The sequence below is a fragment of the Shewanella submarina genome, assembly GCF_042646185.1.
GTDB classification, from domain to species: Bacteria; Pseudomonadota; Gammaproteobacteria; order Enterobacterales; family Shewanellaceae; genus Shewanella; species Shewanella corallii.
Genome location: NZ_JBHRTD010000017.1, coordinates 633,123 through 689,205, shown reverse-complemented (window position 1 = coordinate 689,205; position 56,083 = coordinate 633,123). Strand labels below are relative to the sequence as shown.

At 46.8% G+C, this 56,083-nt stretch carries 59 protein-coding genes and 5 tRNA genes (2 of these 64 only partly in view); 38 read left to right on the top strand and 26 right to left on the bottom strand.

Going from position 1 to position 56,083, the window contains the following annotated elements:
• A protein-coding gene (locus ACFOE0_RS17020) for a TetR/AcrR family transcriptional regulator (protein ID WP_248936353.1) crosses the window boundary here: on the top strand, positions 1-476 show its 3' portion. It extends 166 nt beyond the left edge of the window; 476 of the gene's 642 nt are visible here — the last part of the coding sequence; its start codon lies off the left edge, out of view; the stop codon is at positions 474-476.
• Positions 477-487: 11 nt separating this feature from the next.
• Entirely contained in the window at positions 488-2,764 is a 2,277-nt protein-coding gene (locus ACFOE0_RS17015) for an acyl-CoA dehydrogenase (RefSeq protein ID WP_248936352.1), read from the top strand.
• 61 nt (positions 2,765-2,825) lie between these two features.
• Here ACFOE0_RS17015 and pyk read toward each other — a convergent pair whose 3' ends face one another.
• A complete protein-coding gene (pyk, locus tag ACFOE0_RS17010; protein ID WP_248936351.1) occupies positions 2,826-4,265 on the bottom strand; it encodes a pyruvate kinase in 1,440 nt (479 codons plus the stop codon).
• 272 nt (positions 4,266-4,537) lie between these two features.
• Positions 4,538-5,395: a MurR/RpiR family transcriptional regulator gene (locus ACFOE0_RS17005; RefSeq protein ID WP_115138490.1), complete on the bottom strand. Its 858-nt coding sequence runs from the start codon at positions 5,393-5,395 to the stop codon at positions 4,538-4,540.
• Between the two features lie 313 nt (positions 5,396-5,708).
• Between ACFOE0_RS17005 and zwf the strand changes: the two genes are divergently transcribed.
• From zwf to ACFOE0_RS16975, 6 genes are all read left to right on the top strand, one after another.
• Positions 5,709-7,178 (top strand): glucose-6-phosphate dehydrogenase, encoded by a 1,470-nt coding sequence (gene zwf / locus ACFOE0_RS17000; RefSeq protein ID WP_115138491.1) that lies wholly within the window; start codon positions 5,709-5,711, stop codon positions 7,176-7,178.
• An 11-nt stretch (positions 7,179-7,189) separates the two neighbouring features.
• Positions 7,190-7,894 (top strand): 6-phosphogluconolactonase, encoded by a 705-nt coding sequence (gene pgl, locus ACFOE0_RS16995; RefSeq protein ID WP_248936350.1) that lies wholly within the window; start codon positions 7,190-7,192, stop codon positions 7,892-7,894.
• Between the two features lie 9 nt (positions 7,895-7,903).
• The gene (edd, locus tag ACFOE0_RS16990; RefSeq protein WP_248936349.1) at positions 7,904-9,730 is read left to right on the top strand and encodes a phosphogluconate dehydratase; all 1,827 of its coding nucleotides are present in this window, start codon (positions 7,904-7,906) and stop codon (positions 9,728-9,730) included.
• Positions 9,731-9,750: 20 nt separating this feature from the next.
• Positions 9,751-10,395 (top strand): bifunctional 4-hydroxy-2-oxoglutarate aldolase/2-dehydro-3-deoxy-phosphogluconate aldolase, encoded by a 645-nt coding sequence (locus ACFOE0_RS16985; protein ID WP_248936348.1) that lies wholly within the window; start codon positions 9,751-9,753, stop codon positions 10,393-10,395.
• A gap of 288 nt (positions 10,396-10,683) precedes the next feature.
• Entirely contained in the window at positions 10,684-12,639 is a 1,956-nt protein-coding gene (locus tag ACFOE0_RS16980) for a HAMP domain-containing methyl-accepting chemotaxis protein (protein WP_248936347.1), read from the top strand.
• 487 nt (positions 12,640-13,126) lie between these two features.
• Positions 13,127-13,606, top strand: a complete 480-nt coding sequence (locus ACFOE0_RS16975) for a cupin domain-containing protein (protein ID WP_248936346.1) — start codon at positions 13,127-13,129, stop codon at positions 13,604-13,606.
• A 183-nt stretch (positions 13,607-13,789) separates the two neighbouring features.
• On the opposite strand, the gene gap is transcribed toward ACFOE0_RS16975, so the two are convergent.
• Both gap and ACFOE0_RS16965 read right to left on the bottom strand, forming a co-directional pair.
• Entirely contained in the window at positions 13,790-14,803 is a 1,014-nt protein-coding gene (gene gap, locus ACFOE0_RS16970; protein WP_115136962.1) for a type I glyceraldehyde-3-phosphate dehydrogenase, read from the bottom strand.
• 209 nt (positions 14,804-15,012) lie between these two features.
• Positions 15,013-15,855 (bottom strand): DUF2989 domain-containing protein, encoded by an 843-nt coding sequence (locus tag ACFOE0_RS16965; RefSeq protein ID WP_248936345.1) that lies wholly within the window; start codon positions 15,853-15,855, stop codon positions 15,013-15,015.
• A gap of 199 nt (positions 15,856-16,054) precedes the next feature.
• Between ACFOE0_RS16965 and ACFOE0_RS16960 the strand changes: the two genes are divergently transcribed.
• The 4 genes from ACFOE0_RS16960 to ACFOE0_RS16945 all read left to right on the top strand — a co-directional run bounded on the left by ACFOE0_RS16960 (position 16,055) and on the right by ACFOE0_RS16945 (position 18,139).
• Positions 16,055-17,488: a glyceraldehyde-3-phosphate dehydrogenase gene (locus ACFOE0_RS16960; protein WP_248936344.1), complete on the top strand. Its 1,434-nt coding sequence runs from the start codon at positions 16,055-16,057 to the stop codon at positions 17,486-17,488.
• 371 nt (positions 17,489-17,859) lie between these two features.
• Positions 17,860-17,935: transfer RNA gene (locus tag ACFOE0_RS16955), tRNA-Gly, on the top strand.
• A 1-nt stretch (position 17,936) separates the two neighbouring features.
• Positions 17,937-18,010: transfer RNA gene (locus tag ACFOE0_RS16950), tRNA-Cys, on the top strand.
• A gap of 42 nt (positions 18,011-18,052) precedes the next feature.
• Positions 18,053-18,139: transfer RNA gene (locus tag ACFOE0_RS16945), tRNA-Leu, on the top strand.
• A gap of 109 nt (positions 18,140-18,248) precedes the next feature.
• Here ACFOE0_RS16945 and ACFOE0_RS16940 read toward each other — a convergent pair.
• From ACFOE0_RS16940 to ACFOE0_RS16925, 4 genes are all read right to left on the bottom strand, one after another.
• Complete coding sequence (locus tag ACFOE0_RS16940) at positions 18,249-18,758, bottom strand: tyrosine-type recombinase/integrase (RefSeq protein ID WP_346347861.1); 510 nt, start codon at positions 18,756-18,758, stop codon at positions 18,249-18,251.
• Between the two features lie 117 nt (positions 18,759-18,875).
• Positions 18,876-19,262: a hypothetical protein gene (locus ACFOE0_RS16935; RefSeq protein WP_248936342.1), complete on the bottom strand. Its 387-nt coding sequence runs from the start codon at positions 19,260-19,262 to the stop codon at positions 18,876-18,878.
• Positions 19,263-19,346: 84 nt separating this feature from the next.
• Entirely contained in the window at positions 19,347-19,523 is a 177-nt protein-coding gene (locus ACFOE0_RS16930; RefSeq protein WP_248936341.1) for a DUF4224 domain-containing protein, read from the bottom strand.
• 185 nt (positions 19,524-19,708) lie between these two features.
• On the bottom strand, positions 19,709-19,843 hold the full coding sequence (locus ACFOE0_RS16925) for a hypothetical protein (RefSeq protein ID WP_283106457.1): 135 nt from the start codon (positions 19,841-19,843) through the stop codon (positions 19,709-19,711).
• Positions 19,844-20,180: 337 nt separating this feature from the next.
• Here ACFOE0_RS16925 and ACFOE0_RS16920 point away from each other — a divergent pair, with 337 nt between their 5' ends.
• Positions 20,181-21,590: a hypothetical protein gene (locus ACFOE0_RS16920; protein WP_248936340.1), complete on the top strand. Its 1,410-nt coding sequence runs from the start codon at positions 20,181-20,183 to the stop codon at positions 21,588-21,590.
• 299 nt (positions 21,591-21,889) lie between these two features.
• Here the strand turns inward: ACFOE0_RS16920 and ACFOE0_RS16915 are convergent, their stop codons facing one another.
• Complete coding sequence (locus ACFOE0_RS16915) at positions 21,890-22,405, bottom strand: hypothetical protein (RefSeq protein WP_248936339.1); 516 nt, start codon at positions 22,403-22,405, stop codon at positions 21,890-21,892.
• Between the two features lie 272 nt (positions 22,406-22,677).
• Positions 22,678-22,977 carry a hypothetical protein gene (locus ACFOE0_RS16910; RefSeq protein ID WP_248936338.1) on the bottom strand — a complete coding sequence of 100 codons (300 nt, stop codon included), beginning with the start codon at positions 22,975-22,977 and terminating at the stop codon, positions 22,678-22,680.
• A 371-nt stretch (positions 22,978-23,348) separates the two neighbouring features.
• On the opposite strand from ACFOE0_RS16910, the gene ACFOE0_RS16905 reads away from it, so the two are divergent.
• On the top strand, positions 23,349-24,629 hold the full coding sequence (locus tag ACFOE0_RS16905; RefSeq protein WP_248936337.1) for an endonuclease: 1,281 nt from the start codon (positions 23,349-23,351) through the stop codon (positions 24,627-24,629).
• A gap of 629 nt (positions 24,630-25,258) precedes the next feature.
• On the opposite strand, the gene ACFOE0_RS16900 is transcribed toward ACFOE0_RS16905, so the two are convergent.
• The 10 genes from ACFOE0_RS16900 to ACFOE0_RS16855 all read right to left on the bottom strand — a co-directional run bounded on the left by ACFOE0_RS16900 (position 25,259) and on the right by ACFOE0_RS16855 (position 32,021).
• Positions 25,259-25,492 carry a hypothetical protein gene (locus ACFOE0_RS16900; RefSeq protein ID WP_248936336.1) on the bottom strand — a complete coding sequence of 78 codons (234 nt, stop codon included), beginning with the start codon at positions 25,490-25,492 and terminating at the stop codon, positions 25,259-25,261.
• 124 nt (positions 25,493-25,616) lie between these two features.
• Entirely contained in the window at positions 25,617-25,985 is a 369-nt protein-coding gene (locus tag ACFOE0_RS16895) for a hypothetical protein (protein WP_248936335.1), read from the bottom strand.
• Between the two features lie 121 nt (positions 25,986-26,106).
• Positions 26,107-26,382: a YceK/YidQ family lipoprotein gene (locus tag ACFOE0_RS16890; RefSeq protein ID WP_248936334.1), complete on the bottom strand. Its 276-nt coding sequence runs from the start codon at positions 26,380-26,382 to the stop codon at positions 26,107-26,109.
• Positions 26,383-26,546: 164 nt separating this feature from the next.
• A complete protein-coding gene (locus ACFOE0_RS16885; protein ID WP_248936333.1) occupies positions 26,547-27,053 on the bottom strand; it encodes a hypothetical protein in 507 nt (168 codons plus the stop codon).
• A gap of 133 nt (positions 27,054-27,186) precedes the next feature.
• On the bottom strand, positions 27,187-27,804 hold the full coding sequence (locus ACFOE0_RS16880; RefSeq protein WP_248936332.1) for a hypothetical protein: 618 nt from the start codon (positions 27,802-27,804) through the stop codon (positions 27,187-27,189).
• Positions 27,805-28,183: 379 nt separating this feature from the next.
• Positions 28,184-28,501 carry a hypothetical protein gene (locus tag ACFOE0_RS16875; RefSeq protein ID WP_248936331.1) on the bottom strand — a complete coding sequence of 106 codons (318 nt, stop codon included), beginning with the start codon at positions 28,499-28,501 and terminating at the stop codon, positions 28,184-28,186.
• Between the two features lie 304 nt (positions 28,502-28,805).
• The gene (locus ACFOE0_RS16870; protein ID WP_248936330.1) at positions 28,806-29,411 is read right to left on the bottom strand and encodes a hypothetical protein; all 606 of its coding nucleotides are present in this window, start codon (positions 29,409-29,411) and stop codon (positions 28,806-28,808) included.
• Between the two features lie 134 nt (positions 29,412-29,545).
• Positions 29,546-30,136, bottom strand: a complete 591-nt coding sequence (locus ACFOE0_RS16865) for a TrmH family RNA methyltransferase (protein ID WP_248936329.1) — start codon at positions 30,134-30,136, stop codon at positions 29,546-29,548.
• Between the two features lie 197 nt (positions 30,137-30,333).
• The gene (locus ACFOE0_RS16860; protein ID WP_248936328.1) at positions 30,334-30,735 is read right to left on the bottom strand and encodes a hypothetical protein; all 402 of its coding nucleotides are present in this window, start codon (positions 30,733-30,735) and stop codon (positions 30,334-30,336) included.
• 677 nt (positions 30,736-31,412) lie between these two features.
• Positions 31,413-32,021 carry a hypothetical protein gene (locus ACFOE0_RS16855; RefSeq protein ID WP_248936327.1) on the bottom strand — a complete coding sequence of 203 codons (609 nt, stop codon included), beginning with the start codon at positions 32,019-32,021 and terminating at the stop codon, positions 31,413-31,415.
• A gap of 563 nt (positions 32,022-32,584) precedes the next feature.
• Here ACFOE0_RS16855 and ACFOE0_RS16850 point away from each other — a divergent pair.
• Positions 32,585-33,430: a delta-class carbonic anhydrase gene (locus ACFOE0_RS16850; protein WP_248936380.1), complete on the top strand. Its 846-nt coding sequence runs from the start codon at positions 32,585-32,587 to the stop codon at positions 33,428-33,430.
• A 119-nt stretch (positions 33,431-33,549) separates the two neighbouring features.
• On the opposite strand, the gene ACFOE0_RS16845 is transcribed toward ACFOE0_RS16850, so the two are convergent.
• From ACFOE0_RS16845 to ACFOE0_RS16835, 3 genes are all read right to left on the bottom strand, one after another.
• Entirely contained in the window at positions 33,550-34,440 is an 891-nt protein-coding gene (locus tag ACFOE0_RS16845; protein WP_248936326.1) for a hypothetical protein, read from the bottom strand.
• A gap of 445 nt (positions 34,441-34,885) precedes the next feature.
• Positions 34,886-35,332: a GNAT family N-acetyltransferase gene (locus ACFOE0_RS16840; protein WP_248936325.1), complete on the bottom strand. Its 447-nt coding sequence runs from the start codon at positions 35,330-35,332 to the stop codon at positions 34,886-34,888.
• Positions 35,329-36,012: an NAD(P)H-binding protein gene (locus ACFOE0_RS16835; protein WP_248936324.1), complete on the bottom strand. Its 684-nt coding sequence runs from the start codon at positions 36,010-36,012 to the stop codon at positions 35,329-35,331. Before ACFOE0_RS16835 ends, ACFOE0_RS16840 begins: the two co-directional genes overlap by 4 nt.
• A gap of 257 nt (positions 36,013-36,269) precedes the next feature.
• On the opposite strand from ACFOE0_RS16835, the gene ACFOE0_RS16830 reads away from it, so the two are divergent.
• From ACFOE0_RS16830 to ACFOE0_RS16815, 4 genes are all read left to right on the top strand, one after another.
• Positions 36,270-36,488 carry a hypothetical protein gene (locus ACFOE0_RS16830; protein WP_162807171.1) on the top strand — a complete coding sequence of 73 codons (219 nt, stop codon included), beginning with the start codon at positions 36,270-36,272 and terminating at the stop codon, positions 36,486-36,488.
• Between the two features lie 87 nt (positions 36,489-36,575).
• Positions 36,576-36,953, top strand: coding sequence for a hypothetical protein (locus tag ACFOE0_RS16825; protein WP_248936323.1), 378 nt, complete (start codon positions 36,576-36,578; stop codon positions 36,951-36,953).
• A 161-nt stretch (positions 36,954-37,114) separates the two neighbouring features.
• A complete protein-coding gene (locus ACFOE0_RS16820; protein ID WP_248936322.1) occupies positions 37,115-37,453 on the top strand; it encodes a hypothetical protein in 339 nt (112 codons plus the stop codon).
• Between the two features lie 13 nt (positions 37,454-37,466).
• Positions 37,467-38,003: an SLATT domain-containing protein gene (locus ACFOE0_RS16815; RefSeq protein ID WP_248936321.1), complete on the top strand. Its 537-nt coding sequence runs from the start codon at positions 37,467-37,469 to the stop codon at positions 38,001-38,003.
• Positions 38,004-38,041: 38 nt separating this feature from the next.
• On the opposite strand, the gene ACFOE0_RS16810 is transcribed toward ACFOE0_RS16815, so the two are convergent.
• Positions 38,042-38,203 (bottom strand): hypothetical protein, encoded by a 162-nt coding sequence (locus ACFOE0_RS16810; RefSeq protein WP_248936320.1) that lies wholly within the window; start codon positions 38,201-38,203, stop codon positions 38,042-38,044.
• Between the two features lie 280 nt (positions 38,204-38,483).
• Between ACFOE0_RS16810 and ACFOE0_RS16805 the strand changes: the two genes are divergently transcribed.
• Complete coding sequence (locus ACFOE0_RS16805) at positions 38,484-39,038, top strand: prepilin-type N-terminal cleavage/methylation domain-containing protein (protein ID WP_283106455.1); 555 nt, start codon at positions 38,484-38,486, stop codon at positions 39,036-39,038.
• 78 nt (positions 39,039-39,116) lie between these two features.
• On the opposite strand, the gene ACFOE0_RS16800 is transcribed toward ACFOE0_RS16805, so the two are convergent.
• Positions 39,117-39,542, bottom strand: coding sequence for a hypothetical protein (locus tag ACFOE0_RS16800; RefSeq protein WP_248936319.1), 426 nt, complete (start codon positions 39,540-39,542; stop codon positions 39,117-39,119).
• Between the two features lie 264 nt (positions 39,543-39,806).
• Here ACFOE0_RS16800 and ACFOE0_RS16795 point away from each other — a divergent pair, with 264 nt between their 5' ends.
• The gene (locus ACFOE0_RS16795; protein ID WP_248936318.1) at positions 39,807-40,976 is read left to right on the top strand and encodes a low temperature requirement protein A; all 1,170 of its coding nucleotides are present in this window, start codon (positions 39,807-39,809) and stop codon (positions 40,974-40,976) included.
• A 1-nt stretch (position 40,977) separates the two neighbouring features.
• Here ACFOE0_RS16795 and rnhA read toward each other — a convergent pair whose 3' ends face one another.
• Positions 40,978-41,448, bottom strand: coding sequence for a ribonuclease HI (rnhA, locus tag ACFOE0_RS16790; RefSeq protein ID WP_248936317.1), 471 nt, complete (start codon positions 41,446-41,448; stop codon positions 40,978-40,980).
• 111 nt (positions 41,449-41,559) lie between these two features.
• On the opposite strand from rnhA, the gene dnaQ reads away from it, so the two are divergent.
• From dnaQ to ACFOE0_RS16705, 17 genes are all read left to right on the top strand, one after another.
• Positions 41,560-42,294, top strand: coding sequence for a DNA polymerase III subunit epsilon (dnaQ, locus tag ACFOE0_RS16785; protein ID WP_115136941.1), 735 nt, complete (start codon positions 41,560-41,562; stop codon positions 42,292-42,294).
• A 9-nt stretch (positions 42,295-42,303) separates the two neighbouring features.
• The gene (locus ACFOE0_RS16780; protein WP_248936316.1) at positions 42,304-43,662 is read left to right on the top strand and encodes a TIGR03503 family protein; all 1,359 of its coding nucleotides are present in this window, start codon (positions 42,304-42,306) and stop codon (positions 43,660-43,662) included.
• Positions 43,663-43,800: 138 nt separating this feature from the next.
• A tRNA-Asp gene (locus tag ACFOE0_RS16775) sits at positions 43,801-43,877 on the top strand.
• Between the two features lie 762 nt (positions 43,878-44,639).
• Positions 44,640-44,716, top strand: a tRNA-Asp gene (locus ACFOE0_RS16770).
• 945 nt (positions 44,717-45,661) lie between these two features.
• Positions 45,662-46,201 carry a hypothetical protein gene (locus tag ACFOE0_RS16765; RefSeq protein ID WP_248936315.1) on the top strand — a complete coding sequence of 180 codons (540 nt, stop codon included), beginning with the start codon at positions 45,662-45,664 and terminating at the stop codon, positions 46,199-46,201.
• Positions 46,202-46,318: 117 nt separating this feature from the next.
• Entirely contained in the window at positions 46,319-47,386 is a 1,068-nt protein-coding gene (locus ACFOE0_RS16760) for a GTP pyrophosphokinase (protein WP_248936314.1), read from the top strand.
• A gap of 231 nt (positions 47,387-47,617) precedes the next feature.
• Positions 47,618-48,823: a hypothetical protein gene (locus ACFOE0_RS16755; RefSeq protein ID WP_248936313.1), complete on the top strand. Its 1,206-nt coding sequence runs from the start codon at positions 47,618-47,620 to the stop codon at positions 48,821-48,823.
• Positions 48,824-49,130: 307 nt separating this feature from the next.
• Positions 49,131-49,790, top strand: a complete 660-nt coding sequence (gene bluB / locus ACFOE0_RS16750; RefSeq protein ID WP_248936312.1) for a 5,6-dimethylbenzimidazole synthase — start codon at positions 49,131-49,133, stop codon at positions 49,788-49,790.
• A 305-nt stretch (positions 49,791-50,095) separates the two neighbouring features.
• Positions 50,096-50,587, top strand: coding sequence for a GNAT family N-acetyltransferase (locus tag ACFOE0_RS16745; protein ID WP_248936311.1), 492 nt, complete (start codon positions 50,096-50,098; stop codon positions 50,585-50,587).
• 69 nt (positions 50,588-50,656) lie between these two features.
• A complete protein-coding gene (locus ACFOE0_RS16740) occupies positions 50,657-51,013 on the top strand; it encodes a nuclear transport factor 2 family protein (RefSeq protein ID WP_248936310.1) in 357 nt (118 codons plus the stop codon).
• A 68-nt stretch (positions 51,014-51,081) separates the two neighbouring features.
• The gene (locus ACFOE0_RS16735; protein ID WP_248936309.1) at positions 51,082-51,435 is read left to right on the top strand and encodes a tRNA-binding protein; all 354 of its coding nucleotides are present in this window, start codon (positions 51,082-51,084) and stop codon (positions 51,433-51,435) included.
• Positions 51,436-51,470: 35 nt separating this feature from the next.
• Positions 51,471-51,854 (top strand): hypothetical protein, encoded by a 384-nt coding sequence (locus tag ACFOE0_RS16730; RefSeq protein WP_248936308.1) that lies wholly within the window; start codon positions 51,471-51,473, stop codon positions 51,852-51,854.
• Between the two features lie 1,783 nt (positions 51,855-53,637).
• Positions 53,638-54,090 (top strand): DUF3592 domain-containing protein, encoded by a 453-nt coding sequence (locus tag ACFOE0_RS16725; protein ID WP_248936307.1) that lies wholly within the window; start codon positions 53,638-53,640, stop codon positions 54,088-54,090.
• An 18-nt stretch (positions 54,091-54,108) separates the two neighbouring features.
• On the top strand, positions 54,109-54,792 hold the full coding sequence (locus tag ACFOE0_RS16720) for an MOSC domain-containing protein (protein ID WP_248936306.1): 684 nt from the start codon (positions 54,109-54,111) through the stop codon (positions 54,790-54,792).
• Between the two features lie 91 nt (positions 54,793-54,883).
• The gene (locus ACFOE0_RS16715; protein WP_248936305.1) at positions 54,884-55,537 is read left to right on the top strand and encodes a DUF4386 family protein; all 654 of its coding nucleotides are present in this window, start codon (positions 54,884-54,886) and stop codon (positions 55,535-55,537) included.
• The gene (locus tag ACFOE0_RS16710; RefSeq protein ID WP_248936304.1) at positions 55,537-55,833 is read left to right on the top strand and encodes a hypothetical protein; all 297 of its coding nucleotides are present in this window, start codon (positions 55,537-55,539) and stop codon (positions 55,831-55,833) included. Before ACFOE0_RS16715 ends, ACFOE0_RS16710 begins: the two co-directional genes overlap by 1 nt.
• Before the next feature lie 85 nt (positions 55,834-55,918).
• Positions 55,919-56,083, top strand: the 5' portion of a protein-coding gene (locus ACFOE0_RS16705) for a cupin domain-containing protein (RefSeq protein ID WP_248936303.1). The gene runs 156 nt beyond the window's last position; the window shows 165 of its 321 coding nt (coding positions 1-165); it begins with the start codon at positions 55,919-55,921; its stop codon lies beyond the right edge, outside the window.

The following is a 56,083-nucleotide window of genomic DNA, read 5'->3' as shown; positions in this document are numbered from 1 at the left end:
CTGTTCTCGCCAGGTATCTCGATGTCTTTATGCCGCTGGCAACCGATGAGCTGAAACAGCTCAGAGAGGAAAAACAGCAAATCCCACTTGAGCAGGTGTTCTCAGTTCTGGTCAATCCTTTGCTCGAACTCAATAAATTGCGCCCTGACGGTACGACTTTGTTTCTGCAACTGCTCGGCAGAGGGTATATTGAGAGTCAGGGTCATCTGAGGTGGTTTATTACCACCCACTATGGTGAGCACCTGAGCTTCTTTGTTGATGCGGTATCTGAAAGTGTTCCGGAGATCCCCAAAGCGGATATGTTCTGGCGATTGCACTTCACCCTGGGCACGATTGTTTTCACCATGGCATCGGCTGATGCTCTGATGGAAATTGCTGCCGCAGACTTCAATGAGCAAAATGATATTGAAGCAGTGATCCGCAAAGTTATTCCTTATATGGCTGCCGGGGTCAATGCGCCGCAACTGACTGCATAAAGGCTGATGTGATGATAAGTTTCCTTTTATTGCTGACAGCACTGATTGTCGTGCTGTTTGGTGTAACCAGTGTCCGCAGGCAGGTCATTTCACGACCTGCCTTTGCTTTTTTTAAGCGCGTCTTACCCCCTTTATCTGATACCGAAAGACAGGCGATGGAAGCCGGTGATATTTGGTGGGAAGGTGAGCTGTTTGGGGGCAAGCCAGACTGGAATCGTTTACACGGTTTTGGCAAGAGTGAGCTGACTCCACAGGAGCAGGAGTTCATCAAGGTTCAGGTCAGTCATGCCCTGAGTCTTATCGATGATTACGACATAGTCCACAACCGCAGGGATCTGCCGCCTGAACTGTGGGAATACTTCCGCAAAGAGGGGTTCTTCTCACTGATTATCCCCAAACAGTACGGTGGTCATGAGTTTTCCGCCTACGCCAACTCAACGATTGTGTCCATGTTGGCCAGTCGCAGTATCAGTGCCGCGGTAACTGTGATGGTGCCCAACTCTCTGGGACCGGGCGAATTGCTCAGTCACTATGGTACCCGTGAGCAAAAAGAGCAGTGGCTGCCGGCACTCGCCAAAGGGGATGAAATTCCCTGTTTCGCACTGACAGGCCCTGAAGCTGGCTCAGATGCGGGCGCTATACCTGACACAGGTGTAGTTTGCCTGGGTGAGTTTGCGGGTGAAGAAGTCACAGGCATTCGACTCAACTGGGACAAGCGATATATCACGCTTGCACCCGTAGCCACAGTGCTGGGTCTGGCGTTCAAACTAAAAGACCCCGATGGCCTGCTCGGTGACAAACAGGATATTGGCATTACCTGCGCGCTGATCCCTGTCTCTCACCCGGGTGTTGAAACAGGTATTCGTCATGATCCACTTGGTCTGGCATTTATGAACGGTACTACCAGAGGTAAGGATGTCTTTATTCCTCTGGACTGGATTATCGGCGGTGTTCAATATGCCGGACACGGCTGGAGAATGCTGGTGGAGTGTCTGTCAGCCGGCCGGGGGATTTCGCTGCCCGCGCTGGCCACGGCCAGCGGTCATATGGCGACCAAAACCACCACTGCCTACAGTGCAGTGCGCCATCAGTTTGGTATGCCAATTGGTGCGTTTGAAGGGGTACAGGAAGCACTGGCACGTATTATCGGCAACACCTATCAGCTGGAGGCTGCGCGCCGACTCACCACGACAGGTTTGGACCTTAAAGTTAAACCTTCTGTGGTTACCGCAATTGCCAAATACCATATGACTGAAATGGGGCGTTCGGTAATGAACGACGCCATGGATATTCAGGCAGGCAAGGGGATTCAACTGGGTCCCAAGAACTACCTGGGTCACCATTATATGGCGAACCCGCTTTCCATCACTGTTGAAGGCGCCAACATACTGACCCGCAGCCTGATGATATTTGGTCAGGGTGCCACCCGTTGTCATCCGTTTGTCCTTAAAGAGATGGCTGCGGCGTCAATGGATGATGAAGAGGAAGGGCTGGATCAATTTGATGAGTTGCTTATCTCACACATTATTTATGCCTGTAAGAATGGTTTCCGTGCCTTCTGTCATGCACTGACAGGAAGTCGCTTAGCCACGACCCCGGTCAGTGGTGAAACCCGGGCATATTATCAACATATGGAGCGGATCTCTTCAGGCCTGGCTATAGCCACGGATTTCGCCATGCTGGTGATGGGCGGTGAATTGAAGCGCCGGGAGATGATGTCTGCCAGATTGGGCGATGTGCTCAGCCAGCTGTATCTGGCGTCAGCCACCCTCAAGTTATTCGAGGACAACGGTCGTCAGTATGAAGATCTGCCTGTGGTGCATTATGTTATGCAAACCCGCTTGCAGCAGGCTGCTGCGGCGCTGAAGGATGTGGTGAGAAACTTCCCGAATCCCGTGCTGAGGTTGAAGCTGGGACTGATTCTGTTTCCACTGGGCAATCATTTCAATGGCCCATCGGATGAGACAGTTCGGCTGGCGGTTGAGGGTATGTTAAAGCCGGGGCCGGGTCGGTCTCGTCTTACCTTCCTGTGTCCGGATCTTGAGGGGGACACCAGTGGTATTGCCGAAGTGGAAACTGCCTTTATGGCGATGCACTGTACCCAGTCCCTGAGAGCCAGAGTGGATAAAGCCATCCGCAAGGGGAAAGTTCAGCTAAAGTCCGGTGACAACCGTTTCGATGCTGCCCATGAGGCAGGTATCATCACAGCGGAAGAGTCAGACAGGCTTAAGCAGGCAGATGAGGCCAGAAAGGCAGCCATTGCAGTTGATGAGTTTGATAAGCTCTGACGACAAACTGTTAAAACAAAAAAGGAACGCCGCGGCGTTCCTTTTTTTATGACGTTGGCAATTAAGCCACAATCAAAACCTTACAGGTGTTGGTGCCGCCAATGGTCTCCATGGCATCACCTTTGGTCATCAATACCATGTCACCGGATTGAAGGTAGTTTGACTCTTTCAGCATAACCAGTGCGTTGGCCGCAACTTCATCTGCTGTGTAAGCCGTGGTGTCAAAGTAGATAGGCTGAACGCCACGGTACAGTGCCATTTTCGCCAGTGTCGTCTCGTGACGGGACAGACCCAGAATAGGCAATGCCGAGGTGATACGTGACATCAGGCGAGGAGTCGAACCAGACTCAGTCAGGGCAATAATCGCCTTGACGCCTGGCAGGTGGTTGGCAGCGTACATGGTAGACATGGCGATGGTTTCTTCCACTGTGGTGAAAGACTCATCCAGTCTGTGCTTGGATACACGTACGCTTGGGTGTGACTCTGCGCCCAGACACACGTTGGCCATGGCTTTAACGGTTTCTTCAGGGAAATCACCGGCTGCAGTCTCGGCGGACAGCATCACTGCATCGGTACCGTCCAGCACTGCGTTGGCAACATCCATAACTTCAGCGCGGGTTGGCATTGGGCTGGAGATCATCGACTCCATCATCTGAGTCGCAGTGATTACCGCTTTGTTCAACTGGCGTGAGCGGGCGATCAGTTTCTTCTGAACAGCCACCAGTGCAGCGTCACCAATTTCAACACCCAGATCACCACGGGCAACCATCACTGCGTCTGAAGCATTGATAACATCATCCATAGCTTCATCGGTGGCAACCGCTTCTGCACGCTCTACCTTGGCCACAATCAGTGCATTGCTGCCAGCTTCACGGGCTAATTTACGGGCGTATTCCAGATCAGCACCGCTGCGTGGGAAAGACACTGCCAGGTAGTCCACCTGAATTTGAGCTGCAGTGTGAATATCAGCTTTGTCCTTGTCGGTCAGAGCTGCCGCAGACAAACCACCACCTTGCTTGTTGATTCCCTTATTGTTGGACAGGGGACCTGCCACCACAACACTGGTAATAACCTTACGGCCTTCAACCTTTTCCACTTTCAGTTGCACACGGCCATCATCCAGCATCAGGATATCGCCAACAACCACGTCGTCAGGCAGCGCCTTGTAATCAATACCTACCGCGTTTTGATCACCTTCACCTTTACCCAGCTCAGCGTCCAGCACGAAAGTATCGCCCAGGTTCAGCTGAATTTTCTGGTTATCTTTAAAGGTAGAAACGCGGATTTTAGGGCCCTGAAGATCACCCAGGATAGCGACATGGGTGCCGAGCTCTTTGGCGATTTGACGGACTGCGTTGGCGCGTTCGAGGTGATCCTCTGGTGAGCCATGGGAGAAGTTCATGCGGACAACATTGGCACCGGCGGCGATGATGCGGCGAAGATTATCATCACGATCAGTGGCTGGGCCGAGTGTGGTCACGATTTTGGTTCTGCGGAACATATGACACTCCGTTAATTTCATATTGTCTGCCCGTTATATTATCAGCTTCCATCTGAAATTGTAGGAAAATTACAATCAAAAACCGTAAAATGCCTGATCGAAATTTGTGAAGTCTCACCGGGTTTTTGTGCCGGAATTTGCCTGTATTCCAGTTGTGGCCAGTATCTGGGGCATAGATGACAACTTGATTACACCGTTTGCAAAGATCAGTTTGCCGTAATACAGACAATAAAAAAGCACCCGCAGGTGCTTTTTTGTCTAAGTCACACTAACTACACGTGGCTGTGGTCAACTGTGATTCGGGACTCTTTCAGAACTTCTTTGACGCGCTTCAGGCTGTCACGGAATCGTGGACCGCGGCGCAGGGTAAAGCCAGTAGCCAGTACGTCGATAATGACCAGCTGTGCCAGGCGCGACGCCATTGGCAGGTACATGTCTGTGTCTTCCGGTACTTCAATAGTGACCGGCAGAGTACACTCGGCAGACAGTGGCGAATTACGGGCGGTAATACCGATAACTGCGGCACCATTTTCGCGGGCCAGACGGGCAATGTCGATCAGTGATTTTGTACGACCTGTGTGAGAGATAAGCACTACAACATCACCCTCTGTGCTGTTGATACAGCTCATGCGCTGCATCAGCACATCATCAAAACAGATGACCGGTACATTAAATCGGAAAAATTTATTCTGAGCGTCGTGGGCCACAGCTGACGATGCGCCCAGACCAAAGAAAGATATTTTCTTCGCCTGAGTCAGCACATCCACGGCTTTATTAATGGCGCTGGTATCCAGGCTCTGTCGGGCCGTATCCAGCGATGCCATTGAAGATTCGAAGATTTTAGTGGTGTAAGAATCCGGGGAGTCATCTTCTTCTACGTGGCGGCTCACATAGGGGGTGCCATTCGCGAGACTTTGGGCCAGATGCAGTTTAAAATCAGGGAAGCCCTTGGTATCCAATCTGCGGCAAAAACGGTTAACGGTTGGCTCGCTGACGTCCGCCATCTTGGCCAGCGTGGCAATACTGGAGTGAATGGCCGTCTGGGGTGAAGCCAGGATGACTTCAGCCACTTTTCTTTCAGATTTACTGAAATGAGCGAGGCTTTTCTGAACCTTTTCTAGGGTATTCATACGCGTACGTCCGCTAAATTTCGATAGTGTAGTTTTATTTATAGACAACGGTGATAGATGTACAGAATAACAACATTTCTATCAAGCACCGTAAGGGACATCCGTGGATGTCCAGTCTTGAAAGAATCGACTGGCAACGCTCTTTCAGCCTGAAAAAGCATAACAGAATCATGATGACAGTGACTATAGCACCCGGTCACGACATTTTTAAATTTCTGGGTGCAATTACAATATTCTGTTGTTATATTACGACAAAACAGTGGGTTTCTTAGCAATCACAAACCCGGTGACCCTAAAAGGAGAGCTTGAAGCAATGGGTATTTCTTCAACAGCCGCCAAAGCATGTGACTTTGTCCTGTTTGGCACCAAAGGAGACCTGGCCCGCAGGAAGTTGTTGCCTTCTTTATATCAGTTGGACAAGGCACAACTGCTGCAGGACAAGACCCGCATTGTCGGGGTGGCAAAGGACGACTTCAGTCGCGAGGCATTTCAGGAGCTGGTGAAGACCGCGCTGGATACCTTTGTCAAAGAGCCCCTGTGTGATGAGACTGTGTCTCGCTTCCTTGAGCGGTGTCACTATGTGGGAACCAATTTCACCGATGCGGACGGATATGCCGCTTTCCACGAACTGCTCGAACCCTCCCATGTTATGGTGAACTACTTCGCCACTCCCCCAGCCATTTTCGGCGATATCTGTCGCAGTCTTCACGAACAGAATCTGATCAAGCCTGATACCCGCGTGGTACTCGAAAAGCCAATCGGCTCTGATTTGGCCTCTTCCAAAGTGATTAACGATCAGGTGTCTGCCTACTTCGATGAAAGTCAGGTTTACCGTATTGACCACTATCTGGGTAAAGAAACGGTACAAAACCTGATTGCACTGCGTTTTGCCAACTCACTGTTCGCGTCCAAGTGGGACAACCGAACCATCGACCATGTACAGATTACTGTGGCCGAAGAAGTGGGTATTGAAGGGCGCTGGGGCTACTTTGATAAAGCCGGTCAGATGCGTGACATGATCCAGAACCACCTGCTGCAGGTGTTGACTCTGGTTGCCATGGACCCACCGGTGAACCTGGATGCCGACAGCATTCGCGATGAAAAAGTGAAAGTGCTCAAGTCGCTGCGTCCAATCAACATGGACAACGTATTTGAAAACACGGTTCGTGGTCAATACACCGCTGGCTTCCTGCGTGGCAGCCCGGTTCCTGGGTATCTGGAAGAGGAGGGTGCCAATACCGACTCTACCACCGAGAGCTTTGTGGCACTGCGGGTCGATATCGATAACTGGCGTTGGGCCGGTGTGCCTTTCTATCTGCGCAGCGGTAAGCGCATGCCATTCAAGAGCTCAGAGATTGTCGTGTACTTCAAAAATCCACCGCACAACCTGTATCGCTCCAGCTACCGTAATCTGCCGCCTAACAAGCTGACTATTCGTCTGCAGCCCCATGAAGGTGTTGAAATTCAGATGATGAACAAGGTACCGGGTCTGGAGCAGAGCACTCGTCTGCAAACCACCAAACTTGACCTCAGCTTCTCCGATACCTTCAAGAACGAGCGCATTGCCGATGCCTACGAGCGTTTGCTGCTGGAAGCCATGCTGGGTAATCAGGCGCTGTTTGTGCGTCGCGATGAAGTTGAGCAGGCATGGACCTGGGTGGATGGCATCATCAACGCCTGGGAAATGTCCAACGAGAGACCCAAGCCATATCCGGCAGGTACCTGGGGCCCTGTGGCGTCAGTCGCACTGATCACCAAAGATGGCCGTTCCTGGGACGAGTAAGGAGAAGCACTGTGATTAAAGAAGCCGTGTTTAAATCTTTCGACAGCACAGATGCACTGGAAGCACAGCTGGCTGATCGTATTGCCCGCCAATTGCAGCAGGCAGTCGATTCCCGCGGAAAGGCTTCGCTGCTGGTGTCCGGTGGTTCAACACCGCTGAGACTGTTCCAGGCGCTCAGCGAAAAGGCAATTGACTGGAGTGATGTTTATATCAGTCTGGCCGACGAGCGCTGGGTAGAGAGCTATGACAAAGACTCCAATGAGTCGCTGGTCAGAGCTAATCTGCTGCGTGGATTGGCCGCCAACGCCAAATTCCGTGGTCTGAAGAACATGTTTGCCACTCCGGAAGCCGGTCTGGCCATGACCACTGAGTCGCTGGCCAACTTCCCGCGCCCGTTCGATGTTGTGGTGTTGGGTATGGGCAATGATGGCCATACCTGTTCCTGGTTCCCCTGCGCCCCGGCGGCTGAGCTGGATAACGCACTGGATACCGATGCTTTGCTGGCAGCGGTTAACCCGGGCTCGGCACCACATGCCCGTATTACCTTTACCCGTCAGGCGATTCTGGCCAGCCGCCAAATCTACCTGCACCTGGTAGGGGAGCAGAAATTAGCAGTCTATCGTCAGGCTCTTGAGAGCGACGATATCAAGGCCATGCCCATCAGAGCGGTATTGGCCCAACACAAGACTCCGGTAGACGTTTACTGGAGTGCTTAAGGAGGCAAGATGCACTCAGTTGTTCAAGCTGTCACTGACAGGATCATCGCCCGCAGTAAGGCGAGCCGCGAAAAGTATCTTGCGGCACTCAATGAAGCCCGCGGTAATGGCGTTCATCGTTCCAGCCTGAGCTGTGGCAACCTGGCCCACGGATATGCTGCCTGCAATGCTGCTGATAAAGGCACACTGCGACAACTGACCAAGGCCAACATAGGTATTATTACTGCCTATAACGATATGTTGTCTGCGCACCAACCCTATGGTGACTATCCGGCAATGCTGAAAGCGGCCTGCAACGAAATTGGCAGTGTGGCTCAGGTAGCCGGTGGCGTTCCTGCCATGTGTGACGGTGTAACCCAGGGCCAACCCGGCATGGAGCTGAGTCTGCTCAGCCGCGAAGTGATTGCCATGGGTACCGCAGTCGGCCTGTCTCACAATATGTTTGATGGCGCACTGCTGCTGGGGATTTGCGACAAGATCGTTCCAGGTCTGCTTATCGGTGCATTGAGCTTCGGTCACCTGCCAATGTTGTTCGTCCCTGCAGGTCCAATGAAGTCAGGCATTCCCAATAAAGAGAAAGCCCGTATCCGTCAGCAATTTGCCCAGGGCAAGGTGGACCGCGAAGCGCTGTTGGAAGCCGAATCAAAGAGTTACCACAGTGCCGGTACCTGTACCTTCTATGGCACCGCCAACTCCAACCAGCTGATGCTGGAAGTGATGGGTCTGCAGTTGCCGGGTTCATCATTCGTTAATCCGGATGATCCATTGCGTGAAGCCCTGAACAAGATGGCTGCCAAGCAGGTTTGCCGTTTAACCGAAACCAGCGGCCAGTACTCGCCAATCGGTGAAATCGTCAATGAGAAGTCAGTGGTCAACGGCATTGTTGCCCTGCTGGCAACCGGTGGTTCAACCAACCTGACCATGCATATTGTTGCCGCAGCACGAGCAGCAGGGATTATCGTCAACTGGGATGATTTCTCCGAACTGTCTGATGCTGTGCCTCTGCTGGCCCGGGTTTACCCTAATGGCCACGCTGACATTAACCACTTCCACGCGGCCGGTGGTATGGCGTTCCTTATCCGTGAACTGCTGAACAACGGCTTGCTGCACGAAGATGTGAACACAGTCGCCGGTTTCGGCCTGATGCGTTACACCAAAGAGCCAAAACTGATGGACGGTGAGTTGACCTGGGTCGAGGGTCCGTCCGAAAGCCTGGACAAAGAGGTGCTGACCAATGTGTCTGAGGCATTCCAGGCTAATGGTGGTCTCAAGCTGCTGAAAGGTAACCTTGGCCGCGCGGTAATTAAAGTGTCAGCCGTGGCAGAGCAACACAGAGTAGTTGAAGCGCCAGCGATTGTTATCGACGACCAGAACAAGATGGATGCACTGTTTAAATCCGGTGCGCTGGATAAAGACTGTGTTGTTGTGGTTAAAGGTCAGGGCCCGAAAGCCAACGGTATGCCGGAGCTGCACAAGCTGACCCCTATGCTGGGTACCCAGCAGGATAAGGGCTTCAAAGTTGCATTGCTTACTGATGGCCGTATGTCTGGCGCATCGGGCAAGGTTCCAGCCGCTATTCACCTGACGCCGGAAGCGCTGGATGGTGGATTGATTGGCAAGATCCGTAACGGCGACATGGTGCGTGTTAATGCCCTGAGTGGCGAAATCAGTCTGCTGGTGGATGAAGCAGAACTTATGAATCGTGAGGCGGAAGCTATCGATCTGCGTCCGGTTCGCTATGGTATGGGCCGTGAGATGTTCGGTGCATTGCGCGCCAATCTCTCCAGTCCTGAAACCGGTGCACGCAGTACCGGTGCGATTGACGAATACTATTGATCATTAAGGAAAGAAACGAGATGCAAAATAATAACTGGTCTTTACAGCCTCAAGAGGTGTTCAGTTGCAGTCCTATCGTTCCTGTGATGGTCATCAAGGAGATTGAGCACGCGGTGCCTCTGGCGAAAGCCCTGGTAGCCGGCGGTATCAAGGTACTGGAAGTGACACTCAGAACCTCTTGCGCGCTTGAAGCTATTACACGTATCGCTCAGGAAGTGCCGGAAGCGATTGTGGGTGCCGGAACGATTCTTAACGTGGAACAACTGCAGCAGGCTGCTGAAGCGGGCGCACAGTTCGCTATTACGCCTGGTGCTACCCCTGCGCTGTTGAGCGCGGCGAAAGAGGGTAAGGTGCCTCTTATCCCTGGTGTTGCCAGTATTTCCGAAGTGATGGAAGGTATGGCTCAGGGATATACCCACTTTAAGTTCTTCCCGGCGGAAGCGTCTGGTGGTGTGAATGCCCTTAAAGCCTTTGGTGGTCCTTTGTCCGGTATTCGTTTCTGCCCAACCGGTGGCATCAGTCCTGGCAACTACAATGATTATCTGGCTTTGGATAATGTCGATTGTATTGGCGGCAGCTGGATAGCACCTGTAGACGCAATGGAAGCGGGTGATTGGGAGCGTATTACCAAGTTGTGTCAGGACGCGCTGGCAGGCATTAAGTAAACAACCTCCTCAGATTTTAAAAGCCGGCAGCGATGTCGGCTTTTTTATTATCAGTCTCCACCAATCAGCTCCAAACCTGCCAATCCCTGTCTATTTTTGAATGATTTCTCACATTCACCTTCAAAATTCAGAATATGTGCCAAACTGAATCAGAGTACTTTTTCCGTATTGCTCTGGTACTTAAGTGATGTTTGCCAGAATCTGGTTGGGTGCTCAAACCAAAATTATCGGGATATAAAGGCGTTTGCCTTGCTGAATTGAACAGGGTTCGGGACAGGAGAACACAACATGTTTTCTAAACTCAAGCTAGCGCAACAGCTGTCGGTATCTTTTGCTGCTGTGTTGGGTCTGCTGGTGGTGGTATCGGGAGTTGGCTACTTCGGCTTGTCCGAAGGCTATCAGAATTTTACTGACTACAGGGGGCTCGCTCGCAGCTCCAACTCTGCCAGTCAAATACAGACAGAATTGCTGCAGGCTCGACTGGGGGTTTTAAAGTATCTGAAGACACAAGACAGTGCTCAGATCGAGAAGGTTGATGCCTATACCAATGATATTGAGAAGCACATTAGCGATATGATTAAGGTCGAGCAGGACGGCACCCGTATTGCTGAGCTTAAAGAGTCTCTCAAGTTAGTTGATGAGTATCAGGCCACATTTAAAGAGGTGGTCGCGGACTTTGGCCGCAGGAATCAGGTTGTTGGAGAAAGATTGGATCCCAATGGCCTGAAAATGCGTCAGAATATGACGGAGATTATTAAGCTTTCCCGCGAGTCCAATGACCTTCAGTCTCTGTTTTATGCTTCTCAGGTGCAGGAAAAGCTGCTGCTGGGTCGTCTGTTCGCGGCCAAATTCCTTATCAGTAATTCTGATGCTGACTTAAGCCGGGCAAACTCTGAGTTGGATGCGGTTGCGGCACCATTTGAGAGGCTGAAGCCAACACTTTCTGCCGGTCGAGAAAGACAGTTGGGCAATGAGTTTGAAGCTGCCTATGAAAGCTATAAATCGGCACTTGCAGAGACAGCTGATATTATCGCTCACCGAAATGAATACATTACCAACGGTTTGGATGTAATTGGCCCCAAAGTCACAGTCAACCTCAATGACTTTAATGGCTCGATTAAGAGTGCACAGGACATTCTGGGACCTGAGGCGCAAAGCGACAGTGAAGGTGCGGTTAACTCGGTTATCGTCATCTCGATTATTGCGATATTGGCAGGCATCGCGTTGAGCTTCTTTGTCACCAAGGCGGTACGTAAACCCATAGGTGGCGAGCCTTCAGAGATTGAAGAGATTGCCCGCAGGATTGCGTCGGGTGACCTGACTCAAACCTTTAACCAAACTGGTGAGGTAACGGGTATCTATGCCGCCATGATTGAGATGAACTCTAATCTCAAGCAGATCGTTGGCCAGTTGGCAAACTCTTCAGCAACCCTGAACACCTCATCCCGCAGCCTGGTTACAGTGACGGATGATACGGTCAGAAACTCTGAATCGCAGGCCGATCAGCTTTCCCACACTGCATCAGCCATGCACGAGATGACTTCCACAGTGCAGGATATTGCAGAGAGCGCTCAAAGCGCATCAGATGCCGCCAGCGAGGCTGATACCTTTGCCAATGAAGGGCAGGCAGTGTTGGAAGATACCCGTCAAAGCATCACCAAGCTGGTATCAAACATTACCGATGTATCCAGTATTATCGAGAACCTTGAGCGGGAGACTGATAATGTAGGCAGCATTCTGGATACCATTCGCGGTATTGCAGAGCAAACCAACCTGCTGGCATTGAATGCGGCAATTGAAGCGGCAAGAGCCGGTGATCAGGGACGCGGTTTTGCTGTGGTAGCAGACGAAGTTCGCTCCCTGGCAAGTCGCACTCAGCAAAGCACAGAAGAGATCCAATCGCTTATCAGCCGATTGCAGTCTGAAGCCAAGCGCTCAGTAGAGTCCATGAGGGTGAATGTAGATGAAGCGACTCATACTACTGAGAAAGCCAATAAAACCTATGAAGCACTCAAGTCTATCAATCAGTCAGTCAGCAATATTCGCGATATGAACCATCAAATCGCAGTGGCGGCAGAAGAGCAAAGCTCTGTGGTAGATACTATTAACTCAAGTGTTGAAGAGGTGAACAGCCTGGCTAAAAATACCTCGGAAGGTGCAGGCTCTGTATCAAGGCAGGCCTCCGATCTGGCTAATATCTCAGATGACTTGAAGACCATAGTTGAGAAGTTCAAAGTGGGTTAACACCGTATAGCTCAAGCATGAAAGGACACCGATAAGGTGTCCTTTCTTTTTTGAGTCCAGCTGGATATTTGATTAGGTTAGATATTCGGTGCCAACCAAACAAGCAGTCACTGGCGAGCCAATTAAGCCATTTTGTCCTCGAGAAAGATTTAGTCATAGAACAGTGCGGCAAAAGCTTCAGCCGCTAGAAAAGGCAAGGAGGGCTGCGTTTGTTGATTCGCGTCTGTCAGGATGAAGTCTGTATTACAACTTATTGTCTTTGAGTCTGGCTATCTGCGTTCCCTTGCTGTGGGTGTTTTGTGCTCTTATCTTGAGTTTGGAAAATGGAGTTCTTTACTCTGTATCTTTTTTGCAATTGGCGTAGGGAGTTTGGTTGGAACCCAATCAAAGACCTCAGATAGCACCCTGGAAATGGGACTTGAGTATCTGCACGCTACTCAGGGGCACCTAACAAACAAAGAGATTCCGAAAACGTCAGGAGTAAATGATGAAACCCTTGATTAATTTGAACGAGTTGGGAGAAGGTGACGTCGTTGGTAATGGAAAATACGGTGAAACCAGTTACGCCGTCAGTGAGTTAATCGGTGCAAAGAAGCTGGGCTACAGTGTCTCCGTAGTACCACCGGATAAAAGAGTCTGTCCTTTCCATAACCACAGACATAACGAAGAGATGTTTCTGATCCTGGAAGGAGAGGGCACTCTGAGATTTGGCAAGGTAAGTTATCCGGTGAAACCACTGGACATTATTGCCTGCCCGCCTGGCGGTGAGGAAGTGGCCCATCAGTTGGTCAATACCGGAACAGACAATCTGATATACCTTTGCCTGAGCACCACCGAACCTATTGATGTGTGTGAATACCCTGATTCAGGCAAAGTGCTGAGTATGGTTGGAGAGCAGGGCAACCGCACCTTCAGGCACATTAGCCGCAAACAGGATCAAGTGGATTACTTTGACGGCGAAATGTAAGCATGACATCAGATACAGAAAAGCCTGCACCAAGTGCAGGCTTTGAGGCCGTTACGCTGTAACCAGCTAGGTAGGTTTTATAAAAGTAAATCCCTTGTAGCTTTTGTCTTCCAAAGATCTCTTCTCAAAACTCAGATACAAAAAAGCCTGCACCAAGTGCAGGCTTTTGAGTGAATCACCGAATTACTGGGCGTTCATCAGTGCAACAGTGTTGTCCAGCATACGGTTGCTGAAGCCCCACTCGTTGTCATACCAGGCCATTACTTTAACCAGACGACCGGAAACCTTGGTTTGGGTCGCATCGAAGTTAGAAGAGTAGGCATTGTGGTTGAAGTCGATAGAAACCAGAGGCTCTTTGTTCACCGCCAGCACTTCAGCCAGCTGTGGGTTGGCAGCGATAGCATCGTCAATCACCTGGTTCACTTCTTCAATAGAAGTGTCACGACCTGCGATAAATGACAGGTCAACCAAAGATACGTTCACAGTAGGAACACGTACAGCCATACCGTCGAACTTGCCTTGCAGTTCAGGAACCACCAGACCTACCGCGGCAGCAGCACCTGTCTTGGTTGGGATCATAGACATGGCAGCAGCACGGGCGCGGCGCAGATCGCTGTGATACACGTCAGACAAACGCTGGTCGTTGGTGTAAGCGTGAATAGTGGTCATCAAGCCTGATTCAATACCGATGGCATCGTTCAGAGGCTTGGCGAAAGGAGCCAGGCAGTTGGTAGTACAGGATGCATTGGAGATCACTGTCATGTCTTTGGTCAGCACTTCAGTGTTAACACCGTAAACTACAGTGGCATCAACATTCTTGCCTGGGGCTGAAATGATAACTTTCTTTGCGCCGGCATTCAGGTGAGGCTGAACAGCTTCTTTGGAAGTGAAGATACCGGTACATTCGTACACAACATCAACATTCAGGTCGGCCCAAGGCAGTTTAGCCGGGTCACGTTCCTGGAAGGTCAGGATCTTGTCGCCATTAACATAGATGGCTTCTTCGTCATGGTCTACTTTCGCATTAAAACGGCCATGAACAGAATCGTACTTGGTCAGGTGAGCATTGATTGATGCGTCACCCAAATCGTTAATGGCAACGATTTGGATAGGGTACTCTTTTTCACTCTCATACAGAGCACGCAGGACATTGCGGCCGATACGGCCATAACCATTGATTGCAACGCGGATAGTCATTTCATATCCCTCAGGTGATTATAAAATATATCTGGTAGTAAACTTACCAAAATAAGCGTGTTCGTCAAGCGAAACACAGCGTTACAGTGTAAATTCGTTACTGAATTAGGTGATTTTTTTACAATGCATGGAAAAGCACTGTGGTAGGGGCTGAGATGGGCGAGTCTTGCTGCCGTCTGACAGCTCCCATCGCCCAGCATAACTGAATGTCAGAAATTCTCCAGCCGGGAACGCAGTGAACTGGTGCCATATTCACCATCTTCGAGGACGTCAGCGAGGTCCTCAGCAATATTGTCCAATTCGTCAATGTTATCGGTCTCACCGTGCAGCATTCTCAGCATTTCATCTTCATTGACTTCATGATCTGCCAGAATCACATTGGCCCGGGTAAACAGGTAGGCTTCAGGGTAGGCGCGCTGGGCATTGGCGATGCGGGCCAGACCCAATAACCAGTTGGGGTCAACATTGGTATCATCGGCTCTTGCCATGGCGGTGAAGTACATCTCCCGCGATTTATCGAAGTTAAACTTTTCGTAGTAGGCGGCGACAGAGCCCAGCAGTTCCGGATCAGAGATCCTGTCATTGTCAGCCGCCTTGAGCACTTTGTCCCTGGCTTTGTCATCACTGAATCTGGCCCAGTGATAATAGGCGAGGAAAAGATCATCACTGTTTTTGGTTTGTTGCTGGAGTTCGGTGAGCGTTCTGGCGGAATCGGAAAATGCTTTTGCCCGTTCGTGAGTTCTTTGGGTGTTGATGACATGTTGTACACCCGAGGCAACTTCTATGCAGCGGTTGTAATCCTCAAGAGCCAGAATTTGTTGATAAAGTAGCTTACCCTCTGGCCCTTCTTTAAGTTTTGAGGCATACCTTGTATCAATAAGGGTACTTTTTTCCTGCCAACACCAGGCATCCTGATGCAGGTCATCACAAAGTTCAGGATTATTTTTACATAAATGAGTGCCATTTTTACCCCAATCACACCCGCTCAAAGCAAAGATGAGTAGAAATGGTGTAAATATTACAAGTTTCGACGGGTTTGTACGTCCTTTCATAGTTTTTCTCTAATTAAATTACACACTTATGAGAAATATCCTGCTGGCTTCCAGCCTGCGATTTCATTACAATACCTGCCGACCAACAAAGGCAGACCCCGCCTATAACAATGAGTATTGGTCAAAAGTTATTGTTACTCAAACCTTTCTACTCTGTACCCCTGTAGAAAAGTTAGGAAGTGAGATAAAGGATCTGTAAATGAGCGCTGATAAACACCTGCAAAGCTGGCAAGAACGTTTTGAAATGGCTGAAGCCATGCAACCTCTTCTTGGCAAGCTGTATCGCAACCAGGGCGTAGAAGTTCTGGTATACGGCAAGCCACTGCTGGCTGCTTCTACGATTGAAATTATCAAGGCTCACCGTCTGGTGCGCCGTCATGTAGGTGACAAACTGCGTTTACGCGAGAGCTTCCCGTTTGTTGAAGCCCTGAGCAAGTTACCTGTAAAACAGTGCCGTGTAGACATTGGTAAGCTGGCGGTAAACTACTGGCGCAACCATAACGACGCCTCTGAAATTGAAACCTATATGACTGCTGAACTGGCAACTGCCATTGAGCATGCCAAAGAGATGGAGCCTAAAGATGTGGTTCTGTACGGTTTCGGTCGCATCGGTCGTCTGTTGGCTCGTCTGATGATTGAGCGTACCGGCCGCAGCAATAACCTGCGTCTGCGTGCAATCGTTCTGCGAGGTGGTCGTAAGGGTGACCTGGAAAAGCGTGCCAGCCTGCTGCGTCGCGATTCTGTTCACGGTCCATTCAATGGCTCTGTTGAGGTGGATGAAGAGAATAACGCCATCATCGCCAACGGTACTTACATTCAGGTGATCTACGCCAACTCTCCGGACGAAGTGGATTACACCAAGTACGGCATTAATAATGCGCTGGTCGTAGACAACACAGGTATCTGGAAAGATGAAGCCGGTCTGGGTCTGCACCTGAAGAGCCCTGGCGCTTCAAAGGTACTGCTGACTGCACCTGCCAAGGGTGACATCAAGAACATCGTGTATGGGGTAAACCAGGACGATATTCTGGAATCTGACATCATTGTGTCTGCAGCATCCTGTACTACCAACGCCATTACTCCAGTACTGAAAGCAGTTAACGACAAGTACGGCATTGAAAATGGTCACGTGGAAACCATCCATTCCTACACCAATGACCAGAACCTGATCGATAACTATCACAAGGCTGACCGTCGTGGTCGCAGTGCGCCGCTGAACATGGTTATCACTGAAACCGGTGCTGCCAAAGCCGTTTCCAAGGCACTGCCTGTACTGAAAGGTAAACTGACCGGCAACGCAATCCGCGTTCCTACGCCTAACGTATCTATGGCGATTATCAGCGTTAACCTGAATGCCGAGACCAGCAAAGAAGATATGAATGAGTATCTGCGCCACATGTCTCTGCACTCTGAGCTGCAAAACCAGATTGACTTCACCGAGTCCACTGAAATCGTATCCAGCGATTTGGTTGGCTCGCGCTACGCGGGTGTTGTTGACTCTCAGGCGACCATCGCTGAAGGCAAGCGCGCCATTCTGTACGTATGGTACGACAACGAGTTTGGTTACTCCTGCCAGGTAGTAGGAGTTATGCAGAAGATGCTGGGCCTGGAGCCTCTGTCTCTGCCTGCATAAGCCTGTAGTAATCTGATCAAACGCCTCCACTTGTTGGGGGCGTTTTCTTTTTGAACAAATAATCTAAAGCTGCTTCTATTGGCAAATGCAGTTGCCAGACTAACCAAGACTAATATTTCGCGATAAGATGACATTTAATTCGACTGTTTTGCTCTCTTTATGCCCGCATTGCTGAATAATAAGGCAAACAGCACTGAATTCATTGATAAATCAGTTTTCCACGTTGACAGGACAGGTCAAATCAGTAGAATTCGTTTCGCAGTCAGGGAGAAGGCAACGCCTTAAAAGCTCTGATTGGCTCAGATAACACTGAGCGAGACATTAACTCTGCCGAAGAGTGAAGTCTTAAAAAAGTTCTTATAGGACACCATGCGACATTAGCTCAGTTGGTAGAGCGATACCTTGCCAAGGTATAGGTCATCGGTTCGAACCCGATATGTCGCTCCAAGGCGCGATGGCAGAATGGCTATGCTGCGGATTGCAAATCCGTCGATCTCGGTTCGACTCCGGGTCGCGCCTCCACTCTTTCCAGTTTGTGGCCGTAAGGCGGCAGACAACGAAAATGCCCGAGTGGTGGAATCGGTAGACACAAGGGATTTAAAATCCCTCGCTGGTAACAGCGTGACGGTTCAAGTCCGTCCTCGGGTACCATATCACAATCAACCAGTTACATACTTTTGTTGTAACTGGTTTTTTGTATCCGCCTAATACTCGCCTAATATTTTTCGCTATTTGGGGTAAAAAACGGCCTATCTAAATCCTATTTTTGTTTGTCCCCACCGACGACCGGAACCTCTTTTACCTTTCTATCGTACCTTGCTGTTTGACCAATATGTTTATGGCCGGAGATAGCCTGCTTATCTTGGAGTGAACCTTCCAAGTCGGACATCCCCTTTGCCTTTATATCATGAAAGGTGAAGTCCATAGGCAGAGAAGATATTTCCCTGGCTCGTTCCTTCGACGCACTCCAACGAGAGTTAAAGCCATCCCGCGACCATTTGCCGCCATCTAGCTTACAAAGAACGAATGTCGACACCACGCCTCCAGGGGCCAGCGTTTTAGAAAGGCCAATGACTGCCCGTAGCCTCGGCGTCCAGAGTTTGATTTGCTCCACGCCAGTTTCAGATTGGACAATGAAGATCCCTTTATCCTGTATCTGGCTGGTACGCATTGAAAGAATGTCCTGCTGCCTGGCGCAGCATAGATACGCCAGCTCCATGGCAACTTTAACGATGTCGTCTGCTGCATCGTACACTGTTTGATACTCTATGTCGGTGATGTAGCGCTTCCTGGGTTTCTCTTTGAACTTCCGAACTCCGCGGCATGGATTACCTTTCGTCTTTCCTCGTTCGTAACCATACCGGTAGCAGCGACTGAAGAATGCGTGTTATCTGTTGGCTTGAATAGGGGACTTGGTACCGCGTTTGTCCATGTATAAGCGAACGTGTTGTGGCTTGACCTTATCGACATGCATCTTGCCAAAGACCTGGAGGATTGGCTTGCTGTACTTCACATAGTCTTTGCGAGTTTCAGGAGCGAGTGCCGCAAAGTCTTTAGATTCCATAAAGCTTTTCACCAAATGAGCGACAGTCTCACGGTCAATGAGTGCGTCGCTGACTTCCTCATACCTTCGCCATACTTCTGATAACGGAGCATCTACGGGGCACAAGCGAATTGAGCTGCCAGCTTTGGGGTTCCATTCAAATGAAGCTCTCCCTCTATAAACCCGTGGGGGCAGTTGGGCATCCATTGGATTATTACGCTTCCGTCCCATAGGTTAACTCCTATCTAACGCTCCGAAGTCTGGGCCATCGTCATTAGCAGATGCTCTCATTAAATGAGCATTGTTGTATTGATATCAGGTTAATTTGGGTTTGCCATTGGCATCGACGATATGCGGAATGCCATTGCGGGCCAGTATCTCTATCTGCCTGGCAGACTGCTTGGCGCCAGTGATGCGCACGATATCTTCCTGGCTCATCAGCGTTGTCATTGTCGTCGAGTCTATCAGCGGATGGTTTTCAATTGGCAGCATAGAGAGTTCCTCTTAGCGAAGGAGTGATCAAGGGATGCCCAAAACATCAAAATCAACGGATGCTGTATGCATATACAGTAGTCGGGGTTGTGTTGAGAATGCAGAGACGAAAGGGCGCCCAGGTAACAGTCGTTGAGTTTCTTTGTGATGAGTGCAAGTGTGGCTAAATGAGAGGGGTAGATAGATCACCGGTGAGCCACACCAACCCCAAGCAGTGGCTGCATGAGTGCAGCAACAGTGACTGTGATAAGCAAGGCCATTTCACCATCGCTTACCCATTTATCGAGTATGGTGGTGAGAAATTCATGCTCGGGAGACACGTGCGGTTTCAGTTAGAGAAGCCGTATCACAATCATAGCTATATGGGAGATGTAAAACACAAATGAGAAGCCGTGACTCTAGAGAGGGATATAACTCGGCTACCTGTAAGAGAATGCTTAATACATAGGTAGGTGGTGTTACGGCCAATGAATTAGATTGTAATTACTATCTTTCTTCTACTTTTTGTTGGCTTTATTTACAAGTTGTTGAGTATATTCGTTTTAGGTTGAATTGACTTAATTACTAGTCAGTTGTTGCGGATTGAATATATCATTGTTTTATTATTGTATGAGAAGGCCACTTTTGGCAGATAGATTTGCTAGAGGAATACAGTTTATGAAATTGATATATGGTCTAGTGATGTTCTTAATTGCGGGGTTATGTTCCGCCACACCGATGAAACGTGATGATATAAACCGAAGTATGGAAAGTGAGTTATGTTCGCCTGAAAATGTGATAACTCTTAACGCCGAATATCAAGTACCAAAACTCGAACATTATGAGACAGAACCTGATGAGTTCTATGAACAGTGCTTCAAACTTACCGGATATACATATGAAGTCGCATTGTTGGTATATAGACCATTAGTTGTTATAGATGACTTTATTGAAATCAGCAGTTATGACCCTGCTGGTGAACGAGATGTAGAGTTTCTAGATGTCGAAGATAAAATGCAGAATATTTTCAATGTGAGTGACAAGTTTAGTGGAGAGGTTGGTGAGGATATGTATATTATTGTCACCGCTATGCCTTCGGACAGTGAGCAAAGAGACGTACTTGTTGGCTACGAGCTTCATCAAAACGGAAACTTTATGCTTTCTGTTTCGATGGCTATTTATGACTATGATAGTGCCGGGCCTAACGGGCAATCAACTAAGATGGGGAAAAAAAACCTTAAAGCACTAAAACAAACTTTACTTCCCCCCCCGCAATCATCAATTGAGTTAAAAAACTTGGGGAACTGCCCAAGTAACGCATTGCCACCGAGAGATATTAATTTCATTATACCTCTTAACCAAGCTCTAGGTGATGTCGAGTTGCAGACTACAAGTTATCAGACTGAAGACCCAGGGCAATGGAGGGCGTTTGCATCATGGTTCGTTGATTTTGGCGATAAACATGACAAATATTCTCCTTTTTCTGGTGTGGCCTTAGCGGCATTATCATCATCCTCTAGGTACTTATACAATCCTGAGCATTTCTCATTTATGCTTGGTGCTTCCTCGGCCATTTTAGGTACAGGACCTTTTGACGCATTTTCAGATATCATTAAAGCAGAAGTTGATTATGACGTATTTAAGATGGGACGTAACTATACCAGAGATATCTATTTAAAAGATAGAGAAAGGAGACACGTCAAGGACTCTTGTTATCGAGATCCAATGGAAGGCACTTGCAAAAGAGACTACTTAGAGTTCTCAGGGTATTTTGAGTCTAGTAGCGCCCGTGCTACCAAAGGGCCTATTGACTTTGGTGATGGTGTTGATTTACTAGTTACTGTAATGACAGATGGAATAATAGACTTCAACATGAAGGGAGCGAATAGCCGTGATCGGATTTTGGATGCTGTTGGTATAACCCCGATATTTGACCAATTTGAAATAATTAATTATGACACTACTCAACAAGGATTGTTGACGTTAGGCGTAAATGCAAGACGTTCATTGTCAGATTATGGCTTTCATATTGGCTACTTTATCGACGTTGAATGCTTTCCGCATGAACCTGAGCCTGACGAAAACTAGAGTTGGTTAATGTCATTTTTTGTTAGAGGCCCACTAACGCTTCTTAAAATATGATAGTCGTTAAGTCAAGTTAGTATATTTGCTATGTAGCTTGCTTCTTTCATATAGGAGTTTAGGGCCTCGGATAATTGTGAAGATATAAAGAACGATGAAGATTTCACCAAGGAATAGATAAGGTTTAAAAGGCCCTGCTCAAGAAATGAGGACCCGGCTAGTACGTCACCAAAACAACCAAAGTATGGCTCAGCATCGGGAAAGTGAAAAAATTTGTGCTAGAGACTTTGTCTGTCTATCAACAATCAGCTTTTAGACAAATAATCTCGCGTGACTTGTTTGTCAAAATGCTCCACCGTCAAAACAATAGCCCCGTTTTTAGAGGTGAGTGTACCAGACAGAACATCATTGTATGACTCAATGACCGTTTTACTCAAAAAGAGACCATATCGTGTTTCTAGCAAAGAAAGTTGCGCAAAGTTTCTACCTGATAGCGCACCGCTATCAAACTTTTCCAATATGATAAAAGCATCAGAGTTCAAATCTAGCTTTGCGGTATACCTATTAATCCCCAATCCGAATGCAAACGTTTGATAGAACGTAAACACTAATGCTGCGAAAAGAGACACGTAGAGTTTTCCCTTTGGAAAAAAGACGCTAAAACCGTAGAGTGTAAGCAGCAAGTGGCAAAGGCCTGTTATCAATTCAGCCTCAAGTGCGTAGTCCGAAAAATACCAAGCAGAGTAAAGATTAAAGTAGCCCATTAAAAATATTGATAAAGGCCAATGAATAAGGAAGAGTGCAGCGCTTAGTTTTCTCATATTTGCCTATCAAGTTAAGAAGCTGCCTTGATGGTTTCTCATCGGCGGCTTGGTGTCAAGCTATCAAGGTTGTTAGACTGGGTAACTGTCAGATCAGGTCTGAAACACTACAATTAAACTGATAGTAGGAAAAGGATGGTATTCATCGCGTCTTGTCGTTTTTAATCCTCTCCACTGCATTCTTGTAAGCCTTATCAATCTGCGCCTTTTCTCCCTCTGACAGCTCTTCCATGTCATCAGCAGCAATAATGGTTTGTCAGGGCTTATTCACATCACAACCATCTGCCACAAGCCGTGTTCTCAATAATGTGCTGGTAAATCTGGCTATCTATTACGCCATCGGCATGAAGATCATCCAGGATGGACTCTAGATCTTCAAGTTCATCAGCGCAGCCGCAGTGCTCGCTCAACGCTTCCTGAGCGACAATCAATACATGGTTGAGTTGTGCTGTGCTCAACCTTGAATGGGCGTCTTTTAGGATTGCTGCCACATCTTTCTTTAGCGACAGTACATTTAAGCCCTTGGTGATCTCAGGCATTATCGTCTTAATCAACTCAATATGATTTTCCATCATCTGACCTTGTAGCTAATCCATATCTAACGTTCGAATCTGGCACCCCCAGAGAAGAAGGTACCCAGCCATAAGTTACAAGTACAGTATATTAACAGGTACAAGCAGTGATGTTGGAATAGGCGGGGGCTGATTGTTAAATGTTGTCAGGCCGTCGAGGGCTGCCGAATCTAGAATGCGATAATTCTCGGCTACAGTTCCAACGCTTGTGTTAATTGAAAATACATTGAGTAGCTACATTTATATAGCCTGAAGCGCTGACGAATAATTGATTAATGTCGGTCCTTAGTTTTGTTTTGTTGGTTGTGACTTAAAAGGTTAATCAAAATATGCTCATTTAAGCGGGTCTTTCACTACTTTAGGGAATAAAGATGAAAAACTTGCTATTGGCGGGGGCATTGCTGCCGTTCGCAGTCTCCTCACAGGTACTGATTACCGAAGTATTTTATGACACACCAGGAAATGATTCTGTCGAAGAATGGATAGAGTTAACTAACGTCGGCTGCACAGAGCAATCATTGGCTGGATGGTCGATTCGTGATAACTCGGCTACTTACTATCTCAACGGCACTCTGGCGCCAAATCAAAGTTACGTAATAGCCAGATCAGCCTCCGGCTTTGAATCTCTGTATGCCGCTCAGCCTGATGCCAGCGGTCTGACGCTGGCTCTGGGTAACAGTGGCGATTATGTCCAGTTGCGTGATACCAACTCTACGGTTGATATGGTTGCCTGGGAAAATAAGGTCTCCGGCTGGAATATCGCGGCAAAGTACAAAACCATTTACCGAAACAGCCCTACAGACAATGACTCTGTTGACGACTGGGCAGTTCACAGTGGTTATGGTGTACCCGGTGACTACGACTATCCTGACACTTCATGTGGCGACAACGGTGGTGGTGATGGCGGCGGTACCAACCCGGGTGGCGAAGTGGGCGGCCCCGATGGCTACTATGATGATGCCAGTGGGTTAACCGGACAGGCATTGAAAGCCAAACTTGGCGAGATTGCAGCCCGTGGTCATACGCAGCTTACCTATTCTCAGGTGTGGGATGCGCTGAGCTACAGTGACGAAGACCCAAATAACCCCAACAACGTGATTCTGTTTTATACCGGCCGCAGCCAGGACAAAGGCTATCGTTCCGGAGTTTATAACGACGGCGATGCCTGGAACCGCGAACACTCCTGGCCCAAGTCTCTGGGTTTCCCATCCAAGAGTCAGTGGGGTTACGCAGATGTGCACCATCTGAGGCCCACAGATGCGTCGATGAACTCCACCAGAGGTAACAAGGACTATGACAACGGTGGAAGTCCTGTCTCTGAGTCTCCGGATAACAAGACTGACAGCAACAGCTTCGAGCCTCGCGATGCGGTGAAAGGGGATGCTGCCAGAATGATGTTCTATATGGCCGTCCGTTACGAAGGTAACGATGCCAATATGCCGGATCTCTACCTGGTCAATGACACCTCCAGTAATACCGGAACACCAAAACTCGGTGTCCTGTGTACGCTGCTGGCATGGAATAGCCAGGACCCGGTGGATGACTGGGAGCGCAGGCGTCACGAACGCAACGCTGAGTGGCAGGGTAACCGTAATCCGTTTATCGACAATGCCCAGTGGGTAGATGAGATATACGCGGCTTCCTGTAACTAAATACAAAAGGTAACAAGGCCGGGCATGTTAAAGCGTGCCCGGCCTTTTGTTGTTAGATGATTAATGCACTGAATGGCATCTGGTGCGCCGATTAGTGGGGGCCAGGCTCCGATTATCTGTTTCTATTTGGAGCACCGGAGTTTGATAAAAGAATTAGACTAGTACAGCTGACAGTGGTGTGGGGGATAGTTTGTATCTGGGCCACTAGGAGCACGGCAGGAGGATAGGCGCTACGCGGCCTACCTTATTTGTTATAAGGCTTATAACGAATACTTAGTGCCAATTACAATAGCAATTAGATAACAGGCAAACCCAAAGGCTCTTATGGCTCTTTCATTAAATATTGGAGTCGCGGCTTCTTTTTCTGTTTTGAATACCAGCTTTGTAGGTGGGATATATTTATACAAAAAGGACTGATATTTAACGAATACGAACACAAGATGCCGCGGAATAAATATCATCCATGTACCACATGCAACAAGAGCTACGATGTTCCATATTATCTCTTCCATCAAAAAGCCTTATAACGCACCCAGCAGGGGGACGAAAAAGTGTCGTAAAACGTTGTTTTTTGTTCTCTTTGACTGGAATTGTTAAGAGTTTTGCTTGAATTCACTATTGCTTGTTTCCTAGCCAAATTTCTCAATAAACCTATTGCAGACTCTCTTTCGCCACTGTACTTCGTACTCAGGGCTCATGCCTTCAGCGATAAGGATTTCACATGCAAAGCTATCAACTTCTAAATAATCCTGCTCTTTAATTCTTTCAGAGTCGCCAAGGGGAATACAAAAGCCCAATTCAACGCAGAGGTCTTTTAGTAAGTATTCCACAGCATGATACATTGTGAGCTTAGTTTTATCCATGTGAACTCTTAATATTTGTATAGTATGCATGCTCATTGTTCACCTGATACTGATGACATCCGCGCTTGATTTTTCACCAAGTATTGCTCGGGATGGAAGATGTTGTCCAGTCTGGTTTGCTTTGTTAAGCATTACTGCTCCAGATTGTTTTTGCCATTTTTTTGTATTTTTCTTTATCTTCTTCGTCTAGATTTTCTGGGTTACAAAAGAACAATTCTGGTAGCTCATGTTTCTTTAAAACCCTATTATGTGATTCATAGCAATCGTGATTTAGATTGGACTTTGTTTCACGTTTACATGGGCCAAAAGGCGCAGCACATCCACCATGTAGAAATGTAACACGATTGGGACTTGAAACAGCATCAGCAAATGAATCATATATCTTTCTCGACAGGTCCGCTTCACCACCAGGAGGTGTCCAGCAAAAACAATAATGTCTAGGACACTCCTCTAACGATGGTTTTTCATCAATATTCCAATTCTTAAATTCCATAGATGCCTACCGCTTCAATATGGGGCCGATATGACGGCTATACAGCGCGAAGCGCCAGCTGCAGAGTAGTGGTTCCAGTGAACTTGTGAGCGACATGACTGACTAGTTAGGTACAGGTTGTTCATTCTTGCCGCTCGACATAGTTTTCCCGTTGTACTTCTTCATCACTTTTAGACACTTTATAAAGAGTAACAGGTATCGTTGCTGGCAATAAGATGGTATCTAGTACAAAAGAAAACGGGGCATCAATACATACACCATGACCGCAGCCCAAATCAATGTGCTTAGCTGTACCGGAATAAACTTTATTTTCAATTTTATCGTCGGTAACGGTATCAATCGTGGTACAACCGAACGTTGAAATTAGTAATGCCGATAATATTGCACAATTCTTCAAATTTACCTCCTTGGATATAACATTGATATAGTGCTACCTCACAAGGTAACCTAACTTTGCAAACTTGGTCTAGTGCGGGGACGGGGGAGAGTGTATGTTTGTATCGGGTGTGGCGAGGGGTAAGGCCTGAGAGTAGGGGATTGACAGTCCGTTGCTGCGCCTTGTTAAGTGCACTTGATCACCTCTATAGGAACGTTACATTGTTCGAGGTAACCTATAAGTTCAGTTGTTTCTGTATAGTCAGGGCAATAACCCATATTAACTGACTCGATAGTACCCGAAGGATTAATTTCTACATCTAAATACGAAGCCACCAGCTTTTCATTTTGAGATTCGCTCCATGTAAAATGGAATTTGGTATCATGCGACTTTAGAAAGAATCGATCAGGCTTTTGATATTTGCTGGTAGTGGAACTTAATGAAATATCATTTTTTGTTAAGCTGATTACCGCTTTACGTATTGTCCATGAAAATGGCCATTGCCTAGTAGTTTGCACGACCAAATGACAGCTACCTACAATTGGACTGTCAACCATAGAAGACACAATTCCATCGTATTCCATGTTCTTTAAACTTGTCGATGCTGCTTGGCTAAACCACATAAGAATTATGAGCATTGGAATCCATTTACGATCCATGATGATACTACCTGCTTCCTGTGCTTCTAACATTTATACATTGCTAGCTTCCAAGGTACCCAACCTTGGGAGTTTGGTCTAGTGAGGGTGGTGTGTGGTGCTTGTATGGTCTGTGGCTAGGGCTGAGTTGGAGTGTTGGGAATTGACAGTGTGTTGCTGCGCCTTGTTAGATGCTGCCATGCACAGACATGATATGTGGTTTTCCATAGTTTTCAAATATTAAACCTTTGCTTATAAATGTACACTTAGCAACCTGTTGAAGTCCTGAACCCAGATAGCCCAAATAGACTTTTTCCTTACTGATTGATGCTTTCTCAAGGTAGCTAAGAGCTAGCATGTGGTTTTCTTTACTCATAGGCCTTTTATACTTAGCCCACTTTACCTTGTCATATTCTCCGGAGACAAAAATCTTCTCGCATTCCATATCCATCCATTTTCGTTCTTCTGAAACAGATGCTGTAAACTCAAATTTATGCCCATCACCTTCATAGTAAGTGATATGAACCGGAAAATTGTCGCCACCAGCGTAAACCGACGCAGCTAGCAATAAGGCTATGAATACTAAAATTTTTCTCATAAGCACATAACAATTATATATTGAGACCTTCAAATGTACCCAACCTTGCAAGTTCGGTCTAGTTTGCGTGGAGTGGGGAGAGTCGAGGTTGGTTTTAGCTGGGAGATAACCCCCGGCTCTGCGGCGAGCGTTAGTGCGTTCATTCCACAGGGCGATGCTGACTTGCTTACTATGTGTTTTGCTGCTTGATGTAATTAGTGATTTCATTCAGAACCCCTTGCCCCATTGTTCTAGAAACTAACTCATCTAGCTCACCAGATAGAAACTCATCCCACGAGACGCTTGTGGATGAGGACGAGTGCGCGAACCTCCCGGAAGTGCACCACACTTTCTTGGCTGATGAGATATAGACTTCGTAGAACTCTCCATCGGGAATGTCATTAATCCACTCTTGGAGCTTCTTTGGAGGTTGATACTTTTCCTTTAAGGTCACGAAACGTCCTCAGTACTCATAACTTATACATAGCGCTAGCCCACAAGGTACTCAACCTCGGGAGCTTGGTCTAGTGCGGTGGCAGGGGCGGTATTGGGGATAGTGGAGTGATTGTTCGGTTATTATGTGCAACAGTATTTGATAGACAAGCGCCTAACTTATTGAGCCTATAAACTGGGTGTTTTGCTCGTTTGCTACACCCCACTGTAAAGACGGGCAAACAGATTTAGCGTACTCCATCGCTTCGTCTATAGTCTCATAAACCCCGCCTTGTGCTCGGTATTCGTTCGGATACTTTCCAAAATGTAATCTAAAGAACACACCAAATGCATCATTTGCAATTTCTAGAGGGTCTTCATAGTCTCCACTTCCTGGCCTAAAGTTACTCTTGATTATATGAACTTCTTCAGCAACTTCACCGCCATAGATCCAGCTTCCGCTTAAAACTACTATTTCATTGATCGAATACACGAATTACTCCTGGCACTATAGTGCGCATGCCCTTTGAGCGCCTGGTACCGACGCGACGATATGTGCGCTCAATTTATGAACAAGTATTGCTCAGGGTGGGCAATGCTGTCCAGGCTGGTATGGTTGCAAGGTGTGGGGGGAGAGTGGTGAGTTTATATCGGGTGTCGCGATGGGCGCTGCTGTACGGCTGGGGTGTTGGCGGTAGCGGGGTGTGTGAGTTTTGGACAGGAGTTAGTTTGGATAACGCCGCCAGCAGGGGCAGTCGAAGCGCGTGGCAGTTTGGCTGGCCATCTGACAGGTCCTGTTACGTGCTGATCTTGCACAGGGCTTTAATTATTTTTTCATGTTCCTTACCGACTAAACCAACATCTTGATGAAATCGAAATCCAGATTTCTTTACTTTGGCAGCCTCAAGCGCCTTTTGTGCCTCAGTGCCATCGTTATTGATCAATGCTTTAGAGGCATGCCACTTGTAATGGTCAAGAGGAAACGTGAGCCTGTCAACATGCTCATTAAGTACATCAAGAGCATTGGCGTATTCGTTTTCGATTTTTTTTGTTGCCACTAAATATGGATAATCTAGGTGCACCCCAGTTTGGTAGTTTGGGAATTTTTTTTCCTTCCCAAGTACTTCTTTGAAAGCAGAAATACACCCATCTATATCGTTTAGCGTTCGAAGCGCTTCCGCTTTTGCCAATAACGCACGAACGTCTTCAAATTGGTCTTTTCTGGACTCGAAGTATTCATTGACCAAGCGAAGCGATACTTCTGGATGGCTATCAGCCAAAGTGAGAGCCTGGATTACCAAATACTGATCTCGCTGAGTTCTTGCTCGCTTCAACTTCGAATAGAAATGCTCTTCGATAGAGGCGTTCCAATTTTTGTTCCTGTACCAATCATCAGATGACACGATAAATCCTCAGCTTGTAACGTTAGAATAATGAACATTTACTAGCTCTGATTGAAACACTTAAATCACAGCGTTTCTATGAAAAATTGCGCCACGAGTATATGTCCGCATTCATTCTCTTGTATGGTGAGATGCTAAATTCGACCATACTTGCGGTCTTGGAACTCTCTTCTCTGCTTTGTAATTTCATAAAGCACAATGCCGCTAGAAGTTCCAAGGTTAAGGCTTTCAATGATGCCAAACATTGGGATACTAACGCAGAGGCTGCTTGACTCAATGACCAGCTCACTTAATCCTTTTGACTCATTACCAAACCACACAGCCAGACGCTTTTGGGTATAGTCACCCTTACTGAGTTCGACGTTTACTTTTCCCTTCACGTGGGGCGAAGTAGCGATTGATTCAAATTTGTTGCTTTCTAGGTGCTCAATGCAGGATTGAGTTGAGCTAAACCTTTTAACGAAACTCCACTTAACTGCAGAAGCAGATGGTTTAACGAGCGGATTCCAGTGGCGCATATCTTGCCAATCTTCGGGCAAAGCACCGCTTTCGTCTATAATGTAGACTTTTTCTGCACCCAAGGCGTTTACATTTCTGACAACAGAACCGATGTTTTTAAGTGTCTTAGGGTTTTCCAAAACTACAATAAGGTTCTTGCAGGTAAAGTCCTTAATCTCATTTGCTCGCTTGCGAAGAGCGCTCTTATTGTTGGAGCTGTCGTTCATTAATTGATCTCTCTAGTCTCACAAAGCACCTACTGTTTGTATATTGCGAGCTTACAAGGTACCCAACCTTGGGACTTCGGTCTAGTTTGGGGGAGCTGTGCGGGGAAAGTGTGGGTTTGGGCAGGACTTTGGATAACGAGGCCCCACACAGGCTACAATGAGCGCTATGGAGTTGGCGTCCGATTTGATAGTCCTTGTTAACTGCCTTTTTCTGGCCACATTGGGATATTTCCACTTTTGTCATAATTTGGGAAGACTGTGATATTTTCAACAACACTTTTGTTTACCCAAATAGATAACTCCTCGCCAGGCAATATATAGTTGTGTCCGTTTTCTGCAAAATCGTCATCCAATTCGATGGTTGGAAAGTCCAGTAAAACATCATTTATCGGCCTACCAATAACAGTTTTATCTTCTAATTTTACCAATGGAGAAGTCAAAGTAATCGAGCCAAGCCGGAAATTGTAATCACTTCCGAAATCCAAGTCGATACCATTTGAATAACGCCAAAGAACAGACCTATCTTCAGGCCGAGATTCTATAGCTGCAAAATGCTCTATAAACTCAGGTTGTCCACATAATTCTCTGATTTCATCCATTGTCATCCCTAACCGGATACAACCGACTCCAATTTTAGGCAGTATATTCATTGGTAGTTAACGCCTAGTAAATGGGCAGCGTTGTTGCAAAGAGCGCTGTTAGCGGTCCGGTCGCCGGCGTTCATTGTGTAACTTGTTAGAGCGTTTGGTGATTCAGTCTCCACCACTACTCCCAGCCCCATCTCCTCCTGATCCGTGATGATTGTGATATGAGCCTCCAACTGCAGTTTCTTCATTGTCATCGCGGTTCCTATTTGGCTTTTTCGGGATACCAAATACTAATGACCTAAGTGGCCATGGTATCAGTTGCTGAGGAATTGCCTCAGGAGAGTGTTGATTTACCAAGTGCAGTATCAGTGCTGGTCCAAAATATGGAATTAACACAGAAATGGCCATCTGTGCTTTCTTCTGAAATGGTTCCAATGTCCGATCATGCTTAGCGGCAAGTACGCCCAGAAAAGCCATCCAGATCCCAATGAGCACTGCTAGTGCTAGAAAAATTAAGAACCCAATTTCCATTGTGGTAAAGCGCCCTAATATTTATATATTCCGACCTTCAAAGGTACCCAACCTTGGGAGCTTGGTCTAGTTATCAGCGATTTGAATGGGTTAAGGGGAAGAGGTTGGGTCATGGCGCAATCAGATGTTGTGCTGACTGCGGACGTCGCTGGAGCTTATCACTGATATTTTGTCGCTTCCGTTACACAGGTATTAAACATTTCTGCGTTCAAGCTAAACCAACTTGTTGGTATAGATAGCACGTTGTTATCATTATTGTTATAGTTAATGGATAATATAAGTTCATTGCCACTTCTAAGTTTTTCTATTTGTTTTGCCGAAACTTCCTCGCCTACATAAAACATCATTAAATCACTATCCATATAAGAATGTGAGTTTAATGGGGTCCTATAACCATTATCTAAAATTTCAATTCTATTGATAAAGATACCGCGTTCTATTTCATCTATAGAGGTTATAACCTGAGCGTACATCACCAACTCATCTTTAGATTCCTCTAAATAGCCAAAGAACTCATTAGCTTCTGAGAAATGATGTTTTTTTGCAAATGTAATGTGAACGCCGATAAAGCTTACGGGGACGTCATCAGTAGGTCCGTACTCAACTACTGAACCGTTACCAATAATAAAACACGCTAACGGAGTAAACTGTGATTTCCAATGGAACTCCAAAGAGTTAGCTTCAAAAGGTATATTAACTGACAATATGATTAGTCCAACTAGACCAACTTTCATAAATTTTGACAATAATAAATGTGATGTAGGCATATTGAGTGTCCCTTGCGGTAAGGCCAATAAACTAAGTGATTGATGTTAACAATGGTAAACATAGGTTACTAGGGGCGCAAATCTGTTCCCAGGACTTACTTTTGACTTGCTACTCCCCCTTTAAGTGCTCAGTAACCTCAGCACCCACCTAATGCCTCCCCAAGTCTCATCTGCTTCTGCCACCTCGATTGGCAGTGGTATCTCTCAGGTCTTTGCGCCATGGGCTTGCAGGAATGATCTCACCGCCATCCAGATTTATAGGAGTCGGGATTAAACTAATTTAACAATCAGGAGGTGGGGTAACGCTTTAATTTCAGCTGGTTACATTGCTACTTGGAGGTTTTGTTCTGGTGAACCTTTAATATTGAATTATGTTTCTTCGGTGTTGCGGTGTCGTATGTATTATGTGTTTGGTTTGGCACGTATTATTCAGTGCTAATCACTACGGCGCTCGATATTGGATTTGGTGGTAACGACTCCTGTTGTTATTGAGAGCTGACATTACAAAGCAATCAACAATAATTACAGAAGAGAGTCATACAATGAAAAATCCATTGGTTTTTATGATCTTATGCGGTGCTGTATCAACTGGTTCTGTGGCAGGAGTACTCAGCACTCACGATAATCAAGACGCCGTTGCGGATTTGGTGATATCCAAGCAACGGATGACACTGGCCAACAATACTGACGGTAAGGGGTATGGGCCTCAATCACCGAGAAATATCGACGCAACCGCTGGCAATAACCATCTGCAGTTCAATGCGTCGCCGGATCGAACCCAAATGAACCTTTGTAACATCCACTTTCACAAGAATGCTGAGCATCAGGGCGGTGAGTTTAACCAATACGCTGGCAACGGCGATGGTCACGGATATAACAGTGGCTATAAGTATTCAGGCAAACTGAGTAAGGCTGAACTTAAACCAGTAAAAGAGATGAAATGCACTACAGAGCATGGCTGTGTGGGGCCAGGTGATACGATAGAAGTGCATTATGTTTATTCAACCGCCAAAGTCGCTCCGGGACCCACCCTTGGTTCGTGTCTCAATGAGGCTGTTAATAACCCCCAACTCAGAGTTGAGGCACAGGTGTTCGTATTGGTAAACGACCACAGCGCGGCAGATTTTGTGAAGCTGACTGAGGTCAGTAAGCAGGGTGGTTTCTATCAGGCCCAGAACATCCCAACGGATACAGGTAAGCCCATTCAATACGCTGGTTCTACCACGGGCCCGAAATACAATGAGAAAGGCTCTCCGTTTCAGGTTACCTGGAGCGTCAGACCCAAAGTCGAAAAGGTGGACGTATCAACTGTTCAACAATGGCTTGATAACAACCAATTTGATGAAGACCACGCCCATGGGGTCAGGAATCTGGTAAAAAATCCAGATTTGTTGTCGTCAATCCAATAGCCGGTTTCAAGTGACAGGGGTGTTACTTTACCTCTGTCACTTTCCGTTTAGACGTTAGCTGTTTAGGTGTGACCCTGTGTCGCGGGAAGAAAAAGCAGCTTGTAGACTGAGCCTACGTGTTACTTTTTCGGCTTTAGGTTATCAATAACCTGAGCATCCACCCAGTAGCTTTTGCCGACCCACTTGCGACTGCCGTCTTCATTTTTTGTCCATTCTCCCCGTTTAAAGAACAGATACTTGCCGTCCGGGGTGAGCTGCGGACTTTGCTCATAAATTGGGGTGTTTATCTTGTTGCCCATATTGAGCGCGGGACCCCAGGAACCATCTTTTTCCCTGAAACTGATATAGATATCAGGCTGGCCGTAACCATCCTGTCGCTCGACATCCCACATTAAGTAAGACTCGTCGGGGGCAACATGGGGATGGGCTATATATTCACCGGTATTAATATGGCTGCCCAGTTTAATTGGGGTTTGCTGCTTGCCGTCGATCAAGGGTGAATAACCGATAAAGCCTTTGCCATTATCCTCTTTGGGGAAGAACACTATGTAGTAAGTTCCATTATCGGCAAGGGTGATGCCATGGGCCTGATCTTTTAAAAATTCGCCCTGGGGTTTTGGTTCTGACCAACCGGATGCGGTTTTCACCCTGTATTCCCGGCCGCCATACATCATGTTGCCGTCTTTGGAGTATTTAGGCCATTTTATGTCTGTCTCTGACTCTTTGCCCCACTGTCCGTTTTCATAGCGAATCACAAAAAAGGTGCGCTGTTTGTACTTACCGTTCTTTCGGGAGAAGTAAAACTCCCTCATGTCTGGTGAGAAAGTGCCGCCTTCAAACAGGCCATCGGGAGACAGCATCCTGGGAGCAAACTGCTTGGGGGTAAGACCCGGCGGGGTTTCGCCAAAATAGCGGTCTTCAATGGGTGGGAGTTTATCATCGGCATAGCTGCTGATACTCAGGGCAAGGGTTGAGAGTAACAGGGGAGTAGACAGGGATATGCGATTCATATTTCATCCTTGGCTTAAGGTCACATGGAGGTTGACTACCAGGCTGACGAAAACTGCCTATTCAGCACTAATCATGAGTTACCCCAAGTAAGCTAACCAAGCCGGGGATTGAAAAACACCCTCGACCAATCAAATTCAGCGCTTCCCATTTGCTGCCCAACACTTCCCACCAATCAAAGCGGGTTTGATAAAAACTGAATAACATCGAAACTGAACTTAAACTCACGACTAATCATAGGGTTGGTGGAGCGCTAATGCTGTTGCGCAAGATGTTTGTACGACATTTTGTGGATGAGAGAATCACAGTAAAAGCAGCAGCTCAATTGTAAATTGATATGTATTGGAGGGCAGAACTTATCCATTTGATAGGTTGTCCGACGTCTGACATCACTGCCAGCTTCTGAGTCAAAAGCCAGAGTCAGGGTACGGCTTAATTCAGCTCCGGTTATGACAAATCCAGATAAAGTCTCAATCTATCTTTGTGCTGAATTCCATTTTCAAAGATGGGTTCGGGATAGTTTAAGAAATAATCTTTATCAACGGCTTCAACCCGAAAGCCAATACGCTGGTAAAAGGTGAGCTGATAGCCGAATGTCCCTGTGCCAAGTTCAACTCTGTTGATCCCTTTGCTGGACAGGTCTGCCAGCGCAAATTTGAGTAAGTGGGAGCCTATGCCTTGACCCTGAAGGTCAGGGTTTACGGCGATATTACAGATCTCAGCAAGGGCAGAGCTGTGGGGCTTAACGACGCATACGGCCTGCAGTCCTTTTTCATCTTTAGCGGTATAACACCAGGCGTCAGCCAGATAGGATGAAATACTCTCCTCAGAAGGATCTGCCTCGAGGAGCAATTCGAGTGGCACTTCAGTGCTTTCAATCTGTTCGTATTTCATCTGTTTGCAGACTCTGTGACCAGTGTTTGCATCCGCGATGATGTCACTCTGCTCACTTCAGTTTCAGTTGGGTTAAGGCTCAATTGGATAATCGCTGCGGCGACAGTATCAGCCTGTATTGGCAGGTAGTTGGCTAAACGACCAACCGCGAACGGTTTAAGTACTTTTGCGACAGCTTGCAGCAGCTTTTCATCTGATCTCGTTTGCTGGCGATCTCCGGCCAACGGGCCGGGCTGTAAAAAGGTGGTTCTCTTAAATTTAAGGGCAGTAACTGCCTGCTCCATCTCACCTTTACACCTAAGGTAGTGGGAAAAAGAGCGGGGATTTGCCCCAAGGCAGGACACGATGATTATATGCTCTACGCCCATTTGCCTCATATTGGCGGCAGTAGCCACGACCAGGTCGACATCAATGGCTTTGAGCTTCTCTTTTGAGCCGGCTTGCTTGATGGTCGTCCCCAGGCAAATTACACCGACGAGAGAATGGCTGTGATCTGCAGAAAAACCATCAGCGGTCAGATCGTTACTGATGTACTGAGTTAACTTGCTGTGTTCTATGGATAAGGGCCTGCGGGAGAGGGTGCCCACGCGCTCAACTTGGGGCGTTTCCAATGTCAGTTTGACCAACTCGTGGCCTGTCAGCCCGGTTGAACCTGCGATCAGCATAACTATTTTATTCATGATTTACGGTATTTTGTCGTTACACCAGATAGTTGCTGATACTATCCGTTACTGCGTTATCAGGGAAGCCTGTCAAATCTGGTTGCAATCATTGTTTTTGTAATCCGGTCTGTAGGGTATTCCGTACAAAATTTAAGTAGCAGCAATATTTGAATACAGTTATTTGCCCTGTGTAGCAATCAGTTAATCTCTTGCACATGTCCACGTCATGGGGAACTTGCTATTATTTATATATATTCACCAAAAAAGGAGCTGAGATGTCAGCAGTAAAAGTGGGGGCTTTTGAATTAAGCAACCTTGATGATGTCACTATGGAGTGGCTGATAAAGTTCAGACGCAGTAAAAGTATTGAAACTCTGGATATGATGACCGATAGAGCAGAGCGAGATAATCAGGGTAAGCGCGTGGTACTGGATGCGATTAATCAAGCCTGGTGTGTTCGCGAGAAAGAGATTAAAGAAGGGCGTTTCGTTTAATACCTGAGTATGAAGTTTGACCGCATTGATGGCGTTTTAGTCAGGTGATAAGTAGCCTGATTCCAAATTTTTTGGAATACGCTGAATATGTCGAATAAGTTTTCTGTTGCTAACCTTGCCACTATCTTTCTTTCCTTTACTGCCGGTGCCCTGCTAACCGGGTGGTTATTGACGAGCTTCTTTGACCAGGTGCTGCTGGACTTGAAAGTCCGTGACTTAAGTTACGTCGCAAATGCGCTTGATCAAAATGATATTGAAACAACGGCACTCATGGTTGAGTTGGCTATACCTCACCCAACTTGTGAATTGCAGCAAGTGGTAGAAGACAGCCTGTTCATTTTTTTTGCCGATGGGCATTTAGAGGCTGCATTAGATGACGCATTTAAGCTCATATCTGTTCCTCACGCTGAACGCACCCAATATTGCAGCGACCTGATGGCGAGCTATCAAGTGAATAAAGGCTAACGTGTAGCCAATACACCTGTTTTAGCTCATTTTAGTCTGGCTGTAAGCCAGGCCTCATCCTAGTTCTACTCCCATTTCTCTCCACTTTAGGGCTATGGACATTGCTGCCGTGATTACGGAAGTTCTGACATCTGGCACCCAGCGGATTTCAGGGAGAGAAAATGAAGCTGATACTGGCTTTGGTAACGGTGTTTGCTGTGATTGTGTTACCGGTGAAGGTGGCTGCTGATCTGCTTGGAGCAGAGAACAGTACGCTTTTCAGGTGCACCCTTTGTATTCTTGGCTCTTTTGTATCTTTGTTCATTGCTGCGGATATTACTGACCATGTATTTCTGCAGTACCTCATAGGCTTTATTGTTACACCTGTTTTCTATTCCCTGTTTCTTGAAGTCGGCTATGTTCAGGCACTTTTTATTTCGTTGTTGACCAGTGTGCTGCAAGCGGTTGTTATGTACCTGTTATGGGGTAGTATGGCGTTGGGCACCTGGATTTTGGGATAGAGGGAACTTAAACGTGGAAACCATTAAAGTACTTGAGCGCATAAAACGGAACAGTCAGCTGTCTGCCTATGCCCATTTTGGCGCGGCTGAGCGTATGTCCAATTTGCATTTGTGGCTGGGTATTCCAACTGCTGTTATTTCAGTTGGCCTGGGCTCGGTACTGATGGCAGATCTCAAGGAAACGATTCCCGATCTGGTGAAGTGGGTCGCCGGGGTGTTGTCGCTGGTGGCGGCACTGTTATCGACACTGCAGACCATATTCAACCCCAAGGTGGGTAAGTCCAAGCACAGGGAGATTGCCAACAACTACCTCGCCATCAACAAGAATTCCGAAATAGCCATTGCTGCCTTTCATGATGGCCTTATTGATATTGATGGCCTTTCCGAAACGTTGTCGGAGCTAAACGAGGAGTATGATTCGGTGGGCAACTCGGCCCAGGATTATCCGACCAACGATAAAGACTGGAAGCGGGCCAAGAACAAAATTAAAGAGTTCGATACCCGCCGAGAAGCACTGGCAGCCAGCAGCTTACCCTCACAGGCTGAGTAACTTCAGAGCATAGTCACTTACCGGTATGAGGCTGGCAGTCACTCAGCAGATTTTTTAGACAGGATAAGCACAGACATAATGGCCAGCGTGGGTAGCAGCATCAAGGTTAAAAACTGAGGTGCGTCCAGCAGCGCCGATGCGAGTATTGCTGATGCCCAGAGTATGCTGGTGGCGATAATCTTATTGCTGCATTTCTTCATTGAGCATGTCCTGTTCGAATCTTGGTTTCTACAAACTTACCCAAACCTTCCTGCCATTAGCAAAATTCAACTGTAACTGAGTCTGTACCCTCGGGGGCCGTGGGGTAGTATACCGCTTTGTGAGCGCTGAGTGCCGGGTTGGGAACAGTGTTAATGAGTGTAATGCTGATCTTAATCAAGTGACTGATTATTTGGGTTAAATCTGCTTATCCTGTGAGTGTGACTGTGCTAACGTAGCGGCAGATTTTAAATACCTGATCACACAAGGACTGGAAACAGGATGTTTGTAACTCAGCGGTCGTTTTCACCCAAAAGCTCGCATCAGGGCTTCACGCTTATTGAACTGGTTATCGTCATTATTATTCTGGGTATTGTTGCCACAGCTGCCGCGCCAAAATTTATCAATTTGCAGTCAGATGCCAAAGTCAATGTACTGTACGGTATTGCCGGGCAAATCGAGTCCACTACCGATATGGTGAAAGCCAAGGCAAGAGTGCAGGGCCTGGTGCCTGTTGCAGAGGAGCCGGGTATGGGACCTGCATTGCAAGAGTATGTGGTCGATTTTGGCTTCGGCAAGGTCGAGGTAGATTGGCGAAATCTGTGTCCGGAAGCCCAGGGTGAAGTCGTCGACGGTGATACCGCGATGACATTTCGCGACTTTATGAATATCGACCTGACCGGTGGTCTTAAGGACTCTCTGGACAATCAATACTATAAGATAGGGTACAAATTGCCCCTGTCAGGCACGCCGACCAATGAGGGTTGTTATGTGGTTTATGACTCTTTCGGCAAACCTGACTGCACAGTAACCGTTGTCGATGCTGAGTGCAGATAACTGGCGTAGCTGATAAACAAAAGGCCCTGAATGTTCAGGGCCTTATTATATCGAGCAGCTATCGCCAGCTTTGGGAAGTTACATTACGCACTCGCCCAGTGCTTTGCCTTTTTCGATACTTCTTTCAATCAGAGACTTGGTTTCTTCGCTCTGAATCCTGTCCATCATCTTGTTCATCAGGGCTTCGGCTGATGACTCCGACGTTGCATCCACCATACAGTTATAGGCAGAAGCGATATGCTCGGTAACTTCATTCAGTGCTTTGGGGTTAGAGAAGTCCAACTCCAATGCCTCTTCTACTGATTTCACCAGCGCTTCAGCTGACTTGGCAGCATCGCCAAACTGTTCAAGATCCAGCTTACTCAGATCGATAGACTCCATCTGTTCCTGAATCGAATCTACCGCTGTGTTGGCTGCGCTTTGCGCTTTATCTATGGCTTTGTTGGCGTCTTCACAGGCCGATAAAGCGGTAACCATGATCAACGCGCCTATTACTTTCTTCATTTTAACCCGTTAACAAATAACTAACTGATAGATATGAACTTAAGATGATACCAAATTTCGGTATTCATATCTTTAAAAGTGCTTTCAAATCGGAGGCAGCGACCTGGAGAAGTGTTGTAAGGAATGGCAGCGGGAGCCTTCGTTACCATCAAATGCTCAAAGTGAGGAAGCATTTAACACAGTGAACGCTTTTTGGACTTATGAGTTGCCTGTGTGTTCAAATTCAGAGTAATTAACCAAATAGCGCTTATTAAAGGGATACATATGAGCTTGAAACCTTTGCTCGCGAGATTGAGTGATGAGAAACATCGTGCCTCTACCCAACTGGAGCTGTTGTTTGACTTGGTGGTGGTCATCGCCATCGCTATGGCTGCTGATCAATTAAAAGAGCAGATTCTGGCGGGCGAGGTGTTATTTGGAGTGAGCCAGTTTCTGGCTGCGTTTTTTTTGATTTGGTGGCCCTGGAACCAATTCTCCTGGTTTGCATCCGGCTTTGACAATGATGATGCCGCTTACCGAATCAATGTGATGGTGATGATGCTGGGCTTGTTGATCATTACTGCCAGTTTGCCTGACTTCTTTGAGCATCAAGAGATGGGAATGACGTTCCTGGGTTACTGCCTGATGCGGTTGTCATTCGCGCTGTTGTGGTGGCGAGCCGGACACGATAACCCTGAGTTCAGAAAGGCCGCTAAATTACGGGCGGCTGGATTAGTGATGATGCAGGGATGGTGGGCATTGGGCGTGTTTATCGTTCCGTCAGGCAGCATTCCCTTTTACCTTGTGTATGCCGGGGGCATAGTGGGTGAGCTGCTGATCCCGCGTCTGGTCGATAAGAACTTTTCACTGAACTGGCACCGGGAACACATTATTGAGCGTTTTGGCTTGCTCAACATCATTGTACTTGGCGAATTAATGCTCAGCTCTGCAGAGGCTTTTGAGGCCATCCACTCTGATACACACATATTTAAGCTTGTTCTTTTAGGTATTGGAGGGATGACAATTACCTGTGTTCTTTGGTGGCTGTATTTTCTGGAAGACGAACATTTGAGTTCAGACGAGTCGGAAGTCGCATTCGTCTGGGGATATGGGCATTTCTTACTTTATGTTGCAGGCGCAGCAATTGGCAGCGGCCTGGGAGTGATGCTGCGCTGGCTGACTGAAGGTGCCCATCATTTGCCTGCTTACGCCTCTATGGTGGTGAGTCTGCCTGTCGGTCTTTATGTGGTGGCGCTTTGGTTGGTGCGGGACAGGTATATTCTGGCCAGACAACACAGCTGGCGATTGCTTTTAGTGGCTGTTGCGTGCGCGGCTGCAGGCTTTTTACCACCTGAGGTATGTTTGGTGACTGTTTGTGTACTGTTGATTGTCGGGTTGATATACCGGACATCGCCAGCCTGCACAAAAGCAGTTCAGGCTGACGAGGGAGTATGACTCAGGGCTGGTAGCCGGTATCTTCTTCGGTTGGATTAGCTTCAGCTGCCTCTCTGGCAATATGGTCACAGCGCTCGTTTTCCGGATGACCGGCATGACCTTTAACCCACTGCCAGTCCATATCATGGATCTGGCGGGCGGCGTCCAGACGCTTCCACAAATCCACGTTCTTTACCGGCGTTTTATTGGAGGTGACCCAGCCTTTGGCTTTCCAGCCATGGATCCATTGAGTGATCCCCTGACGCATATACTGACTGTCTGATGTCAGGGTGACTTTGCAGGGCTCTTTCAGTGCTTCAAGTGCCAGAATGGGCGCCAGCAACTCCATACGGTTGTTGGTGGTCAGGACAAACCCGCCAGAGAGCTCTTTGACATGGTCTTTATACTTCATGACTACGCCGTAACCACCTGGACCAGGGTTGCCCAGACAGGAGCCATCTGTAAAGATTGAGATATGTTTCAATTGGATCATCCGATTGATAGTTTTCTATGCGGCCGAGTATATCGGATAGTAAGTACCTTCGATATAGGTATAATGCCGCATCTTTCTTACGTATCGCCGTTTGTGAGGCTACGACGAATTATGAATATTGTTTCCAGTGCCAGCAGGCAGATTATTCTCGATACCGAAACCACAGGTATGAACCAGGGCGCAGGCCCAGTTTTTCAGGGACACAGAATCATTGAGATCGGTTGTGTTGAGGTGGTTAACCGTAAGCTGACCGGGCGTCACTTCCACGAGTATATCAATCCGGATCAGGCGATTGATGAAGAGGCGATTGCGGTTCACGGTATCACCAACGAGCAGGTAGCCAACTGTCCACGCTTCCACGAAATCGCACAACAATTTATTGAGTTTGTGGATGGCGCCGAAATTGTCGCACACAACGCAACGTTCGACGTTAGCTTCCTTGATTACGAACTGTCACGTCTGTCACCGGCGGGTCCAAAGCTGGACGACATCTGTGGCATTCTCGACTCGCTGGAAATAGCCAAGTTCCTGCACCCGGGGCAGAAGAACAACCTGGATGCCCTGGCCAAGCGATACCACATTGATAACTCCCGTCGTGAACTCCACGGCGCATTGCTCGATGCTGAAATTCTTGCCGATGTTTACCTGACGATGACCGGCGGCCAGACTAAATTTAACTTAAGTCTCGGCGGTGAAGATGGCGGTGCAGGGGCAGGGGGCATTATTCGTCTGCCACAGGGACGAAATCCTCTTAAAGTTGTGACCGCAACGGCCGATGAAATAGGTAAGCATGAGCAGCGCCTTGATCTGGTTGCCAAATCAGGGAAGTGCCTCTGGAGAGGATAATTAACCCGAATGAAGCTATTGCAATGTCTTACGCTGGCCGGCTGGTTGGCGTTGACAGGGAGCGCGATACCCGCCGCGGCTGATAATACAGCCGCCCAACCTGCTGTAACTGATGACAGGTATACCCCTTTCAACGCGCAGGAACTGCAGAACCTGTTCCGTATCGACCATATGGTAGACAGTGTCACCTTGCTGGTGGCCCGGCCTTATGGCTCAGCCTCTGTGGTGGTGGTCACCCCGGACGGCTCAAAATGGTATGCCAGCCGCCACCCGGAGAATATCCGCTGGGTCGACGGCATGACCGGCGATATCATCACCATTCAAAAGCCTGAACCAGGCCCTTATCAATTGTTGGGTAAGCTGTCTCCCGGCTCGATGATCGAGCGGGTTTCAGATCTGTCGGTTGAGTTGGACCCTTTACCTCAACCCCTTTATCAGGGCGAGAGAGTCAAGGTCACCGCCAGATTTCTGGGTGATGAGCAGCTAATCCGCATGCCCGGTCTGGAATATATGATTGAGTGGCGCGCCCGTTTCACCAGTCTGCGCAAGCCAGAAGAACAAAACTACGTTTCAGGTACCTTTCCTATCGGCAGCTACTCAGACAATGGTGAGTATCTGGATGAAAAGCCAGACGACGGCATATTTACCGCTGAACTCAATCTGAAACAGGACTGGGGTAGCTATACCTTCAGTGTCACCGCAGAGAACAAGGTATTTGAACGTCAGATCAATATGCCGATTTATCTGTCGCCTTCACCTGTCACCTTGGAAGTGGTCAGGCCCGAAGATGCAACAGTAACGCCCTGGAAGCTGAGGGTGAATGTTGACGAGTCTCAGGTGCTGCCATCAGAGACCTTTATTCATCTTGAATACCATGGGCCAGATGCGGCTCCTGTACCTATGCTGCTTGAGCAGATGATAGGTGGCAGTAACGATATTGATTTGTCGGTGCAGGATTACGGCGGATATCGCATTACCGGAACCATTGCCAGTACCACTCAGGGTGGCAGAGAGATTCTGCTGTCGATGGACGATCTGTTTTTCAATAACCCCGAGCCACCACCGCCACCGCCTGATCCTCGCTTACTGGCAGAAAAGGCGGCGAAAGAGGCCGCGTTGAAAGAAGCGGCCAAACAGAAGCAACAGATGACCTGGGTCATCGTCGCCAATGTGGTGCTGTTATTGATAGGTGGTATCGCCATTGTTATCTGGCGCAAGCGTCAAACCCTGAAGGCTGCAATGGAAGCGGCGCAGCAACGCGTTGTTGCTGAGCAGGCTGCGATTCCAGACGATGAGAAGGATGATGCTGACAAGTTGGATTTGGATGACCTGGATCTGGCTCTGCCAGATACGGAAGCCAATCAATAAGCCACAAACAACAGCAGGGAAGGGGAATGAAAACAAACCCTTCCGGCCTATTGATTGAGATTTGAACGGTCTGAACGGGTTGGTTAAATTTATGCTTGACCTGTTATCCAACCACATTTAATATGCGCTCATCTCAGCGGAGCGGTAGTTCAGTTGGTTAGAATACCGGCCTGTCACGCCGGGGGTCGCGGGTTCGAGTCCCGTCCGCTCCGCCACTGAGATCCTAGAAGAAGTCAGCAATATGCTGGCTTTTTTCGTTTCTGTCGCTCCTGAAAATGCTGCGCATTTTTGTCTCGGGCCGTGTGACGGACCATCGAGTCCATCCACTCAGCCACTGAGATATCTTTAAGACCATCCTTTTTAGGGTGGTTTTTTTGTATCTACCGCTCCCAAAAGTGCTGCGCACTTTGGCCACGGACCGGGATGCCGGACCATCGAGTCCATCCGCTCCGCCACTGAGATTCCTTTAAGACCATCCTTTTTCGGATGGTTTTTTTGTATCTACCGCTCCTGAAAATGCTGCGCATTTTTGTCTCGTCTGGAGGCAGTCCCGCCAAATGACGGAGCATCGATTTCAAACCCTCTGTCTCTGAGGTTCCTTTAAAGCTGAGTCTTTTGAACCCTGGTCTGGCTGGTTGATCTATTTCTCTATAGATTCCAGGTAGGTAATTAAGATCCCTTTAATTTTCAGACGGTAAAAATGACCCATCTCAGGTTTTACAAGGAGAGGTGAGTGATGGAGTTTGATGTCAGATTTGGGTTTCTGCTGTTTGGAGTCTTGTCTGTAGTTGTCGCACTAGGTTTGATTGCCTGGTCACTGCTGTCATCCAGATCTTCAAAGCGTTGATGCTGCAACCAAGATGCTAAAACATAGGGATAAATTGCACATTCGATTAAATAACGATCAAACGATGTCGCATTATTGTTTTTACTCTTGACGCTAATCTCTGTCCGAAATATTATGCAGCCATCTCAGCGGAGCGGTAGTTCAGTTGGTTAGAATACCGGCCTGTCACGCCGGGGGTCGCGGGTTCGAGTCCCGTCCGCTCCGCCACTGAGATATCTAACGAATTAAGTCAGCACATGCTGGCTTTTTTTGTATCTGCAGTTTGAGACTCGAACGACAACTTCGTTGCCGAGAGTCCCCACTGGCCGTGCGCGTCCGAACCGCCACTGAGATTCCTTTAAGACCATCCTTTTTAGGGTGGTTTTTTTGTTTCTACCACTCCCAAAAGTGCTGCGCACTTTGTCTCGTCTGGAAGCAGTCACGCCGAATGAGGACCTTCGAGTCCCACTGGCCGTGTGCATCCAAACCGCCACTGAGGATCTATAAAGCTGTTAGCCACGAAGCGCGTGCTCCGCTCGCTACACGAAGAGCACGAAGGAAGAGCGGAGATTGAAAGTCATAACGCAACGGCCAAACAGAGTAGATTTAGTCGTTTGTAAGTTCTTGCCTCATAGATGTTCTTAATACTCTGAATTTTTGCAATTAACAGTGCAGCACCTCTTAAAATCATCCCATTGTCAGTTAGCTTTATCTGATCGCTCCTTACACAAGAGTATCTTTTGCTGATTGTAAGTTATTTCCTTCATAATTCAATAGGTTGTGAGACATGTCTTACATACTCACCCATTGTCGTTTGCTACATTACGTTTGCAATTTCAAAACAGCTATCAAGGATGATGCGTACCGGAGCCAAACCGATGTGCGGTAGCGTACCTGAATTGCGCTAGGGCGAATACTACGGGCAATGACTCCATCTCGGATTACCGATAAATCTGTGGTTAACCATATGATTTGGCTTGAAACCATGGGTATGGTCCTTAGATAAACGTGAGTTCCGGTAGGTAATAACAGGGCAATTCAGATTTCTGTAAAGTTATAGTGACATTATCATGTTTGCATATGAAATTGGTTGGATTTAACAGGTGTCTATCTATAAGGGATAAACTACTGATAAATGAGACGCCTTGTGATTAAAGTGTTAAATGCTGGGAGGTGAATATCAGTAAACTAGCAGTAACTATCTACACGATAGCGAGTATTTTAATTTATGGTGAGGTCGTCAACCCTGATTTATTTAATGCTATCGACATAAACTTGGGAATTGTAACTATCAACCAAAATGAGGGTATGGAAGTTACGGAAGTTCTACTGCACCTTGTTGGAGCTCTTTGTATTGCTTTATGCCTTATCAACTTGAAGCCATTTTTATTAAGCCTAAAGCAAGGCTTTAAGAAACATCCCCTGTTAGTCGGCGAAATTAATCGAAAGTTGCAAGCAAAAACGGGGTCAATCACAGATAGAGTTTCAGAAGCACGCATTAAGGGCTTCTTAACCCCAACGGCAAGCACTGGAGCTTGGACCTCCATTGGTGTTGGACAAGGAGACGTTGGTATAAAGTTGAGTCGAACCAATATCTTATTTTGTTTTCTTACTACGCCGATCAGCACACTTTGGCTGCTAAAATCTGAATTGCTATTTCCATTATTAGCGGCTTTGTGTGCGTGGTGGGTTAGCATTTTACAATCTGTTTAAGAGTGATTCGCAACGCGTGGCATTTTTGCTCTGCGTTTAGTGTTTAAGGTGATATGCGGACACATCGGTGTTACGTTGCTCACACTTTAACATGGCGTTATATTTTAGGAGAGGTTTGTGAGTTCCAAAGAAATAATAGATGAGTTTGAACAAAAAATAAGTATTTTTACGTCGTTAGAAAGTATGACGTCGAGCTTGTTGGGTGCTTTGATAACACAAGCCGATATTCAGGTTCATTCAGTTACAAGTCGCACAAAGGATATTCAAAGCCTATCTAGTAAGATAAATAGACCTAGTAAATCATATGAAAGCTTACTCGATGTAACAGACTTGGTTGGCTTTCGTATTACAACCTATTTTTCTGATGATGTCGATAAAGTAGCTTCATTAATTGAACAAGAATTTTTCGTAGATAAGGCTAATTCTATTGATAAACGTAAATCGCTAGAACCCGATCGCTTTGGCTATATGTCTTTACATCTAGTTGGAGAGCACAAATCTAGCAGGCTAAAACTCCCAGAATATATTAGATATAAAGGCATTCGCTTTGAGATACAAATTAGATCTATTTTGCAACATGCTTGGGCGGAAATAGAACATGATATTGGCTATAAAACGTCGAAGGAAGTTCCTGATCCACTAAGGAGACGGTTTTCTCGTTTGGCAGGTCTTCTGGAGTTGGCTGATGAGGAGTTTCAGTCTATTAAATATGGAATAGAGTCATATAGACATAACTTGCCAGAAAAAGTGTCAAACTCTCCAGAAGATGTATTGTTGGACCTTGAATCTTTGGGGTACTTTATAAATACAGACTCAAAGATTCTTCTTATAGAAGAAGAGATGCGTAAGTTATTTTGTTGTGAAAGTCTAACACAACCTGAAGATGAAGTATTATCACATTCCTTAGGTTTCTTGAATCGTATGGGAGTTCACAAGCTTAGTGAGTTAAGTTTGTTATTTAAAGAACAAGAAAGGTACATTTTACCATTCCTAAAAGTTTGGTTGTCTAGTGATGCTCAACTCAAGGTCAGTAAAGGTATTTCACTTTTATACCTAACGTATGTTAATTTGGCTAGAGTGGGCGATCAAGTAAATGCAGAATACGTACTGAGTTCAGCACCTTTCTTAAATATTTCGCAGCTTGCATCAGACATTATTCAGGCTTGGAAAGAAGTAGAAATATAACAAATTGCTTCAGAGTGACAGCTAACCTTTGGCATTTTGGGTTCGGTTGGCTTCAGAGTTTACGTAGCTTTGCTTCGGTCCCTGATCCGCAGGGTAGAGACGGCAACCATGGGAACAAATGCTTTAACTATACCGACAGTGCCAAAAATCGTTACCTAACATGTAAATCTAGATCACGCGTACAGCGCACCTGATTTAGCTGTTAAGTTTGCACCTATCAACGAGGATCGTATGAGTCAAAATGGAAGTTTAGAAAAAACTGTTGCAATAGCTTTATCCTTTGGCGTCGCAATATGTGTGGCTATAATTGCATTTGGCTCTTTATCGGCAAAAGAAAGTGCGATTTTAAGCTTGCTTTTAACCATTTTATCTATAATGGCATCTTGGATATTTTCAACAATCCACAGTTCTTCTCAACATGCTGAAGCTATACATGAAGTAAAAGAAATGCATAACGAGAATTTAAGAACCTATGCATTAAAAGCAGCAGAAAAAGTTAATAATCTGTCTGATCAACTAAATAGACTTAGTATGTTTCTTGAAGAAGAACTTCAAGATGATGAAGAAAAAGCTATTGATGGTAGACAGCGGATATTAAGTGCAATTCACATGATAGCCATGCTCAAATCTGTTAATGATACTTCTCTGAGTGACTGGCAAGGTGTAATTGGGGAAGAAATAGAAGAGCATAGGAAGGAAGCTGAAGAAAAAGAAAAACTGCTCATCAATTTAATGGACAAAGTTGAACATTTATGGGATTCGTATGAGCAAGAAACTATCACTGCTGAGATTGTTGATAAACGAGTTAACCAACTAAAACGAGAAATGAAAAATCTCGCAGGTACAATGACCGGTACACATATTAATATTCCAAAAAGAAGTACGCGGAAACGAGAGATTGAAAGTAAGTGTCCATTTTGTAATGACACAACTAAGTATATTCAAAGAGCCAAAAAAGGTAGCGCGAAACCATTTGATTGCCAATCCTGTAATAAACACCTGATTTCTTTTTATGATGAAATAACTGATGACTTTGTTATACACATAGCAGAGCCAAAATTAGAATATGTAGTATGTTCGTCATGTAATAAAGATACTTCAGGCCTTTTAGACACCAGACCTCATAAGAAGTCCAAAATTTCATGCGACAAATGTAACCAAGAGTTACTTTTGTGCCGTTTGACAACAGGCAAGGTAAAGGTGAGTTTAGCAACGCAAGATACACACGACGGTACTGTTATTGATGATGTTTTTGTAGAAAATGTTAAGGTTGAATTACCTGACCAGCCTTGGCAACAAGGCATCCATAAGGTCGTGGCAAATAAGCTTGGTGTTTCTCATACGTCCGTTCAAAAAGCTATTCAAGTATTAGTGCTAAGAGGTGATTTCAAGGAGCAAAAAGATGGAGTTCTATATGATTTAGTACCTGCACGGTAAACTTTACAAGTTACTCAAATGGTGCCCAAAAAGCTCGGCTTGCGCTCTTTCGTGGCTGATTTTAGCCAATCCTTTTTGCACTGCTTATGGCGGCGTTATCCTGTATATAGACTCGGCTGGTAGCTGTGAATGTGGGAGCATGTAATCTACCTTCTGCAGGATGCCAAATGATTTTAAACGGGGCGTGATTGGAGTAATTGTATGCTATCGCGTTCAGCTGATGACCTTTTGTTTGACTTGTGTCTGGGTTCTTGATTCAGTAACCACCTTTCTATCAGGCTTTGTAGCTAACTAAATTCTGAACAACATGAATAAGACTTTTACCCAAGCAGAGCAGGCGTCACTGGAAGAAGTGATGCGCCATCGTCGTGATGTTCGCGGGAACAACTTTTTAAGCGACGACATCAGCGATGACAAACTGCAAAAGATTCTGGAAGCGGCCGCTTACGCTCCCTCAGTGGGTTTTTCCCAGCCCTGGGAGTTTGTGGTGATACGTAATCCCGAAATCAAAAAGTCTATCTATAACAATTTTGTTGAAGAGAATGAGGCGGCAAAGGCCAAGTTTGAAGGCGAGCGCAGTGATGCCTATCAAAGGCTTAAGCTTGAGGGGATTCTTGAAGCGCCGGTCAACATTGCTGTGTTTTACCAATCGTCAGATGCGCCTGTGCTGGGGCAAACCAGCATGCCGGAAGTGGGTGAGTATAGTGTGGTATGCGCCATCCAGAATATGTGGCTGATGGCCCGTGCTTTGGATATTGGTATAGGCTGGGTGAGTATTCTTGACCCTGAATATGTCAAAACCCAATTGAACGCACCAAAGGGCCATAAACTCATTGCTTATCTGTGCCTGGGTTATGTGAAGGAGTTTTACACCGGCCCTGAGCTGGAAAGGCTTAACTGGGCAAAGAAGAAACGCCTGGAGTCAGCAATCTTTGTTGATAAGTACTCTGGCGACTCTGAAGCGTAACTCGCGTGACGTGGTGACAACTCGTTTTAATCCTAAAAAACCAGCTCATTGAAGCTGGTTTTTTTATACCTGCAGCAAAGAGGGCACTGCAGTCGCGTTTTGCCTAAGACCCTGGTGTCTGACAATTTACCCGGATGTCCAACAGACAGGGCGATAGCCGTTTGTTAGAGTGACTGCTGCTGTTTGAACTATGTTGATGAGACATGCTAATCGGAGCTAGACCGAAGGCGTTGCCGTGATTCCACTTTGCCTGTTCTCATTACTTAAAGCAGACCATCCAATCAACCAGGGAGGTGGATTCATCAATGCCAAATACCACTCAAATCATCATACGCAGGGCGAGCTGTGACGACTATGATGCCATCGCCGATGTGATGTTCAACGCGGTCAGAGAAGGCCACAGTGAATATACTGAAGAACAAAGGCAGGCCTGGGTGCCTGAGCGTCGTAGTGGCACCGACTGGATTGCACGCCTGGACTCACAGGAGATTATGATTGCGGTAAACGACAATCAGGTAGTTGGGTTTATGAGCCTTGCCGCCAAGGGGTATATCGATTTCGCCTATATCCGGCCATCTGTCCAGGGGACGGGCATTTTCCGCCGCCTTTATGAATCCGTCGAAACCCTGTCGCTGCAAAATGGGCTGACACGGCTTTGGGTTCATGCCAGTTTGATGGCTCAGCCTGCCTTCTCGGCGATGGGGTTTGCCATCACACAAAAGCAAGTGGTACAGATTGGTGAGCAGTCTTTTGATCGTTTTGAAATGGAAAAACTGCTCGATCACGAGAAGTCTTAATTGGATTACCCTGTCTGCTGTGTTGATGTATAACCATTTGAAGTCATTCATTTTTTAGTGAGCAAGATTATGGAACCAAAGCAGATTGTTCAAAGGTGGGTCGAGTGTTTCAACCGGGGTGATGCCGAGGCAATTGCTGAATTTTACAGTGAAGATGCCATTAACCATCAGGTCGCCAATGAGCCGGTAGTGGGCAAGCGTGCAATTAAGCAGATGTTTGCTGATGAGTTTTCTGCGGCCGAGATGGTTTGTATTGTGGAGAATATTTTTCAGGATGGGCAGTGGGCAATCCTGGAATGGAAAGATCCCATTGGCTTGCGTGGCTGTGGTTTCTTCCAGTTCGAAAATTGTTTGATTGTCCTTCAGCGGGGCTATTGGGACAAACTGAGCTTTCTTAAAGCCCATAATCTGCCGATCCCTGAGTAGGCTATCGCTTGCTTAACTGGCTAAGGGGAGCGGGCAGGTTGGATCAACATGAAGATGAGGGTAACAGGATGCAATATGCACCAATTAAAGACGAGATCAGCTTTGATGATTTTGCCAAAATCGATATTCGTGTCGGTTTGATAGTCGAGGTTAGCGAAGTCGCTAAATCCAATAAGCTGATGAAGCTCACTGTAGACTTTAGTGATCATACCCGCTCAATTCTGGCCGGCATAAAACAAGAGCGTGAAAACCCGCAAGAGATTAAGGGCAAACAAGCGCTGTTTGTGGTGAACTTGCCTGAAAGGAAAATGGCGGGAGAGGTGTCTCAAGGCATGCTGTTTGACATAGGCTATGAAGATAAATTGCAACCTTGTCTTGCGTGCCCGGAAGTTGAGATGCCCAATGGTGCGAGAGCCGGGTAAGCAACTAATGAGTTTTAATACAACAGGGAAGGTTAATGTTTAACAGTCAGAATATTTATTATCAGATTCGCCGGGACGGTATAAAAGCGGTCAATATAGAAACAGGGATGAGTGCTGTAAGAGCCTGTCCGGCATTGTCCCACCCAAGATCCCTGATGGGGGATTTTGTTAAGGTGGAAGCCTGTATTAAAGAGGTGACCAAAGAGGTTACTGCCAGGTTGTTATTTCAGCTTGCCCCGGTAGGCATTGCCCACTTAATGGAAATGGGTGAAGGTGGCTACACCAACGTTGAGATCCGCGCGTTTCGTGAAGCTTTTATGGGCGCTGGTATGAGACAGGTTCATTTCCCCAGCGGCCAGTCTGAACTCTCTACTGAAGCCATTAAGAGCAAGAGCTTTGAGGAGCATAAAGGGATTTAACGTTCCCTCAGCAAGCTGGCGAGGGTACGGCAGACATTACCGGGCTGATATTCTGTGTTGCCGAATCTTGATTTATTCCGAAAGACCTTCAACTTCACGCATTAGTCTCAGAGGTGTTTCATTCTCGCGGAGTGGCTAAGCTCCTATGCTTAATGATATTATTACTGAGCTGGTTGAAGTCAAAGTATGGTAGAACACTTTTAATGGTTTGAAGGTGTGGTCATTAAGATTCTGGGTTACAGATAGGGAAGGCCTTAACGTCGCTAAAGTTTTGAGTTGCGGCTTTGACCTTTTTAGTCATCACGATGTCATCCCCCATGTCACCTGGATGAGCAGTGGCGTCATAACGCTCATCCTGATTGGGGTTGTACTTCTTACAAATCTCGATATTGGCAGAGAAACCACCATTGGTTGCGCCATATGAAAAGTGAGGTTCCTACCATTTTTGGTGCCGTTGGTGACTACTTATTCGGCCTCTTTGTGTTTAGGTAGTTTATTTAGCTGGCATCGCCTTATTTTTATTCCGCTTACTAAAGGTTGTGACATCGGGTAAATATAAATAATTTTAGTAAATACATATATTTGTAAGAGATTTCCTACAGACTGGCTGAAACATTCCTGTTACATTACTAACCTGATTGTCGTGGCGTCGTTGTTGGATTGGTACTATTAGTCATTGAATAGCCAATGTGTTCATCAGTGAGTATGTCGATAGGGACGATTGTGCAAGGAGGCAAAGTAGGCTTTGAGCAGCCTTGTTATCTATGATATTCAAGCACCTGCCGACCAGCTTAGAACTGTGTTTTATGCAACGGCGGATCTGGAAGGTAATAGGATTGCTGATATGCCATGCGTAACCTTTCAAATAAGAACGCCATAATTGGAACGTCTATATGCGAAAGTTGATGTTATTTGAAAAAGAAATTTTGGCTATTTTCAGCGACACCATACATAGTTCTACTAAACAAAAAAATGGTGGAATCGAATGAGGCGGTTGGAAGGTGATTTCTGTGACCGATAATAGCAATTTATTGGGTGGTGTTTCTTGATTTACTATCTTAATTGAGAAAATTGATGGGTAAGTCTTAAAAAGATTTTTACTCATTAAACTCTGTATTTAATCATAACAAAACTAATAGGAGGGGTAATGTTTTTTCTACCATACAGGAACTTAAAATCGGACCGTTTAGGAACTGCGGTTAGAGTTGTCAGGTTCATCACTATGCTTGGCTATTTATCTATATTCGTGTTCATCTTAAATATAATTTCTGGGATTTCAGGCTTAACAGAATCAAAGCCTTCAGATTTACTGTTAATATATGGAGTGGCCATGTTGTCAATCGGGGTTCTTTTATCGTCGTTGATTGAGTGGGTGGAAGTTAATCGGCGTCAGTGAGAGGTTAAATCATACGAACAAGGGCTAATTGAGAGTGAGTAAAGACAATGGTATCAAAGGTAGTCAAAGCACTATTGATTCAAGCCGATAGAAAGAGGCTTTGAGTTTTTGTCTACTGTTTTTATTGGTGCCGCTTTCAGATAAATGCTTAGAAATTGGCCACGACCATAATTAAACTCATAACATGTGAGGTGTATGAAGCTAGGTCAACTGATTTTGCTATGGTGCAGTTAGTATGTCTGGAGCTAACTCATTGCTATAGCTTTGAGGAACACCGGGGGATTTAACGTTCCCTCAGCAAGCTGGCGAGGGTACGGCAGACATTACCGATCTTGTGCTTGGTCTTAATCAATATGGCCTTGGTCTTAATCGATATGGATAAGCGTTATGAATCTACCTGTTATCGCGGGAATTGTATTTTTGCTGTTCAGTCTGTACCTGATGAAGCAAAGTCTGACCTCACTTGCTCTGGCTAATGCCAGTGTTTTCTGGCCCGTTGTTATAGGAAAAGTCCTGTCTGTTGAAGTATCCAAACCCCAGTCGACCAGTAATCACAGGGTGCTTTATGTAAAGTACTCCTATCAGGTTGATGGTAAGGAATATATTGGCAGCAGAGATGCCCTGTACACCCTGACCGGTGATGAAGTCCTGCAACTGGAGCAGCAATTTGCCGAAAGCTCTGAGGTGGAGGTGTTTTATGACCCACAGTCGCCAGATAGCGCTGTGCTGATAACTGGCCCCAGAGAAGACAAAAAATACAGCGACCTTATTCTTGCCGGGGCAGGCGTTGTGGTTGGGATTGGATTGATCCTTGCCGGTAATGCAGGACTGATTGGTTGATAAGAGAGACACCGACGAATGAATACCAGATATGCGTTAAAAGGGGTTTATCGGGGGAAAGTGGCTCAAAACTTCGGTGTTGAAACCGCCATTGTAAAACATCCGGTGCGGGAAGCGCTTTACCTGGATGTTGAGGGACTGGCGGGTGATGAATGCGCCGATAAACGACATCATGGTGGGCCGGAAAGGGCTCTGCATCAATATCCGCTGGAGCATTATGAATTTTGGCGTCAGCGTTATCCCGACAATACCGACTGGATGGCACCGGGTATGGGCGAAAACCTGAGCTCAGAAGGGATGCTTGAAACCAATGTCTGCATAGGTGACAGGTATCGTTGGGGGGAAGCCATCATTGAGGTCAGCCAACCCCGTTCACCTTGCTTTAAGCTCAATCGTCGATGGCAGGTGGAAGAGTTCTCACGCCATATGCAGGATATCAGTCGCTGCGGATGGCTTTACAGGGTGATTCAACCCGGTCTGGTTGGCCCTGAACATCCCCTGATCCTGGTTGATCGGCTTGATAACGCCATGACGATTGCTCTGGTGTGTGAGCTTTATTTTGGTACACCTCTGGATACTGATGGCCTGAAGCTATTACGCCAGCAAAAGGCGTTGTCAGAGAGTTGGATGTCGAAAGTGATTCAGAGGCTGGACACCGGAGAAGTGGAGAACTGGAATTTCAGGCTGTTTGGTCATCCTTGATTAATTCATCAGTTAGCCATTGTTACATCTTAACCCCCTGATTGAAACTAGGGTCTGTTAACTTGGGGTTTTTATTGTGCAGGGAATCGCTATGAGTCAACTACAAAGAGCCGGAGGTTTCGCAGCGCTGTCAGAAGCACTGATTTATATTTCCGCTTTTATCTATTTTGGCGGGTTCTGGCAATATCCTGCGGATGCCGGACCGGTGGAAAAGTTCGCCTATCTGGCTGAGCATCAACTGGCCTTTTCAGTCGCCTATTTCTTGATGTATGTGTTGTTCGGCATATTGCTGGCGGTGTTGGTTTTGGCACTGCACGAGCGATTAAAGCTTACATCTCCGGCCTTGTCGTCCATTGCTGCTGTTTTCGGTGTGGTCTGGGTCGGGCTGGTTATCGCCAGCGGCATGATTTCCAATATCGCTTTAGCTGTGGTGTTGGACCTTGCGACCAATGATCCTCAGCAAGCCATGACTATCTGGCAGACGGTGTACATTATTGTTGATGGCATTGGCGGCGGTAATGAGATTGTTGGGGGTCTTTGGGTATTGTTGCTGAGTCTGGCAGCGCTTCGGGGAAAGGCGATTTCAAGGTCACTGAGTTATCTTGGGCTATTTGTTGGATCCGCAGGTGTGCTGACGATATTTCCTGTCGATCTGTTCAAGGATATCTTTGGCCTCAGCCAGATCCTGTGGTTTGCTTGGATGGGCGTAACCTTACTCAAGAGCAATGCTGGAGGCACACCTTAATGGTGTTGCTTAAGATACTTGGATTACAAGTCGGTGCTCTGGTTCTTGCCGCACTCTTCCTTAGTTTACTGGGGCGTGTTGGCGATTGGCCTTTTGAGGTCTCCATATTATTTTGGATTGGTGTTGCCTGCTACTGTTTGGTCTTACTTCATCGCTCGCTTGCAAATGGGCCTGATGCAAAAATCAGCAGAGTATTAGTCGTTATCTTTGGCTATATGCTGTCAATTTTGCCGGTGACGCTGGTGGGATATATGGTGTTGTTTATATTTGCAGTTGGCAGCACAGGGTTTAAATAATCTTACCTATACGTAACGGGTCAGGTGTTGTATCAATACAGAATTGCTCATCGCTGGTTAAGCGCTATCCACTTCAGGACGAATAATGGATAAACACAATATCTACCAAAACCTCCCCGACAATTTTGAACATGAAGAGTTTAGCGATCTGCTGTCACTGCCGGGGATCAGAATCGAGCGTATCGTCTCCAAAGGGCACAGTTCTCCCGATGTCGGCTGGTATGAGCAGGATGAGAATGAGTGGGTCATG

What these genes read in the sequence shown, in the direction of transcription:
- ACFOE0_RS16715 (WP_248936305.1), top strand. Translation starts at nt 54,884, where the DNA reads ATGAGTCAACTACAAAGAGCCGGAGGTTTCGCAGCGCTGTCAGAAGCA.
- rnhA (WP_248936317.1), bottom strand. Translation starts at nt 41,448, where the DNA reads ATGATCCAATTGAAACATATCTCAATCTTTACAGATGGCTCCTGTCTG.
- ACFOE0_RS16805 (WP_283106455.1), top strand. Translation starts at nt 38,484, where the DNA reads ATGTTTGTAACTCAGCGGTCGTTTTCACCCAAAAGCTCGCATCAGGGC.
- ACFOE0_RS16730 (WP_248936308.1), top strand. Translation starts at nt 51,471, where the DNA reads ATGTTTAACAGTCAGAATATTTATTATCAGATTCGCCGGGACGGTATA.
- ACFOE0_RS16905 (WP_248936337.1), top strand. Translation starts at nt 23,349, where the DNA reads ATGAAAAACTTGCTATTGGCGGGGGCATTGCTGCCGTTCGCAGTCTCC.
- zwf (WP_115138491.1), top strand. Translation starts at nt 5,709, where the DNA reads ATGGGTATTTCTTCAACAGCCGCCAAAGCATGTGACTTTGTCCTGTTT.
- ACFOE0_RS16855 (WP_248936327.1), bottom strand. Translation starts at nt 32,021, where the DNA reads ATGCCTACATCACATTTATTATTGTCAAAATTTATGAAAGTTGGTCTA.
- ACFOE0_RS16710 (WP_248936304.1), top strand. Translation starts at nt 55,537, where the DNA reads ATGGTGTTGCTTAAGATACTTGGATTACAAGTCGGTGCTCTGGTTCTT.
- ACFOE0_RS16860 (WP_248936328.1), bottom strand. Translation starts at nt 30,735, where the DNA reads ATGGATGAAATCAGAGAATTATGTGGACAACCTGAGTTTATAGAGCAT.
- ACFOE0_RS16735 (WP_248936309.1), top strand. Translation starts at nt 51,082, where the DNA reads ATGCAATATGCACCAATTAAAGACGAGATCAGCTTTGATGATTTTGCC.
- ACFOE0_RS16885 (WP_248936333.1), bottom strand. Translation starts at nt 27,053, where the DNA reads ATGTTAGAAGCACAGGAAGCAGGTAGTATCATCATGGATCGTAAATGG.
- ACFOE0_RS16725 (WP_248936307.1), top strand. Translation starts at nt 53,638, where the DNA reads ATGAATCTACCTGTTATCGCGGGAATTGTATTTTTGCTGTTCAGTCTG.
- ACFOE0_RS16810 (WP_248936320.1), bottom strand. Translation starts at nt 38,203, where the DNA reads ATGAAGAAATGCAGCAATAAGATTATCGCCACCAGCATACTCTGGGCA.
- ACFOE0_RS16895 (WP_248936335.1), bottom strand. Translation starts at nt 25,985, where the DNA reads ATGGAATTTAAGAATTGGAATATTGATGAAAAACCATCGTTAGAGGAG.
- ACFOE0_RS16850 (WP_248936380.1), top strand. Translation starts at nt 32,585, where the DNA reads ATGATCTTATGCGGTGCTGTATCAACTGGTTCTGTGGCAGGAGTACTC.
- ACFOE0_RS16740 (WP_248936310.1), top strand. Translation starts at nt 50,657, where the DNA reads ATGGAACCAAAGCAGATTGTTCAAAGGTGGGTCGAGTGTTTCAACCGG.
- ACFOE0_RS16880 (WP_248936332.1), bottom strand. Translation starts at nt 27,804, where the DNA reads ATGAAATCACTAATTACATCAAGCAGCAAAACACATAGTAAGCAAGTC.
- pyk (WP_248936351.1), bottom strand. Translation starts at nt 4,265, where the DNA reads ATGTTCCGCAGAACCAAAATCGTGACCACACTCGGCCCAGCCACTGAT.
- ACFOE0_RS16825 (WP_248936323.1), top strand. Translation starts at nt 36,576, where the DNA reads ATGTCGAATAAGTTTTCTGTTGCTAACCTTGCCACTATCTTTCTTTCC.
- dnaQ (WP_115136941.1), top strand. Translation starts at nt 41,560, where the DNA reads ATGAATATTGTTTCCAGTGCCAGCAGGCAGATTATTCTCGATACCGAA.
- ACFOE0_RS17015 (WP_248936352.1), top strand. Translation starts at nt 488, where the DNA reads ATGATAAGTTTCCTTTTATTGCTGACAGCACTGATTGTCGTGCTGTTT.
- ACFOE0_RS16900 (WP_248936336.1), bottom strand. Translation starts at nt 25,492, where the DNA reads ATGGATAAAACTAAGCTCACAATGTATCATGCTGTGGAATACTTACTA.
- ACFOE0_RS16755 (WP_248936313.1), top strand. Translation starts at nt 47,618, where the DNA reads ATGAGTCAAAATGGAAGTTTAGAAAAAACTGTTGCAATAGCTTTATCC.
- ACFOE0_RS16840 (WP_248936325.1), bottom strand. Translation starts at nt 35,332, where the DNA reads ATGAAATACGAACAGATTGAAAGCACTGAAGTGCCACTCGAATTGCTC.
- ACFOE0_RS16830 (WP_162807171.1), top strand. Translation starts at nt 36,270, where the DNA reads ATGTCAGCAGTAAAAGTGGGGGCTTTTGAATTAAGCAACCTTGATGAT.
- ACFOE0_RS16835 (WP_248936324.1), bottom strand. Translation starts at nt 36,012, where the DNA reads ATGAATAAAATAGTTATGCTGATCGCAGGTTCAACCGGGCTGACAGGC.
- ACFOE0_RS16745 (WP_248936311.1), top strand. Translation starts at nt 50,096, where the DNA reads ATGCCAAATACCACTCAAATCATCATACGCAGGGCGAGCTGTGACGAC.
- ACFOE0_RS16800 (WP_248936319.1), bottom strand. Translation starts at nt 39,542, where the DNA reads ATGAAGAAAGTAATAGGCGCGTTGATCATGGTTACCGCTTTATCGGCC.
- ACFOE0_RS16985 (WP_248936348.1), top strand. Translation starts at nt 9,751, where the DNA reads ATGCAAAATAATAACTGGTCTTTACAGCCTCAAGAGGTGTTCAGTTGC.
- gap (WP_115136962.1), bottom strand. Translation starts at nt 14,803, where the DNA reads ATGACTATCCGCGTTGCAATCAATGGTTATGGCCGTATCGGCCGCAAT.
- bluB (WP_248936312.1), top strand. Translation starts at nt 49,131, where the DNA reads ATGAATAAGACTTTTACCCAAGCAGAGCAGGCGTCACTGGAAGAAGTG.
- ACFOE0_RS16780 (WP_248936316.1), top strand. Translation starts at nt 42,304, where the DNA reads ATGAAGCTATTGCAATGTCTTACGCTGGCCGGCTGGTTGGCGTTGACA.
- ACFOE0_RS16820 (WP_248936322.1), top strand. Translation starts at nt 37,115, where the DNA reads ATGAAGCTGATACTGGCTTTGGTAACGGTGTTTGCTGTGATTGTGTTA.
- ACFOE0_RS16960 (WP_248936344.1), top strand. Translation starts at nt 16,055, where the DNA reads ATGAGCGCTGATAAACACCTGCAAAGCTGGCAAGAACGTTTTGAAATG.
- ACFOE0_RS16720 (WP_248936306.1), top strand. Translation starts at nt 54,109, where the DNA reads ATGAATACCAGATATGCGTTAAAAGGGGTTTATCGGGGGAAAGTGGCT.
- ACFOE0_RS16965 (WP_248936345.1), bottom strand. Translation starts at nt 15,855, where the DNA reads ATGAAAGGACGTACAAACCCGTCGAAACTTGTAATATTTACACCATTT.
- ACFOE0_RS17005 (WP_115138490.1), bottom strand. Translation starts at nt 5,395, where the DNA reads ATGAATACCCTAGAAAAGGTTCAGAAAAGCCTCGCTCATTTCAGTAAA.
- ACFOE0_RS16930 (WP_248936341.1), bottom strand. Translation starts at nt 19,523, where the DNA reads ATGCTGCCAATTGAAAACCATCCGCTGATAGACTCGACGACAATGACA.
- ACFOE0_RS16920 (WP_248936340.1), top strand. Translation starts at nt 20,181, where the DNA reads ATGAAATTGATATATGGTCTAGTGATGTTCTTAATTGCGGGGTTATGT.
- ACFOE0_RS16975 (WP_248936346.1), top strand. Translation starts at nt 13,127, where the DNA reads ATGAAACCCTTGATTAATTTGAACGAGTTGGGAGAAGGTGACGTCGTT.
- ACFOE0_RS16980 (WP_248936347.1), top strand. Translation starts at nt 10,684, where the DNA reads ATGTTTTCTAAACTCAAGCTAGCGCAACAGCTGTCGGTATCTTTTGCT.
- ACFOE0_RS16935 (WP_248936342.1), bottom strand. Translation starts at nt 19,262, where the DNA reads ATGGGACGGAAGCGTAATAATCCAATGGATGCCCAACTGCCCCCACGG.
- ACFOE0_RS16845 (WP_248936326.1), bottom strand. Translation starts at nt 34,440, where the DNA reads ATGAATCGCATATCCCTGTCTACTCCCCTGTTACTCTCAACCCTTGCC.
- ACFOE0_RS16915 (WP_248936339.1), bottom strand. Translation starts at nt 22,405, where the DNA reads ATGAGAAAACTAAGCGCTGCACTCTTCCTTATTCATTGGCCTTTATCA.
- ACFOE0_RS16795 (WP_248936318.1), top strand. Translation starts at nt 39,807, where the DNA reads ATGAGCTTGAAACCTTTGCTCGCGAGATTGAGTGATGAGAAACATCGT.
- edd (WP_248936349.1), top strand. Translation starts at nt 7,904, where the DNA reads ATGCACTCAGTTGTTCAAGCTGTCACTGACAGGATCATCGCCCGCAGT.
- ACFOE0_RS16910 (WP_248936338.1), bottom strand. Translation starts at nt 22,977, where the DNA reads ATGGAAAATCATATTGAGTTGATTAAGACGATAATGCCTGAGATCACC.
- ACFOE0_RS16865 (WP_248936329.1), bottom strand. Translation starts at nt 30,136, where the DNA reads ATGAACGACAGCTCCAACAATAAGAGCGCTCTTCGCAAGCGAGCAAAT.